This is a genomic window from Dielma fastidiosa (assembly GCF_000313565.1).
Classification (GTDB): domain Bacteria; phylum Bacillota_I; class Bacilli_A; order Erysipelotrichales; family Erysipelotrichaceae; genus Dielma; species Dielma fastidiosa.
The window spans coordinates 1-56,084 of the sequence record NZ_HE578923.1; the positions used below are offsets into that span (position 1 = coordinate 1).

Consider the following 56,084-nt stretch of genomic DNA (forward strand, 5'->3'; position numbering starts at 1 on the left):
AGCAAATCTTAATATGAAAAAAAACAAGGCTTTATCTGCCTTGCTTTTTTTTATATAACATCTGTAATAGTTTGAAAAGTGAGTGATTCAAAAATAATTTTGCCATCGCGGATACGCTGGGTTAATACACCAGCTTGCTTTTTGCCGCGATGCTGAAATGCGATGCAGCTCAATTCTTCAACGGCTTCTTTAACCGTTATTTTAGCGGCAGGATCAGTAAACGCATCAATTTCCGCTTTAGCTTTATGAATCAATCCTTCGCAATAATAGCGGATATCTTCTTTTCCTTCTAAAGGCCGATTGCATAGATTGGTAAGGATGACTGCATCATCCGCATAATCATTGATTAAGGCATCAACATCATGCGCCTTTAGATTATTGAAATGCTTTTCAGTTAATGCCAATGCCACTGTATTTGTTGGAAATGGGTGGGCTTTGATACCTAATGAAGGCATACTTACCGGTGTTTTCGCATAGCCGCTCACATAGACAGCTTGACCGTTTTCAACCATATAAGTAAATGAGGCAAAACTGGAAAATGGCGGCAGTGAGGCTACCAAAGTAATATAATTATCGGTACTCTGCCGATATAGAAAATTCAGCTTTTCAACTGCATGTTCAATATCCATGCCTAATTTAACCGCAAAGGTCAGTGAATTACGCATGACGCTAGTCAGCGTATCATGGCCCATGGTTCGTGTTCTCCCATCCAATCGGGTAATGGCTATCAATTCTTTTGAATAATCAGACAAGGCTTCTTCTAAATTTGAATCTTTTTTCATATTAATCATAGATTCAATATGATGATTCATTAATTCATCCGCAGTTCTGGGCATATATTTCCTCCTTTAAGATACTTGCGTATACTATTACGCATATGTATAATAAATATAAACCATGGATCATTGATTATCAATGACCAGAATCTGAAAACCATGTATTAATACTCACATCCGTGAAAACGTGTATAAAGGAGATTTTATGAATAAGCCTGATCGAAGAAGTATAAAATCTGAGAAAGCGATTCAGAAAGCATTTATAGAAATGCTGATGAGCGAAGGCTTTGATGCTATTACCATTAAGGCGCTGACTGAACAAGCTGATATCAGCCGTAAAACCTTTTATCTGCATTATTTAGATAAATTTGATCTTTTAAATAAAATGGTTGATGAACGGATGGTTGAATTGGCTGAGTTGTGTGAAAGAAAAAAGGATAAGGGTTTTGTGGAGGGAACAGTGCTTTGGTTCTGTTATTTCGAAGAGCACAAAGCCTTCTTTAAAGCCTTATTTGCTACTGAAAGTACCATTGCATTCCGTTACCGTCTGCAGGCTTTTATCATGGTACAGTTAAATGATAAGCTATCAGACGCAGCTGATCATAATGAGGTACTGTGCAAATTTATGGCTACCGCGGTGCTGGGCGTTTTAGAATCCTATGTTTTGGATGAATTTAAAGCCGATATTAAAGAGATTGCTGAGCAGGTTGGCGTGCTGCTGGAACAGATGATAATGCAGGCAAAAGCGGCGGATTCTAAGCAGTTAGATTTTGATGGCCAGTATCTTTAATAACTGATATAATGACATCAGGAGGGATGATTATGATGCGAAATCCAAGCCAGACAATCGGCAATCTGATTGAAAGGGCAAGTATGACGAGTATTTCTTATATTGATGCGGAAGGTTATCCGGTCAGCCGCGCGATGCTGCCGCCAAGAGAAAGAGAAGGAATTAAGTATTTCTGGTTTACGACCAATACATCTTCTCAAAAAATCAGTTGTTACCGCAATAATCCAAAGGCAAGTATTTATTTTGTAGATAAGCGCTTTTTCCGCGGCGTATGTCTGAAGGGGACAATGGAAGTTCTGGAAACTAAAGAAGCAAAAGAAATGTGCTGGCGTGAAGGAGATACAATGTATTATCCGGAAGGGGTTGCAGATCCGGATTACTGCATATTGAAGTTTACTGCCGAAAAAGGCCGTTATTACAGTAATTTTAAATCTGAAGATTTTGATATAGAAGAACCGCAGCCGGAAGCTTAATTCCCACTGCGGTTTTATTTCTTTTTGGTTTTTAATTCGGTTTTATATTGCTTGCGGTAAGCGGCCGGTGATTTGCCATACTGATTCTTAAAACTGGCTGAAAAGGCAATCGGTGATGAAAAATTATATAATTCAGAGATCTCCGCGAGGCTCATGGTCGTATTTCTTAAATCATTGCAGATCTGCTTCATGCGAAACATCAGAATAAATTCCTTGGTGGAACAGCCTTTAATCTGATGAAAGCATTGGTAAAGATAGCTTTGTGATACATTTAAATGGGTGCATAAATCTTTAACTTTGATATTATCATGTACATGCTCAGTGATGTAATCCAGGCATTCCACAAAGATGCGCTCTTCACTTGTATTATTGGCGGCTCGGTCGGCATTGGCTGCATAATAGGCGTTTGCATTCATCAAAATAGCAGCCAGTGCTTTTTTCAGCAATACTTCCAAATTGAAATAATAGCCGGGTTTATCAGCATTTTGATGAGAAAAGGTTGAGAACCAAAACAGATCTTGTTCCGTAAATAATTTTGAATATACCGTCAGCTGATGGCAGCTGAACAGCTTCGCAAAGCTGTTGCGCATGAGATCTGTTTTTAAATCAAAGTGAAAAATATAAAGATGGGCTTTTTCTTCGGTAAGACAAGCAGCGGTGAATAAGGTATATGGCGGTATGATTGCCAAATCTCCCTTTTCAATTAATAACCGCTGATCCTTAATCATCAGTTCAATGCTGCCTCTTTCAACAGCGACAAGTTTAAAATGCGGCAGAATTTCATTATTAATAATTCGGTTCTCCTGTTCAGTCCAATCCACATAGCTAAGCACACGAAAATCCAGAGACAGCAGAATCTCTGAGAGCGGATCAGGTTTTAAGAGGTCATAGGTTGCGATGTTTTTCATGTTATCATTTTAACATAATTTTATTAAAATTAAATATTAAGTATAAAAAGTTATGAAAACATTAAATTTATCGAAGATTTTTGACTAGTTAATAACTTATCAAGTGTTAAAATAAGAATAGGAGGATGAAAAGGATGAAAAAAATAGTAAGTATTTGCTGTGCATTGCTGATGACAATCTCATTAGCCGCATGCTCTAAGCCGCAAAACGAAACGCCGAAAACTGATGATAATCAGCCAGTGGTTAGTGCGGATGTGGAAAAGAGCGCTGACGTTATTATCATAGGAGCCGGCGGTGCTGGTCTTTCAGCGGCAATTCAAGCGGTTGAAAGCGGCGCTAAGAGTGTTATTATTGTAGAGAAAACAAATAATACAGGCGGTTCTTTGAATTATACAAGCGGATCGATGTCCGGCGCTGAGACAATTATCCAAGAACTTGACGGAATTGAGGATACTAAGGAATCATTTGTTCAGGATATTTTGAAAAATGGTGCTCATAAAGGCAATGAAGAATTAATCAGAAAGTTTGTTGATGAAGATGTAGATATGATTCAATGGCTTTGGGATCATGGTTTAAGTGATAACCAGTTCAGTACGGATAAAGAAGGTCATCGTTCAGTATTTGCCCCTGAACATGCGCTTTACAGTGTACCTAGAACTTATAAGGCCAGCCCTGATAATAAAGAAAAATATAAATCAGCGGCGCATGAAATTCTGGATACAGTGGTAGCGGGTCTTGAAAATGTAACCATTGATTTTATGACTGAAGCGAAAACACTGATGCCTAATGATAAAGGTCAAATTTTATCGGTATTGGCGGTTAATAATGAAACAAGTCAGACAATAAAATATACGGCAGAAAAAGGGATTATCGTTGCAACCGGCGGTTATTCAGGCAATGCCAAGCTGATGGGAGAATTTGCTGAAAATGGTGCTAGTTATCTGGCTGGCGGTTCATTTGCGGCTGATGGTTATGGTATTCGAATGATGCAGGAAGTAGGCGCTAAGGTTGATGAAGAAACAATGACTTATATTCCTACTTTCCCAATGGGACTTGAAGTTGCGCCTGGTATTGGTTCAATCGCGCCAACCTATACATGGAAGGCCGGCGGTATCTGTGTGAATAAGAATGGCGAACGTTTCGTAGATGAAACACTTGCTGAAGTTGAAGAGCGTGAGGTTGCGTTGGAAGAACAGCCGGAAGCAATTCAATATGATATTTTCACTGATAAGATTATTGAAGATCTGAAAGCAGCTGGTGCTGATATGATGTGGACTTATTTATATGAACCTGAAAATGGCAAAGGCCACAGCAAGGTTGTAACTGCTGATTCAATTGAAGAATTGGCAGGCAAGCTGAATATGCCGGCGGAACAATTAGCTAAAACAGTTGAAGAGTACAATGCGGCTGTGGAAGCCGGCGGCACGGACAGCTTTGGCCGCAGCTATGACGGTACAGTGACAGCTTATAATGTTGCTGTTAATAAAATTGAAGGCGATAAATATTATGCCGTACCTTTAAAGGCATTAGTTGTTATGACTTTAGGCGGTGTAACTGTAAATGATAAGATGCAGGTGCTTGCTGAAGATGGAACAGTCATTCCTGGCTTATATGCGGCTGGTGAAGTTACCGGCGGTATCTGGGGACGCTTTGTATCTGGCGGTACCGGTGTTATGGGACCTATCGTATTCGGCCGTCTGGCAGCCCGTGAATTAATGAGTGGTGAATTGGCTGAGGGTTATACAGCTAAACCGGCATCAAATCTTCTTGATGAAAAACTATTTGTCAGAGATGAAGCTGTGAAAACTGATCGTTTCGATATGAGTAAAGCCTTGACGGATGGTGAATATGAAGCATCTGTTGATGGCCAGGAAGGTAAAATGAATGTGAAGACAACCATTGCTGATGGTAAGATCAGTAAGGTTGAAATCGTTGAACAGCATGAAACGGAAGCCGTTGCTAAGCCAGCTCTTGAAAGTCTGCCAACAGCAATTGCTGAACAGAATTCAGTAAATGTTGATACGATAGCTGGTGCTACTTTGACATCAAATCGTATTCTTGACGCAGTTACTGATTGTTTGAATCAAGCAGCTAAATAAGCTTTAATCAATATAGGACCTGTCTTTTGCGGACAGGTCTTTTATTAAGCTGAAGCATCATTATGAACGAAAAAACTGCTTTTATTGAGATTTTTATGAAATTGCATTAATTTTTTTATAAAATAGATTGACAAACGTTTCTGGTTGTTTTACAATTACAAAGCTAGCGTGAATATGTTCCTGAAAGATGGAACATTAATTTATGCCGTAATATGACACACCCGGAAATGTGTGTTAGCACGAAAGGAGGACAATCATGCCTACAATTAATCAGTTAGTACGTAAAGGTCGTACAAATAAAGTATGGGTTTCTAAATCTCCTGCTTTAAATAGAGGTTACAACTCTTTGAAGCGTCGTCCTACCGATCTGAGTTCACCACAAAAACGTGGAGTATGTACTCGTGTTGGTACAATGACACCAAAGAAACCAAACTCAGCACTTCGTAAATATGCTCGTGTTCGTTTGTCAAACGGAATGGAAGTTACAGCTTACATCCCAGGAATCGGTCACAACCTACAGGAACATAGCGTTGTATTGATCCGTGGAGGACGTGTTAAGGATTTACCAGGTGTTCGTTACCATATCGTACGCGGAACATTAGACTGTGCTGGTGTTAATGCTCGTAATCAGTCTCGTTCTAAATATGGAACTAAGAAACCTAAAGCTGCTAAGAAATAGCATTAATCGTGAAAGGAGGAAGTAATAATGCCTAGAAAAGGACATATAGCAAAACGTGATGTGTTAGTAGATCCGATTTACAACTCTAAGTTGGTTACTCGTTTAATCAACAAAATCATGATTGATGGTAAAAGAGGGGTAGCTCAGACTATTCTGTATAACGCATTTGATATTATTGAAGTAAAGACAGAACGTAAACCAATGGAAGTTTTCGAACAAGCATTGGAAAATGTTATGCCGTTATTAGAACTTAAAGTACGCCGTGTCGGAGGTGCTAACTATCAGGTTCCAGTTGAAGTTTCTCAGGAAAGAAAGTTAACATTAGGTTTACGCTGGATCGTTAACTATGCTCGCTTAAGAAATGAAAAGACAATGGAGCAAAGACTTGCTGCTGAGATTATCGATGCTGCAAATGGTACTGGCGCTTCTGTTAAGAAGAAAGACGATACTCATAAAATGGCTGAAGCAAATAAAGCATTTGCTCACTACCGTTGGTAAGAGGGGACTTGAACTATGCCACGTGAATATTCATTAGAAAATACTCGTAACATTGGTATCATGGCTCACATCGATGCTGGTAAGACGACTACAACTGAACGTATCCTGTATTACACAGGTGTTAACCATAAAATTGGTGAAACTCATGATGGAGCTTCAACAATGGACTGGATGGCTCAGGAACAAGAAAGAGGTATCACAATTACTTCTGCCGCTACTACAGCACACTGGGCTGGTACTAAATCTCAGTACCCTGATACTCGTGTAAACATCATCGATACTCCGGGGCACGTTGACTTCACTGTTGAAGTTGAACGTTCACTGCGTGTACTTGACGGTGCGGTTACAGTATTAGATGCTAAGGCTGGTGTTGAACCTCAGACTGAAACAGTTTGGCGTCAAGCTTCAGCTTATGGTGTACCACGTATCGTATTCGTTAATAAGATGGATGCTACCGGTGCTGATTTTGATATGAGCTGCGCTACAATTATCAACCGTTTAGGTGCTAAGAGTGCTGCTGTTCAATTGCCAATCGGTGCTGAGAGTGATTTCAATGGTATCATTGATATCATCGAAAGAAAAGCTTATGATTTCGAAGGTGATTTCGGTGTAAATATTGTTGAAATCGATATCCCTGAGAATTTAAAAGAAAAAATGGAAGTTAAGCGTCAAGAATTAATTGAAGCAATTGCTGATTTTGATGATGACTTAATGATGATGGTTCTTGAAGGTGAAGAACCAACAATCGAACAAATAAAGGCTACGATTCGTAAGGCTGTATGTACTGGTGAATTCTTCCCAGTATTCTGCGGATCTGCTTATAAGAACAAGGGTGTTCAATTAATGCTGGACGGCGTTATTGAATATCTGCCTTCACCGCTGGATATTCCGGCAATCATCGGTAAGACTGAAGATGGTGAAGATGTAGCTCGTCATGCTAGTGACAGTGAACCATTCTCTGCATTGGCATTTAAGGTTATGACTGACCCATTCATCGGTAAGCTGACTTATTTCCGTGTTTATTCTGGTACTACTAAATCAGGTACATATGTATTAAATGCTACAAAAGGCAAACGTGAGCGTTTTGCACGTATCGTTCAGATGCATGCTAATGCCCGTAAGGAAATTGATGAAGTTTATGCAGGTGATATTGCTGCTGCCGTAGGTTTAAAAGATACGACAACGGGTGATACTCTGTGTGCTGAAGATTCTCATATCATTCTTGAATCAATGGTATTCCCTGAACCGGTTATTCAGATTTCTGTTGAACCTAAGTCAAAGGGCGATCAGGACAAGATGACATTAGCACTTCAGAAGCTTGCTGAAGAAGATCCTACTTTCAAAACATATACAGATCCTGAAACAGGACAAACGATTATCGCCGGTGTTGGTGAACTTCACCTGGATATCATCGTTGACCGTATGCGCAGAGAATTTAAGGTAGAAGCTAATACTGGTGCTCCGCAGATTGCTTACCGTGAAACAATCCGTCAGGCTGCTGACTGTGAAGGTAAGTACATTAAGCAATCAGGTGGACGTGGTCAGTATGGTCACGTTTGGATCAAATTCGAACCGCTTGAAGAAGGTAAAGGCTTTGAATTCGTTGATGCTACTGTCGGCGGATCAGTACCTAGAGAATACATTAAATGTATCGGTGAAGGAACTGAAGCTGCATTAGCGAACGGTTTAGTTGCTGGTTATCAGGTAATCGATATCAAGGCTACGCTGTTTGATGGTTCTTACCATGATGTCGATTCAAGTGAAATGGCTTATAAGATCGCTGCTTCAATGGCATTAAGAGAAGCTGCTAAGAAATGTAAGCCGGTAATTCTGGAACCAATCATGTTAGTTGAAGTTACAGCTCCAACTGAATACATGGGTTCTGTAATGGGTGATATTTCATCACGCCGCGGACAGATCAATGATCAGGAAGAAAGAGGCAATGCCGTAATGGTTAAGGCTTATGTTCCACTGTCAGAGATGTTCGGTTATGTAACAGACTTGCGTTCATTCACTCAGGGTCGTGGTAATTACTCAATGAAATTTGACCACTACTCAGAAGTACCTAAGTCTATCGCAGAAAAAATCGTTAAAAACAACGCTTAATTCACTTTAAATGTTGCTTTTATAAACAAATTGAATTAAAATAAACTTGATAAAATCACAGGAGGAATTTGCAATGGCAAAAGAAAAATTTGATAGATCCAAAACACATGTTAACATTGGAACTATCGGTCACGTTGACCACGGTAAAACAACTTTAACTGCTGCTATCACTAGCGTACTTGCGCAAAAAGGTCAGGCAGAATTCAAGGCTTACGATGCAATCGATGGAGCACCTGAAGAAAAAGAACGTGGTATCACAATCAATACTGCACACGTAGAATATCAGACTGCTACTCGTCACTACGCACACGTTGACTGCCCGGGACATGCTGACTACGTTAAGAACATGATCACTGGTGCTGCTCAGATGGATGGTGCTATTCTGGTAGTAGCTGCTACAGATGGTCCTATGCCTCAGACTCGTGAACACATTCTGCTTGCTCGTCAGGTTGGTGTTGAAAAGATCGTTGTATTCTTAAATAAATGCGACATGGTTGATGATGAAGAATTAATCGACTTAGTTGAAATGGAAGTTCGTGAATTATTATCAGAATACGGATTTGACGGAGACAACACTCCAGTTATCCGCGGTTCTGCATTAAAAGCTCTTGAAGGCGATGCTGCTTGGGTTGGTAAGATTGATGAATTGATGGATGCTGTTGACAGCTACATCCCTGAACCTGCTCGTGAAGTAGACAAACCATTCTTGATGGCAGTAGAAGACGTATTCACTATCACTGGTCGTGGTACAGTTGCTACTGGACGTGTTGAACGTGGTGTATTAAAACTTGGTGAAGAAGTTGAAATCGTTGGTATCCATGACAGCAAGAAAACAGTTGTTACTGGTATCGAAATGTTCCGTAAACTGTTAGACTTCGCAGAAGCTGGTGACAACATCGGTGCATTGCTGCGTGGTGTTAACCGTGACGAAATTCAGCGTGGACAAGTTCTTGCTAAACCTGGAACAGTTCACCCACACACTCACTTCAAAGCTCAAGTATACGTATTAACAAAAGAAGAAGGCGGACGTCACACTCCTTTCGTTTCTAACTACCGTCCTCAGTTCTATTTCCGTACAACTGACGTTACTGGTGTAATCACTCTTCCAGAAGGAACTGAAATGGTTATGCCTGGTGACAACGTTGAAATGGAAGTTCAACTGATCGCTCCTATCGCTGTAGAACAAGGTACTAAATTTACTATCCGTGAAGGTGGCCGTACAGTAGGTGCTGGTAACGTTACTGAAATCATTGAGTAATTGAAACCCAATAACAATTAAGAGATCTTCGGATCTCTTTTTTCTTTATGAATATAAACGAAAAGGCAGCACACAGCTGCCTTATTTGTACATTAATTATAGAAATTCATCATATTCGTATCACTGAAGGATTTTGATAATTTGGCAGAAATTAAAGTATTATTAATATTATTACGAACTAATTCAAGCGGATAACAATTACTGTCACTGACGCACACCTGCTTAATAATCTCGGCTAGCTCGTCCGCTGCCATAATACCATCTAGTTTCATATAGTCTAAATTCACTTTGTGTATCCGATATTGACCATCTTCATAATCATCAAGGAAGCAGCCATAATCTCTATTCTTTTGACTATAAAGATAAACAAACCACCGATCTTGAAACGGCTCGTAAAATACCTGCCCCTGAGGATAAAGAAACGTTACATGCACATGCGGCATAACAGATACGGACTCATATTTTGATTTCTGTATAGTACCATTTTGTCCTGTTTCAATTATATGAATATCTTTTTTAGATAGCTGCATGCATTTCTTAATTTCACTATCACGATGCAGACGCTCCTTTGAAGCATAGTCAATATAATAGACTTGTTTATTACACGCGATTGTCTGCAGAATGCTCCAATTAATAAGCTCAGCTTTTGTTAACAGTGGGTAGACATAAAAGTATGGTGTCTTGTACTTGTAGATGTAATACATTTTATCATTTGCCATGATCACCGAGCCAATGCCAATTTCAATAGACTTTTCTTTGCTATTACTTTTCTTGATTCGATCATAATCATCTTTCTCCAATGTATAGTAATAATCTTTAATGCAGTCGAACGGAATGATGACTTCGCGGCTTAGATTAACATAAGAGGACTTTCTAAGCCTATATTTCTTATGATCAATTTCAGCCTGCTGATAAACACTGCAGCCCAAATGCGGTTTGGATGAACAAGCATAACCCTTTACTTGATCTGCTTCAACAGCACTGATAACATAAGGCCTGATACGATGCCCGGGTTCCACATTCATAAGTTTCTGTTCGCTTAATGGCATTTTACACCAATAAACATCCCCAGGCCGAATTTCCTGATCAACCGTCTCCTGATCACACCATTCAATGATTTGATAACATTTCGTAATTAACCATTTCTGTAAATATTTCAGCCGATGCTTCAAGTTGATCACCACCTTCCTCCAAACCAGCAATAATATATTTATCAATCACATAAAGGACTTTAACATACTGCTTTTCTGCTATCAAATCGTAAATTCTGCCAGCACTGTATGTTCCTCGGGCAACGGTATGAATGCTGTTAGCCACATGTCCTAACACAACTCCGGTATCATTCATGACACAAATTGCTTCATCATCAAACGCATTATCAGTATCTTTCATTAATCTCAGCCGCTGGCCTACACAAAATGCTTCCGGGCCAAAATAATAATTACAGCCTGCTATTGTTAATGCTCTCATCATTATCACCTCTTGTTATCCATATTATAAAACAATTGCTGTACCATATTTCGCCCAGCCATCATTTGTGTTAAGATAAAAGAGGGGATATAAAATATGAATGAAAGCCGCGTATTTGCCTTAAAAATTCTAGCCATATTACAAAAATATTCTGATGAAGATCATGTATTAAGCAATCAGCAAATTCAAGATCTGCTGTTGGCTAATTATGATATCAAAATGGATCGTAAAACCTTGAATACTTATTTAAATATTATTAATGATGAAGGCATTGCAGACATCAGCATGTATCAGGATAATCGCAAGGGCTATTATTTAATCAGCCGATTATTTGAGAAAAGTGAGGTTCAGCTGCTTTGCCAAAGTATTTATTCATCGCACTTTTTATCGGCCTCTTTAAGTGATAAATTAATCAGCAAGCTATTATCAACGCAAAGCAAATATGTTGAGAAAACCTTTAATGAGACAATGGCACAGAAAAATAAGGCTTGGAAATCAGAGAATAAACAATTTTTTCATACCATTGATATTTTGCTTGAAGCGATAGAGAAAAAATGTACCGTAACTTTTAATTATGCTCATTATGATATCCATAAACAGCTGATATTTAATAAAGAGCAGCGATATAAAATTCATCCTTATTATCTCGTTCAAAGCAATAATAATCTTTATTTATTATGCCGGACTAAAAACTATCAGGATATTAATGCTTATCGAATCGATAAAATATTGAATATCGAACTCACTGACGAGAAAGCTCGGCCACTGGAATATGGCTTTGACTTGCATAAGCATGTCAAACAGCGGATGTATATGTATGCGGATAAACCGGTAATGATAACATTGCGTTTTCATTCAATGATTCTTGATGATATTATCGATATGTTTGGCAAGGAAATCATTATTCAGCCGGATCGAGAACAGAAAGATTTATTGATTACCAGAGTATGTTCATCAAAAAAGGGCATGTTGTATTTTGCCTTACAGTATCTGAATAACTGTGAAATTTTAGAACCACAGGAATTGCGTGATGAATTAATTGAATGTCTTCATCAAGGCATTGATAAATACCAAAAGCAATAATCTCTAATTCTATTAAATGCATTCATCCGATCAACACCGCAAAGTTTGTAAGCTTGCATGTAACTTTAAGATATACTATAATATGAATAGGCAGCGGCTTTGAAAGCCTTGTTAATCAAGAAGGGAGTTGCTTTAAATGAAAAAAATAACCGATTGATCAGTGTTTTATTATCTGCGATCCTTCTTCTAGCTGGCTGCAGCAACATTGAAAAAGGACGTGACGCTATTATCGGCGCGGATGTTAATAAAGTAGGTATTATTCATGTTACTAACGATGAGATGGTTCAATGGACAGTAAGCGGAGATGAAATTGACGCACTGAGAGAGTGGGCTTCAGGTTTAAAATTCTTACCGCATGAATTTGAAAAGGGTAAGACGCCTTATGATACGAATACCGATGTTGAATCTTATGAATTCTATCTTACAAAAGGTGATTACCGCAATATCTCATATGCCATTATCGATGAAAAAACCAGCTATATTTTCTATGCAGATAAATGGTATACAGTCACAAATCCATCAATACCGCCATTACAAGAGCCTGCGGAATTAACCCTTGATAAGGTTATAGAGCTGGCAGGTAAAGGAGAAGAACTGACTTGGAGTGATTTTGAACAATATAAGAGCAAAGAAATAGGTTCAGGTTTATATATTCTGCTCTATAATATTGATGAAAACTACTATTTACTGGTAGGTGGAACCCCTGATAAAAAGCCGATGTATATCCGTTTGGTATCGGCACAGGATGAAACGAAGTACATTGACATCAGAACTGAATCAATCAGTGATTTTATAAATAAATAAGATGCTATTGCTGTCTCATTACGGGACAGCTTTTTATTTGCTAAAAGAAAAACGGCTTATCGCCGTTATAAGTTCGGTATATCTGAAATATTATTTCTTTAAATGCTCATTATATGCCGTGGCAGCTGCAATCCTTCCGAAACAGACTGTATCCGGTATCGATAATGAGCCAAGCCGATTGGCACCATGAATGCCGCCGGTTACTTCACCCGCTGCGTACAGGTTAGGAATTATGTTGCCATTAGTATCAATTACATGAGCATTCTCATCAATCTGCACACCGCCCATGGTATGATGAACCGAGACAATGCATGCAAACATCAAATACGGTCCGTCACCAATCGGTATCAAGTCGGTGCGGTTAAAGTCTGTATCAACACCCTGTGCAGCCATTTCATTATAGTGCTCAATCGTAGCTGCCAAGGTTTCATACGGGATATCGAAGAATTCAGCGCATTCCTTTAAACTGCCCTTAATCAAAACTCCCTGATCAAGACAGCGGGCAATTTCAGAAGCGTAATCTTCTTCCAGATTCATTGACTTAGCCACTTGATCATCAATGATTTCATAAATCATAGCGTCTTTTTGTTCAATGGCTGCCCGAGAGATGATTTCACGGGTTTCCTTCTCATCAACAAAACGCTCACCATCTTTATTTACCAGCAAGGCATTGCCAATTAAACGCGCATAATCAACGAAGTAATAATTGCCGGTGGCTGGATTATTGATCGGATACAGCTGAATCGCATCCATATCAATCAGATTAGCACCCGCCGCCTGTGCCATAAGAATGCCATCACCGACGATTGCCGGTGAATTTGTCGTAGGAATCGAGGCATCTAAGGTTGGCCATTGGGTATTGTACTGCTGACGCATTTCCACGTTGGCAGAGAAACCGCCGGTTGCCAGTATAATGCCGCTGTCACCATAGAAATGCAGACTGTTGCCGTCACTGACAGCTTTTATGCCAATCGCTTGGCCATTCTCCATAATGATCTCAACCGCTTTGGTATTGTAGATTACTTCAACACCTAATTCCTCGGCTTTTTGTGCCAAAGTATTTACATAAGCAGGGCCATCACCAACCGGCCACAAGGTTCTGGCAACCCGATGACCGCCGTACCATGATTGCTCATCCTTGTATTGCACACCAATTTCATCACGCAACCAATAAGCATTTTCTAATACATGATCAGCCAGTGTACGCACCAATGTTTCATTGCTTCGGCCCTGACCGGATATTAAAATATCCTCAATAAATGCTTCCTTGCTGTCAATGATTCCTTCACTTTCCTGAACCCAGTTGTTGTAACAGGCATATTCGCCGCCGGACATGCGGGTATTGCCGCCATTGAAAGCCATCTTTTCAATAATCGTTACTTTCTCAAATCCCAGCTGCTTCGCTTGAATTGCCGCCACAAAGCCGGCCCCGCCGCTGCCGACGATTACCAAATCAGAATGCTGTTCAATGATTTTCTGCTGCTGCTCCTGCATGTTGGCATTCATCAGATCCTCCTGCGTGATACCAGCCTGCGTCAGCGCGTCCTTGACAGCATCTATGAACCCTTGACTAGTCAGTGTAGCACCGGTGATCGTATCGACATCAATGCTGTTTTTAGATATAATCTCATCCGCCAGCTGAATCATTTTGCCGGAGAAACCCGGCACTTCACTATGCTTCACCAATTCAATATGCTCGATTTTATCATCCTTAATAACCACGTCAACAATAATCTTACCTTGTTTGCCAAACCCTTCACCCTGAAAGGTATCCGTATTATTGATACTTTGCGGCGCGCAAGCACTAAGCATCAGCAGCAGTGCCAAGAGAATTTTCTTCATAGATTTTCCTCCCTTGTGCTGTTGGGTGTACGGCCGCGTATTTTTTTATACACTCTTGAGAAATAAAGCGGATCAGTAAAACCGCACATCAGCGCAATCTGTTTAATCGCTGCGTTCTTTTGATTTTTCAAATAGGCATCAGCAAGATCAATCCGCTGATTTGTAATATACTCATTCAGCGACTGATTTGTTGCCTGCTTAATCAATTTACTGATGCTTGAACGTGACAGACCAAAACTATTCTGTAAGCTGTCATAATCAAGGGTCGGATCATCTAAATGATTTTGAATATAGGCTAGAAGATCCGCGGAATCATTAGGCTGATATTGTTTCAGCAAATTGTGCTCCAAGAGACGTTTCTGATAATTATCAATTGCCTGCGCGCAGACTTCAGCTAATTCATCATCATCGACAGGCTTTAAAAGATAGAAATCAACCTTTTGTCTGATCGCCTCTTTCGCAAATTGAAAATCATCATAACCGGATATGATAATGATTGAACACATATGCTGAAGCTCACGGATTTTTTTAATGACTTCAAGACCATTCATGCCAGGCATATTAATATCCATAAACAGCAATTCCGGATGATACTTCTGCACAGCTTCTAAAGCAACTTCACCATTATCCACAAGGGCAATTACCTGAATATCCAGATTTAAAGATTCGACCTGCCGTTTTAATCCATAACGGATATTTTCTTCATCATCAACGATCATCGTTCTTATCATAGTCAAACTCCTTTATCAATAAAGTAATCTTGCATCCTTCACCCTTAATGCTGTCAATCAAAATATCATTTTCCTGATTCATCATTTTTAACCGGGTATAAACATTATGCAGCCCAAAATGCTTTGAGGTATCCGAGGAATGCAGATAATCAAGCAGCTCCTTCACTTCCTGCTCATCCATGCCGCAGCCATTATCTTCAACACTCAGCATTAAACATTCATTTTCAATCATGGCTCTGACGATAATTTTACCCATATGCGTATTTGGCTGAGTACAAGCATGGATACTGTTTTCAACCAATGGCTGAAGCAATATTTTCACAACCTGAATTGTTTCGAGTTCCTTTGGACAATAAATCTCATAATCCAGATTCTTAAAGCGGATCTTCTGCATATCAAGATAAGCCTTCGTATGCTTAAACTCCTGTTTCAGAGAAATAACCTGCTGACCGCTTGCCAAGAAGGTACGGAAATAAGTTGAAAGAGCGGTAATTGTTTTAGCGACATCCTCAGCGCCATGCTGTTTGGCAAGCCATTTCAGATTATCCAAGGTATTGTAGAGGAAATGCGGTTTAATCTGTGCCTGCATGATTTCCATTTCCGCTCTTTGTTTCTGATTGCGCTCTTCAACAATCTGATCAATCAGCTCACTCATTTTAGAAATCATTTTATTAAAGCTCATCGATAAGTCATGAATTTCATCACGGGCATTGCCTTCATCAACATAACTTTCCAGCTTTCCGTTTTCCACAAGCTTCATAGCATTCTGAAGATTCTTGATGGGTGTCAGCACCGACGTTACCAGCATTTTCCCAAGGATAAAAATAACCGCTAAAAGGAAGAGCAGTAAAATCCACAGACCGGTCATCAGCTGATTACTTGACTGCATCAATTCTTCATTAGATACAACTGTGGCAAAGATCCATTCCGGATAATTTTCAATTGGTGAGACAAATAACGTTGCTGCTTTGCCATTAATATCGGTGACAGGAAATTGATTACTGCTTGTTATCGCCATGATATCGATGGCATGCAGAGTTTCTTCATCAATCGTATGTGAATAGAAATATTGCGCGTTGGTAGTTATTAAATCATAATCACGGCTCATGATAAAGCTTTTGCCATTATAAACCTGCATCGTATTAACAATTTCATTTAAGCGTACAGAAGGAATTGCGGCAACAATCAGCGCCTCTTTTTGATTCGTAATGGATTTAATCGGATAATAGAAAAGCAGTACCTCACGATTGTTGTCATTCAGCTTAGGCTTAGAGATGATGAATTCAGAATCATCCCGATAAGCTTTTTGATAGTCCTGATTATCCATCAGATTTTCAATCGCATCACTGTTAATCCAACAGAACCCATTCTTTCCAATATAAGAAAAGGTTTCCATCACTTCACCATTATTGGTATAAGAATTAGTAAAGCGTTCGATCTGCGGTTCAATGCCGCGTACATCCATTGAAGAAAAGGCAGGAATAGTAGATATTGTGCGATATTCAGCAGAGATTCGCTTGATCCACATGCTGACCTCCTGTGCCTTACTGTCAACGATCTGGGAAACCGTAAATGTATTGTTGGCAATATCTTTGGGCCGGTAAACTGCTTCGATGTAGAAAAACAGTGAACTGAATACAATCAGGACACTGATTAAAAAATAAAGCTGTATTTTAGTTTTGATGCCAAGGTTTTTCATAACTCTATTTTATCATCATTTTAAGCATTATGTTCAATAATCCATTGAGTTGAGCCATTTATCCATATTCAATTGTGACGGATTTCACTATAATTGGGTTATCAGGAGGTAGGAGTAAATGAAGAAAATCGCAAGTTTATTATTAGCCGGTTTGCTGATTGTTAGCGGCTGTGCTAAAACAGATCAAGGCTCACAGCTTTATACAGCAGGAACTTATGAGGTTGTAACCCAAGGCTTTGGCGGTGATATGAAGGTTGCAGTGACTGTCAGTGCTGATAAAATCGAAAAGGTTGAGGTACTGGAACATGGGGAAACACAGGGTATCGGTACGAATGCTATTGAACAGCTGCCAGCAATTATCGTAGAAAAACAAAGTGCTGAAGTTGATACGGTAGCCGGCTGTACGGTATCAAGCAAGGCATTGTTATCTGCCGTGCAGGAGGCTTTAAATCAAGCAATGGGTAAAGATGCTTCTGCTAATGTGGCGGCCGATGGTGAATATGCCGTTGAGGTAAATGGTTTCCACGGCCCTATGCAGGTAAGCGTGGTTATTAAGGATGGTAAAATTACGGCAGTGAATGTCGGCAATAATGTTGAAACTGTAGGTATAGGTTCTAAAGCAATTGATGCAATGCCGCAGCGAATCATTGATGCTCAGTCAGTGAACGTTGATGTATTAACGGGTGCCAGTATTACATCAAGAGCAATTCTCTCTGGTGTAAGTGATGCGCTGACACAGGCGGGTGCTGATTTATCTGTATATTCTAAAGCGGTGGAAGTGGTGAAGAGTGAGGATAAGGAAATCAGCGCGGAAATCGTTATTATCGGTGCTGGCGGTGCTGGTCTTACTGCAGCTATCGAAGCATTAGAAAATGGTGCATCTTCCGTAGCATTAATTGAAAAGATGGATATTACCGGCGGCAACACGCGTCTGTCAGGCGGTGAATATGCAGCTCCGAATAACTGGCTGCAGGCTGGTGAAGGTATCGAAGACAGTAAGGAACAGTATTTTAATGATATTTATGAAGGCGGTTATGAACGCGGCAATAAGGAATTGATTCAGGTTATTGTTGATAACGCGCTGGAAAGTGCAGAATGGCTGAAGGATGATGTAGGGGTTGTATATCGTGACAAGATGTCATGGTATGGCGGTCACAAAGTAGCCCGTACATTATGGCCGGTTGGTGACGGACCTGTTTATGTTGATACTTTAGAAGAAAAAGCTCGTTCATTAGGTGCGGAAATTTATTTCACAACAACTGCTAATGAATTGATCCAAGATGAAAATGGCCGTGTAACCGGTGTTGTCGCTACTTATAAAGATGGTGCAACTTATACATTTAAGGCTGATAAGGGTGTTATTATGACAACCGGTGGTTTCTCAGCCAATATAGAAATGCGTGAAGCAGTTAATACTATGTGGCCAAGTCTTGATGCCAATGTACCTAATACGAATTCACCTGCCATTACTGGTGACGGTATCGTTATGGCTCAGGCAATCGGTGCAGATGTTGTAGATATGGATGCGATTCAGCTGTATCCGGTAAACAATCCAGCGACTGGCAATTACTACTATATCGATTATGCCCGTTTAAATTCAACAGCACTGTTAGTTAACAAAGAAGGCAAACGTTTCGTAAATGAAAAGGGTACTCGTGATGTTATTTCATTAGCAACTCTGGAACAGACAGATAAGATGGTTTATGAAATTATTGATGCGGCTGTAGTTGCTGAACAAAGGCTGTATGAAGATTATCAGGCTGAAATCGATAAGTGTCTGAAAGACGGTGTATTGGCAATCGGTACATTAGAAGAAGTCTGCGAGCATTTTGGTGTGCCTGTGGAAGAGGTTAAGGCTACAATCGCTCATTACAATGAAATGGTTGATGCGGGCACGGATGAAGATTTCGGACGTACTGATAACTTCAATAAGATTGGTGACGGACCTTACTTCATGTTCTCTTCTGTTGTCTCTGTTCACCATACAATGGGCGGTGTAAAAATTGATGCGGATGCCCGTGTTCTTGACAAAGACGGCAATCCAATTGAAGGTCTGTATGCGGCTGGTGAAGTTACCGGCGGTATCCATGGCGGTAACCGTTTAGGTTCAGTAGCTGTTTGTGACACTGTTGTATTCGGCCGTGTCGCAGCTCAAAGCGCATTAGCTCAGAAATAATTAAGAGTGGCTCAATGCCATCGTATTAAAATATTATGAGTTCTGTCAATGATAAGGCAGGACTCTTTTTTTTGTTATGAGAAAGCTGTGAAAAGTTTAAAGGAAAATGGAACCTGGCTTAGAATTTAATCAGGATCACGGGAGTTAATAGCCGTCTCATTATGTAGATAAATTAATATTGATAATATCTCTGCCATGATTGCATAAAAAACTGGTAATTATATTTTGTATAGGCTATAATACAACAAAAGGGAGTAGCTTGTATCTGATAAGGATAGGGTAATCATCGTCATCACGTTGGCAGAACCAACCGGTGTTACACATTGAAGCAAGACTTTTACCGAAGGGTGTAGAAGTCTTTTTCTATGCCGTTATAACAGGAGGAACACTATGATTTCGGTTTTGTATCTAGTTCTTGGTTTTGTTTTATTAGTAAAAGGCGCTGATTTCTTTGTTGATGGCAGCAGTGCGATTGCGAAAAGGCTGGGGATTCCAAGCCTGATTATCGGTCTTACCATTGTAGCCTTTGGTACCAGCGCGCCTGAGGCAGCGGTTAGTATTACAGCTAGTTTGACAGGTCAGAATGAGATCGCGGTAGGCAATGTAATCGGCTCTAATATTTTTAATTTATTATTTATCGTAGGCTTATGCGCAATGATCCGCCCATTGTCGGTGCATAAGTCAATCTTAAACCGTGATTTTCCATTGTCGATACTAGGGGCTGGGGTGTTGGTAATCTGCGGTTTAGATGTATTTTTTAATGAAGGCAGTGTGAATGTTGTCTCACGGGTTGAGGGACTTTTGCTTTTATGTTTCTTTATTGTTTTTATATATGCGACAAGCATGGCTGCGCTGAGTGATAAGCAGGCAGCTGAAACCGGCACCGATGTTTTATCATGGCCCAAGAGCTTTCTTTACCTTGGCAGTGGACTGATTGGTGTTGTTGCCGGCGGTCAGCTCGTTGTGAGCGGTGCCAGTGACCTGGCGTTAATGCTTGGATTAGGAAAGGATTTGATTGCCTTGACGATTGTGGCAATCGGTACATCACTGCCGGAACTGGTAACCTCGTTTGTAGCGACACGCAAAGGGGAAAGTGATATTGCGATGGGAAATGTCATCGGTTCTAATGTATTCAATATATTCTTTATCTTGGGAATGTCCGCAACTGTGGCACCGCTGACGATTACCAATAATACATTCATTGATCTTGGCGTACTGATTGCCGGCAGTATTATTGCCTTTATCTTTTCAAGAAAAGGTACAATTAATAAAAATTCAGGAATTGTGATGTTGTTAATGTATGCTGCATATACGGCATATCTGATAATGCGGTAGATAATTGCTTGGTATAAGAGCTGTGACGGTTTATGTTACAGCTCTTATTGATTTAAAATGGTGACGGTGCAGCTTCATTGTATCTCGCTAACTAATTAATATAGATCAATATTTTCATGATTTTGGTTCATAAGCAAATTATTATGATGGAAAAGGTTGCATTCATTAATATAAGTAATATATAATAATACAGTCAAGACAGGGGTGCTGAAAAGCTGAGAGAGTCCCTTTGACCTGATCTAGTTAGTACTAGCGTAGGGAGTCAATTTCTTTTTTGATGTTCTTACGCCTCATGGAGGTGTTTTTTTATGGACAAAACTAGAAGTAATGTTTTAACAATGGTTTATGCTGCTATGTATATAGCGCTTGCCGTGGCACTGAATGCGTTTAATACAGCGATGCCGATCATTCAGATGCCTAATGGCGGTTCTTTAGAACTTTTGGTTATCGCACTGTTTATCGCATCGTATCATCTGGGCTGGCGGTGGGGAGCGGCAATATCAGCGCTCTCATGGGTTATCGGTGTTCTGTTTGGTCTGAACAATTATATGGTTTCAGTGCCGCAGGTGCTGCTTGATTATGTGGTACCTTTTGTGGCAATCGGTCTGGCATCCATCGTGCCGGCTATTCACATCGGAAATACAAAACTCTCAAATCTTTATACCGGTGTCTGCTTCGGCATGTTTTTAAAATATATTTCGCAAGTAATATCCGGTGTGTATTTCTGGTTTCCGGAAGGAAGCGCGGCAGGCTCATGGGCTGCCTGGGCCTATTCAGCGCCTTACAATTTCTGGTACAACCTGGTAACCTTCATTGCTGCAATTATCTTAGTGCCGATTTTGGTTAAACGTCTCAATAAGCTCAGCAGTATAACAATGAGCGGTGTAAAAGAATAACTTAGCATAAGAACTTCTTCGGGAGTTCTTTTTTATTTAACACAGCACTTGATTAAAATTTCACAATCATTATAATGGTAGGTAGAGAGAGCTGGGATTGAATGAAAAGGGGAGACAGCTTTTCTTAATAAACCAGTCAGTATGACGGAGAAATGGAGGATTTATGAAAAGATTATATCGGCGGTTGTCAGCATTGGCGGTATGCTTAATGATGACACTCGCATTATCGGCATGTTCGGGACCATCTTCATCAGCATCTATTTATAAAGATGGCACATATGCAGGCAGTGCCAAGGGGATGAATGGTGATGTTACGGTTGAAGTGAAAATAGCTTCTGATAAGATTGAGTCAGTAATTGTTACTGATCATAAGGAAACACCGGGAATTTCTGATCCAGCTATTGAAACAGTGCCTAATGCCATTGTGGAGAAGAATTCAACGGAAGTTGATATTGTTGCTGGGGCTACTTTTACTAGCGAAGCAATCATCAATGCTGTTGAGCAAGCGCTGGAAAAGGCAAGCGGCAAAACTGTTGATGAGAATAAGGAAGATGAAAAACAGACACTTACATTTACTGATCCGGATGTCATTGTTATCGGCGGCGGCTTTTCTGGTATGAATGCGGCTTTGGAAGCAAGCACAAATGGCGCTAAGGTAATGCTGATTGAAAAGAACTCAGATCTTGGCGGTTCAATACGATATGCCGGCGGTACGCTGAGCGGCGCTGGTACTAAAATGCAGGAAGCGGCAGGTATTGAAGATACTGAAGAGAATTTTATTGCCGATATTGAAAGAATGGGCGGCGGCATTAATGTGCCTGAATTGACAGCCAAGCATGTATCTAAGGCGGCTGCAGCTGTTGATTGGATGGATTCACTGGGGGCTGATTTTGGAGACCGTATACCGACACAGCCTGGTTCTTATGATGCATTTGGTATACCAAGAGAACATCGTGTAAGCGGTAAAGGTCAAGAGATGGTGGCTATCGTAAAGCCGCTGCTTGAAGAAAAAGTGAATGAAGGCGTATTAGAAATATTATTAAATACTGAAGTCAAAGATATTATTATTGAAGAGGGAGCTGTAACCGGCGTTATATTAACGGATGGAACTGAATATCGCAGCAAATCAGTGATTTTGGCAACTGGCGGTTATGGTCATAATGAAACGATGCTTCATGATTATAATTTTGAGAATGTTTTAACTGATGCACCTGAATTTGTAACAGGGGACGGCTATACATTTGCTTTAAAAGCGGGCGCTGTGTTAAACAATATGGATTATCTGCCAGCTTATGCCGGCGGTGTGCCGGTATCTGATACAGGTTTTGTACATTCAGTGACAGCCAATAATACCGGTTATCCTAATACGATCTGGGTGGATGCGGAAGGTCAGCGTCACATGAATGAATTTGAGAATTTAGACAGTCAGAAGAAGGCCTTCTGGGCAAGTGCGCCGCACAACATCGTATGGATGATTTTTGATCAGAAAGTAGTTGACAATCAAGAACCAATCTTAAAGAAGGATGAAAACTGGAAAATGTTTAATGAAGAATTAGCTAAGGGCGAGGTTGTATTTAAAGCTGATTCAGTTGAAGAGCTTGCCAAGCTGATCAATATGGATACAGCAGCGCTTCAGGCAACCATTGATGCTTATAATGAAGGTATTGAGACAGGTACTGATCCAATGGGCAGAACTGATGAGAGAACACCGATTGATTCGACGCTGTATGCAGTCAAGACAATTCCTTATGTTATGCTTACTAAGGGCGGTCCATTAATGAATACGAGTGCTCAAACATTAGATAAAGACGCTCAGCCGATTCCCGGCTTGTTCCAATGCGGTGAATTAACTGGTGGTGCTAATGTCGGCGGCGGCGCTAATATTGGCGGTTTGGCTAATACAAGCTGTATCGTTTGGGGTAAGATTGCCGGCATCAACGCGGCAAACTATGCTTTGAATGGAACGATTGTGGAAAAATAAGTATATAAATATAAAAAAATAAATTGAATTAGCTCATTCGAAAGGAAACAGTATTTCTGAACGGATGAGCTTTTTTTCAGAATATGCTGGCAGATTTGATGATAATAAATTTAAAATTTGGGTAAAATATATAAAATTCCTATATAAAAAGCTGTGAAATTAAATGTAACCGCTATCATTTTAGACTGTGCAGCAAAAAATTGGGGTAATTGAAAAAAAGCCGAATTTTATGGGATTTTTTTAAAAAAAGACTTGCAATACAGGGTTATTCTTTGCTATAATACCTCTGTTACCGCGTGGACATGCGAGGTTGCCGACACACTGAGAGACGTTGTCATGACCCAGTGAGCCGGGGGAATTCGCACCGAGCGGGTCTATCACAGATATAGACGAAAGGAGATTTATTTCATGGCAAAAAACAGCGTAAGAATTCGCTTAAAAGCTTACGAACACAGAATCTTAGATGCTAGCGCAGAAAAGATCGTTCAAGCTGCCCAGGCACACGGTGCCAAAAAGATCGTTGGACCAGTACCTCTTCCAACTGAAAAGCAAGTAGTAACTATCTTGCGTGCGGTACACAAATACAAAGATTCTCGTGAACAATTCGAAATTAGAACTCACAAACGTTTAATTGAGATTGTCGGACCTACAGCAGAAACAATCGATTCACTGAGTCGTCTTGAACTGCCGAGCGGTGTTGACATCGAGATTAAACTGTAATGATGGAGGTGAACATCATGAAAGGAATTTTAGGACGTAAAGTCGGGATGACACAAGTCTTCACTGAAGATGGTGTATTAATCCCTGTAACTGTAGTAGAAGCTACACCAAATATTGTTTTACAAAAGAAAACAGTTGAAAATGATGGCTATGTTGCTGTTCAGCTTGGTTTAGAAGACATCAAAGAAAGACGTGCTACTAAAGCTGCTCTCGGACATGTTGCGAAAGTGAACACAGCACCTAAGCGTTTCATCAGAGAAATTCGCTCAGAAGAAATGATGAGCTATGAATTAGGCAGTGAAGTTAAAGTTGACTTATTTGCCGCTGGCGAAGTAGTTGATGTTATCGGAACTAGCAAGGGTCACGGATTTACTGGTGCGGTAAAACGTCACAATCAGAAAATCGGTCCTAAGACACACGGTTCTGGTCATCACAGAGGCATGGGTTCAGCTGCAACTACTGGTCTTGGTACTAACAAGATCGACCCTGGTTTCACAATGCCTGGTCATTATGGAACAGATCGTACAACTAACCAAAATCTTGAAATCATCAAGGTTGATGCTGAAAAGAATTACATCCTGATCAAGGGTAACGTTCCTGGTCCTAAGAAGGGTCTGGTTATTATCCAATCTGCAAAATGCAGCAAGGGTGATAAAACAGCTAAGGTGTTAGTTGACTACACTAAAACTGAGGAGGAATAAAAAATGCCTAATATCGTTGTATTAAATCAGGAAGGTAAAGAACTTCGCGAAATTAACCTTAATCCTGAAGTGTTTGGCATTGAGCCAAATCAGCAAGTAATCTTTGATGCCATTGTTATGCAGCGCGCATCAATGAGACAAGGTACTCACGACGTTAAAAACCGCAGAGAAGTTCGCGGCGGCGGTCGTAAGCCTTACAGACAAAAAGGAACCGGTAATGCTCGTCAGGGTTCTACAAGAGCTCCGCAGTTCCGCAAGGGTGGTATCGTATTCGGTCCTACACCTCGCAGCTATGCTTACAAATTAAACAAAAAAGTTCGTCGTCTTGCTCTTAAATCAGTATTATCTGAAAAAGTGGCAAGCAATGATATGATCGTTGTTGATGAATTGAAATTTGCTGCTCCTAAGACAAAAGATTTCATCAAGACAATCGATGCAATCGGCGCAGCTAAGAAAACATTGTTTGTTGTTTCAAGTGAAGAAGATTTCGAAAATGCTTATCTGTCAGTTCGCAACATCCCTACAATGATGATGCTGACATCTGATGGTATCAATGTTTATGACATTGTAAATGCTAACAAGATCGTGTTCACTGAAGCAGCAGTGAAATGCGTTGAGGAGGTATTAGGATAATGAATAACTACAGAGATATTATTATCTGTCCAATCATCACTGAGAAATCAATGAAATTGATGGAAGAAGATAACAAGGTTACATTCGAAGTTGCTAAGGGCGTAAACAGAACTCAGGTTCGTCAGGCTGTTGAAAAAATCTTCGGTGTTAATGTTGAAAAAGTTAACATGGTTAACACAAAGCCAAAAGCTAAACGTGTTGGTAAATACACTGGCACAACAAGTCCTGTACATAAGGCAATCGTTAAAATTGCTGCTGGACAAGACATCAACTTATTCGGCGAATAGTCGAAACAGGGAAGAGTCACGCTATTTCCCTTTAAAATGCGTAAGGAGGAAATTAATCCATGGCGATTAAGAAATATAAGCCAACGACCCCGGGTCGTCGTAATATGTCAACACTGACATTTGACGAAATTACAACGAACAGTCCTGAACGCTCACTGCTTGCTCCTTTAGGAAGCAAAGGTGGCCGTAACAATAACGGACGTATCACTACTCGTCACCAAGGTGGAGGCCATAAGCGCCAATACCGTATTATCGATTTCAAGAGAAACAAAGATGGTATCCCTGCTAAGGTTGCTACTATCGAATACGATCCAAACAGATCAGCAAACATCGCATTGTTAAACTATGCAGATGGTGAAAAACGTTATATCCTGGCTCCAAAGGGATTAACGGTCGGCACAACACTGCTTTCTGGTGAAACAGCTGATATCAAGGTTGGTAACTGCTTGGAAATGCGTCACATGCCTGAAGGTACATTCATTCACAACGTTGAATTGAAACCTGGCAAGGGCGGTCAGCTGGCTCGTTCAGCTGGTGTTTCAGCTCAGATTCTTGGTATCGAAGATAAATATGTAACAGTACGTCTTGCCTCTGGCGAAGTACGTAAAATCTTAGCTAACTGCCGTGCTACTATCGGACAAGTTGGTAACGAAGACCACAGCCTGGTAAATCTGGGTAAAGCAGGTCGCTCACGCTGGTTAGGTATCAGACCTACGGTTCGTGGTTCAGTTATGAACCCTAACGATCACCCTCACGGTGGTGGTGAAGGCCGTACACCAGTTGGACGTAAGTCACCAATGACGCCATGGGGTAAAAAAGCTATGGGTGTTAAAACTCGTAAGAGCAAAAAAGCTTCGACTAAACTGATCGTTCGTCGTCGCAATGGCAAGTAAGCGAAAGGAGGAAATTAAAAAATGAGTCGTAGTTTGAAAAAAGGACCTTTCTGTGATGAACACTTAATGAAGAAAGTGGAAAAACTGAATGAGTCTGGTAAAAAAGAAGTAATTAAAACTTGGTCACGTCGTTCTACAATCTTCCCTCAATTCGTTGAACACACATTTGCCGTTTACAATGGTAAAGAACATCTTCCAGTTTATGTTACAGAAGATATGGTTGGTCACAAATTAGGTGAATTCGTGCCAACTCGCAAATACTCAGGCCATGGAGCCGATGATAAGAAAGCTAAGAGATAGGAGGAAGTAAATGATGGAAGTTAAAGCAACTGCAAAAACATTACGCATCCCACCTAGAAAAGCTCGTCTTGTACTTGATCTGGTTCGTGGTAAGGATGTTGAAGAAGCGAAAGCAATTTTGAAATATACATCAAATTTTGCTGCCGATGCATCATTAAAAGTATTAAATTCAGCGATTGCCAATGCTGTTAACAACAATGGCATGGATGAAGAAAACCTGTATGTAAAAGCTTGTTACGCAAACGAAGGTATCGTATTGAAAAGATTCATGCCGCGTGCAAAAGGCAGCGCAAGCGCAATTCATAAGCGCACTAGCCACATCACATTTGTGGTTAGTGAACGTGATTAAGGAGGTAGCTCATGGGACAAAAAGTTAGTCCAATCGGATTACGTGTCGGTGTCATTCGTGATTGGGAATCAAGATGGTATGCAGACAAAGATTATGCCGATTTATTACTGGAAGACGTTAAGATTCGTGAATTCTTATTCAAAGAGTTAAAAGCTGCTTCCGTATCAAGAATTGAAATCGAACGTTCAAAGAACCGCGTTGAAGTAATCATTCGTTCAGCTCGTCCAGGTGTTATCATCGGTACAAATGGCGAAGCTGTTGAAGTGATCAAGAAAAAACTGGTTAAATTAACAAATGGTAAGAACGTATTCATCAAGGTAGTTGAAATTGCTAACCCTGATTTAGACGCTCGTATCGTTGCAAGAAGCATTGCCGATCAGCTGGAACAGCGTGCATCATTCAGAACTGCTCAGAAAAGAGCTATTCAAAAGACGATGCGTTCTGGTGCTAAGGGTATCAAAACTTCAGTATCCGGCCGTTTAGGCGGAGCTGATATCGCTCGTTCAGAAGGTTATTCTGAAGGGGTTGTACCTCTTCACACATTACGTGCTGATATCGATTATGCACATGAAGAAGCATCTACTACTTATGGCCGCTTAGGTGTTAAAGTTTGGATCTGCCGCGGTGAAGTTCTGCCTGGACAAATGGTTCAGGAACCAGAAGCACCAAAACAGCCTGCTAATGATAGACGTCGCCGCAACAACAACCGTCGTCCGAATAACGGGGATCGTCGTCCTAACAACAATAACGCTAAGGCAGCTCCAGTTAAGGAAGCTGAAACAGCAGCTCCGGCAGTTGAAGGAGGAAAATAATCTATGTTAATGCCTAATAGAACTAAATATAGAAGACCTCACCGTTTGAGTTACGAAGGTAAGTCAAAAGCTGGCCGTGCTGTTGCATTCGGTGAATTCGGTCTTGTTGCTGATTCTGGTAACTACGTAAGTAACCGTCAGATTGAAGCAGCACGTATTGCGATGACACGTTATATGAAACGTGGCGGACAAGTTTGGATCAAAATTTTCCCACACATGGCAATCACAAGAAAACCATTGGAAGTACGTATGGGATCTGGTAAAGGTGCACCTGAAGGATGGGTAGCAGTAGTTAAACCTGGTCGTGTTATGTTTGAAATCGGCGGCGTTGACGAAGCAACTGCTCGTGAAGCGTTCCGTCTTGCTTCTCACAAACTTCCAGTTAAATGTAAATTTGTACGTAAGGGCGAGGAGGAGTAACACATGACAGTCAAGGAAATCAGAGAAAAAAGCAATGCTGAATTGCTGAATGATATCGAAACGCTTAAAGCTGAACTCTTTAACCTTCGTTTCCAACAAGCAACTGGACAATTAACAAATCCTGCAAGAATGAGAGAAATTAAGAAATCTATTGCTCGTATTAAAACAGTGATGACTGAGCGCGAGCTTAGTAATCAAGATTAGGAGGATCGAAGAGAATGGAAGAAAGATCTAACCGTAAAGTTTATCGTGGAACTGTTGTTTCCGATAAAATGGATAAGACAATTACAATCATTGTTGAAACTAAAAAAACACACCCTTTATATGGTAAACGTGTTAAATATTCTAAGAAATTCAAGGCTCATGATGAGAACAACGAAGCTAGAATCGGTGATAGAGTTGAAATTATGGAAACTCGTCCATTGTCAGCAACTAAACGTTTCCGCTTAGTTAAAGTCATCGATAAAGCCGAAGTTCTTTAGTCGCTAGGAGGTAACGTTCATGATTCAAAATGAAAGTAGATTACGAGTAGCTGACAACACGGGAGCTAAAGAAGTATTAGTTATTCGTGGACTAGGTGGAAGTAAAAGAAAATTCAGCAACATTGGTGATGTTGTTGTATGTGCAGTAAAACAGGCTGCTACTGGCGGAACTGTTAAAAAAGGTGATGTTGTTAAAGGTGTAATCGTACGTACTCGCCGCGGTATCCGCCGTGAGAATGGTACTTATATCAAATTTGATGACAACGCTGTTGTACTTATCAAGGATGATAAGACACCACGTGGTACACGTATTTTCGGACCAGTGGCAAGAGAGCTGCGTGACAAGGATTACATGAAAATTGTATCTTTGGCACCAGAAGTATTATAGGAGGTGCCCTTGTGAAGATCAAAAAAGGTGATAAGGTTCAAGTTATTACAGGTGCTTACAAAGGCACAATCGCTGAAGTAACTAAAGTTCTTCCTAAAGAGAGCAAAGTCATCGTTGAAGGTGTTAACTTAGTTAAGAAACACATGAAACCGACTCAAGCTAATCCGGACGGCGGAATTGTTGAAATGGAAGCTCCAATTCATGTTTCAAATGTTATGCTGTATGACAGCAAAGCTAAAAAAGCAAGCAGAGTTGGCTTCAAAATTGCTGATGGCAAAAAAGTGCGCGTGTACAAAGCTACTGGCGCTGAAGTGAAATAGGGGGGAGCTAAGAGATGAACCGCCTACAGGAAAAATACAACAATACAGTTGTAGAAAACATGATGAAGAAATTCGGGTACAAATCTGTAATGGAAGTACCTGTTATTGATAAAGTAGTTATCAATATGGGATGCGGCGATGCTATCGCTAATCCTAAAACTTTAGAAGAAGCTGTTGCTGAACTGACTCAGATCACTGGTCAGAAGCCGGTAATCACTAAAGCTAAAAAGTCAATCGCAAACTTCAAACTTCGTGAAGGTATGCCGATCGGCTGTAAAGTTACATTGCGCAAAGACTACATGTATGATTTCTTAGATAAGCTGATGAACATTTCACTGCCTCGTGTAAGAGATTTCCGTGGTGTCAGCAAAACGGCTTTTGATGGTCGTGGTAACTATACATTAGGTGTTAAGGAACAAATCATTTTCCCAGAAATCAACTTTGATAAAGTAAATAAGGTTCGCGGGATGGATGTTGTTATCGTAACAACTGCAAAAACAAATGAAGAAGCTAAGGCGCTGCTTGAAGAATTAGGCATGCCTTTCCAGAAATAGGGAGGACAATAAGATATGGCAAAAAAAGCGATGGTACTCAAAGCAAATCGCCCTCAAAAGTTCTCAACTCGTGAATATACACGTTGCGAACGTTGCGGACGTCCTCACTCAGTTTTACGTAAATACAAACTCTGCCGTATTTGCTTCCGTGAGCTGGCTTACAAAGGTCAGATCCCTGGAGTGAAGAAGGCTAGTTGGTAAGAGATAGGAGGAATTGAGTCATGATGATGACAGATCCGATTGCTGATATGCTGACTAGAGTTCGTAACGCGCTTCAAGCCCGTCACGAATCAGTTGAGATTCCAGCAAGTAAAGAAAAGATTGAAATTGCTAAGATTTTGAAATCAGAAGGTTTCATTACTGATTATAAAGTTGAAGGCGATGTTAAAAAAGTATTAACAGTTACCCTGAAATATGGTGCTAACAACGAAAAAATCATTAGCGGATTAAAGAGAATTTCAAAACCAGGTTTACGTGTTTACGCAAAAGTAGATTCTATTCCTAGAGTATTGAATGGTCTTGGTATCGCTATTATCTCAACATCTCACGGTCTGATGACTGACAGAGAAGCTAGAGCTAAACACGTTGGCGGCGAAGTGCTGGCTTACGTTTGGTAATAAAGGAGAACATTTATGTCACGTATCGGTAATAAAACGATTACCATTCCTGCAGGCGTAGAGATTACGGTTGCTGAAGGGAATGAAGTGACTGTTAAAGGTCCTAAGGGAACTTTATCACGTCAATTTGCACCGTTCTTAACAATTTCTGTTGAAGATGGTGAATGCAAAGTTATCCGTCCGGATGACAATAAAACAACAAAACAACTTCACGGAACAACTCGTGCATTGCTGCACAACATGGTTGTTGGTGTATCTGAAGGATTCGAGAAGCGTCTTGAATTAGTTGGTATCGGTTTCCGTTCTGCTATTTCAGGTAACAAACTGCAATTAAACATCGGCTATTCTCATCAAGTAATCTTTGATTTAGTTGATGATGTTAAAGTTGAATGTGCTTCACCTACGGAAATTGTTGTATCAGGTATTGATAAACAAAAAGTCGGTGAATTTGCTGCTAATATCCGTGCTGCTAGAAAACCAGAACCTTACAAGGGCAAAGGTATTCGCTATAAGGGTGAATATGTTCGTCGTAAGGAAGGTAAGACAGCAGGTAAGAAATAGCGAGAAAGGAGCAATCGTAACATGCTTAAGAAAGTTTCAAGAAACGATGAACGTTTACGTCGTCATGCACGTGTTCGTACCAAAGTCAATGGTACTGCTGAATGCCCTCGCTTAAACGTATTCCGTTCAAACGCACATATCCATGTGCAGATTATTGATGATGTTGCAGGCAAAACTTTAGTTGCTGCCAGCAGTGTTGAATTGAAGTTAGAAAATGGCGGTAATGTTGCTGCTGCAGCGGCTGTTGGTACAGAAGTTGCAAAGCGCGCATTGGCTGCCGGTATTGAAAATGTAGTATTTGACCGTGGCGGATATATTTACCACGGACGTGTCAAGGCAGTGGCTGAAGCAGCCCGTGAAGCCGGACTGAAATTTTAAGGAGGTCATGCGAAAAATGGAACGCAAACCAAGAAGAGACCGCGAACGCGAAAAAGAATTTGAAGAACGCGTCGTTACGATCAATCGTGTTACCAAGGTTGTTAAAGGTGGACGCCGTTTCCGCTTTGCTGCTCTTGTCGTGATCGGTGATAAAAAGGGACGTGTAGGTTTCGGTACAGGTAAAGCTAATGAAGTACCTGATGCTATCAAAAAAGCCATTGAAGATGCTAAGAAGAATGTCTTCAATGTTGCTATCGTAAACGGAACAACTATTCCACATGAAATCGTTGGTAAATTCGGTGCCGGTGAAATCCTGCTCCGCCCGGCTTCAGAAGGTACTGGAGTTATCGCTGGCGGCGCTGTACGTGATGTACTGGAATTGGCTGGATTCAGCGATATCCTGTCTAAGTGCTTGGGGTCACGCACACCAGTTAACATGGTAAGTGCAACGATCAACGCTCTTCAGAATCTGAAGACAATCGAAGAAACTGCTCGTCTTCGTGATAAAAAGCCTCAGGAAATTCGTTAGAGGGAGGACAACACATGAAATTACATGAAATGAGTTATACAGAAGGAGCTAGACGCGAAAGAAAGAGAATCGGACGCGGACATGGTTCTGGACATGGTAAAACATCTGGTAAAGGTCAAAAGGGACAAAACGCTCGCAGCGGCGGTGGTGTTCGTTTAGGTTTTGAAGGTGGACAGACACCAATCATGAGACGTTTACCAAAACGTGGATTTACAAACTTCAATCGTAAAGTATTTGCAATCGTTAATGTTGAGAGCTTAAACGTTTTCGAAAACGATACAGTTGTAACTCCTGAATTATTGATTGAAACAGGTCTTGTAAGAAAAGAACTGGATGGAATTAAAATCTTGGGACAAGGCGAATTAGAGAAAAAATTAACTGTAAAGGCTAATAAATTTTCTGGGTCAGCTGTATCTACCATTGAACAAGCAGGCGGAAAAGTTGAGGTAATCTAAGATGTTTGCCACAGCAGTCAACATGTTCAAAAACAAGGATATTCGTAAGAGAATCCTGTTTACATGTGCCATGTTGTTTATCTTCCGTTTCGGAGCAAACATTCCGGTTCCTAATGTTGATACAGGGGCGCTGCTGGCTGGTACGGACAGTAATTCACTGTTGGCGATGATGAACTTGCTGGGTGGCGGACACTTTCAGCAATTCTCAATCTTTGCAATGGGTGTAGGACCTTATATCACAGGTTCTATCATCATCCAATTGCTGTCAATGGATGTGATTCCGGCTTTGACTGAATTGTCAAAGCAGGGACAGACTGGACGTAAGGTCATTGACCGTTACACAAGATACCTCGGTGTCGTACTGTGTTTCTTCCAGGCAGCTACAATGACGTATGCATTTGATAAAAATTATCATCTGCTGCTGAATAACAGTTTTGCATCTTATATCTTCGTTGCTATCGTTTTAACTGCCGGAACAATGTTCCTGCTTTGGATTGGTGACCAGATTTCAGCTAAGGGTATTGGTAATGGTGTATCAATGATCATCTTTGCCGGTATCGTTGCTAATCTGCCTGGTCAGTTTAAATCAACCTATGATACTTTAGTAACGGCTGAAACGGCAGGTGCCAACGGCATGCTGAGTTTCTTGCTGTATATTGTTGTGTATTTGGTAATTATCGTTCTTGTTGTTTTAATGACTGAAGCAACTAGAAGAATTCCTATCCAATATACTTCAAGTACAGTAATCAAGGGTAAAACCAATGAATTGACTTATCTGCCATTAAAGATCAACTCAGCCAGCGTTATCCCAGTAATCTTTGCTTCTTCAGTAATGATTGCACCGGTAACGATTGCTACCTTCATCACACAAAATGATTTCACGCGTGCGATGCAGAAGGTGCTGAGCTTCCAGACATGGACAGGTTTAGCCATCTATGTAGTCTTGATACTCTTATTTACTTTCTTCTACACGAATCTTCAGGTCGATCCTGAAAAGATTTCCGAGAATCTCGGTAAATCAGGTACATATATTCCAGGTGTAAGACCTGGTGCTGAAACAAAGAATTATGTCAGCAAGGTTTTAAACCGCATAACTGTACTTGGTTCAATTTCATTGGCATTTATCGCTGTGCTGCCATATGTGATCCCATTAGTTAATCCGGCGTTTGCAAATACAAATGTTGGTTTAGGCGGAACGGGTATCATCATCGTAGTCGGTGTTGCTCTTGAAACGGTGAAGTCATTGACCAGTCAGGCTACACAGAAAACATACCGTGGATTTATTGCTCGATAGAAGGTGAAGGAACATGAATTTATTGATTATGGGAGGACCTGGTGCCGGTAAGGGTACGATGTCTGAAAAAATCCTGAAGAAATACAATGTTCAGCATATTTCAACTGGAGATATCTTCAGAAATGAAATGGCGAATCAGACTGAATTAGGGATATTGGCAAAAAGCTATATCGATCAGGGACTGCTTGTACCGGATGATGTAACTAATCAAATGGTAAAGAGCTACCTTGAGAAAACTGATCTTGGCAATGGTTATCTGCTTGACGGATATCCGCGCACCATTGATCAGGCAAAGGCCTTTGACGAAATGACGAAGGGAACATCACTGGCGATCGGCAGAGTAATCTCGCTGAGTATCGCTTTTGAAGAACTTGCCGGCAGAGTTACAGGGCGCCGTATTTGTAAGAAATGCGGAGCAATCTATCACGTAAAATCACACCCGCCGAAAGTGGAGGGAATCTGTGATGTATGTGGAAGCGAATTGATTCAGCGCAAAGATGACACAGTTGAAAGCTTAACTGTACGATTAGATGAATACCGCCGTCAGACAGAACCGGTTATGCTGTATTATGGCAATCAGGGACTGCTGCGCAGCGTAAATGCTAATCAGGCCATCGAAGACGTATGGAAAGATACGCAAAAAGCTTTGGAGGACTAAATGATTACGACCAAATCACCAAGAGAAATCGAATATATGCGTGAGGCGGGAAGAATTGTCGGTTTGGCACATGCTGCGGCTGCCTCTTTCATTAAACCGGGTGTGACGACGAAAGAAGTCAATGCGGTTTGTGAAGAGGTCATCTTAAAGCATGGTGCTGCCCCTTCATTCAAGGGACTGTATGATTTTCCGGCAGCAACCTGTATTTCGGTTAACTCGACTTTAGTTCATGGTATCCCGGACGATACAATACTAAAAGAGGGCGATATTATTTCGGTTGATATTGGTGCCTGTTATCATGGTTATCATGGCGATTCGGCTTGGACATATGCGGTCGGCAGCATTGATGATGAAGCACAGAAATTAATGGATGTGACAAAAGCATCATTGTTTGAAGGTCTAAAATATGCGAAAGCTGGGAATCATCTGACTGATATAAGCCACGCAATTGGAGAATATGTTTATCAACACGGTTATTCAATTCCGCAGGATTATGCAGGCCATGGGATCGGAACTGAGGTTCATGAAGATCCGATTGTTCCCAATTTTGGCCCATCAGGTCACGGTATTTTATTAAAAGAAGGTATGACAATTGCAGTTGAACCGATGGTTCATGCAGGAAGGCCGCAGACCAAGGTGCTTCCTGATGGTACTGTTCTGACTAAGGACGGTTCACTGGCAGCTCACTATGAGCATACAGTTGTGATTCTGAAAGATGGGTATGAAATTCTAACAACAACTTCAGAAAAGGAGGAACAAATTAATAATGGGTAAGCAAGATGTAATTGAGATTGATGGCGTAGTCGAAGACACGCTTCCAAACGCAATGTTTAAAGTGAAATTAGCGAACGGGCACGAAATTCTGGCTCACGTTTCTGGTAAAATCCGTATGCACTACATTCGCATTTTACCGGGGGATCGTGTAACTGTTGAGATTTCACCTTATGATTTAACACGTGGGCGTATAACATTCCGACATAAGTAGTCGTGAACAAGGAGGGAAACGCATGAAAGTAAGACCATCTGTCAAACCAATATGCGATAAGTGCCGCATCATCAAGCGCAAAGGTCGCGTGATGGTAATTTGTGAGAACCCTAAACACAAACAAAGACAAGGGTAAAATGGAGGTGTAAACAAATATGGCTCGTATTGCAGGTGTTGATATTCCACGCGATAAGCGTGTTGTAGTTTCATTAACATATGTATATGGAATCGGCCCGACAACGGCTAGAAAGATTCTTGCAGACTGCGGAATCAGCGAAGATGTTCGTGTTAAGGATTTAACTGAAGAACAAGAAAACGCGATTCGTAGTAAAGTAGACGGTATTAAAGTCGAAGGTGACTTACGCCGTGAAGTTTCATTAAACATCAAGCGTTTAATGGAAATCGGATGCTATCGTGGTATCCGTCATCGTAAAGGTTTACCAGTTCGTGGACAACGCACTAAAACAAATGCGCGTACACGCAAAGGTCCGGTTCGTACAGTAGCGAACAAGAAGAAATAGGACGTAGGGAGGAAATAGTATGGCAAAAGTAAAAAAAGCTGCCGCTGGTGCTCGTAAACGTCGTGTTAGAAAGAATATTGCTCGTGGTGTTGCACACATCCACTCTACATTCAATAACACTATTGTTACAATCACTGACGAAAACGGAAATGCGATTGCATGGTCTAGCGCCGGTGCATTAGGATTCAAAGGTTCTCGTAAATCTACACCATTTGCTGCTCAGTTAGCTGGTGAAGCTGCTGGTAAAGCTGCAATTGATAATGGTATGAAAACTGTTGCTGTTAACGTAAAGGGTCCAGGCCCTGGCCGTGAAGCTGCAGTAAGAGCATTACAAGTAGCAGGATTAGAAATTACATTGATCAATGATGTAACTCCAATTCCACACAATGGATGTCGTCCACCAAAACGACCACGTGGTTAATTTAAACCTAAACTGAGGAGGTAAGCTATGCAAAAATTCGAACGTGCACATTTTGAAGTAAAAGAGTATGTTGAGTCAGAAAGTTACGGAAAATTTGTGATTGAACCGCTTGAAAGAGGGTTCGGCCAAACAATCGGTAACGCATTAAGACGTGTTTTGCTCTCCTCATTACCGGGAGCTGCTGTATTCTCAATTAAAGTTGACGGCATCTACCATGAATTCACATCAATTCCGGGAATCATGGAAGATGTTACAGCAATTATTTTAAATATTAAAACACTGATTATGGAGATCGACACCGATGAAGTGTATACACTGCGTATCTCTAAAAAGGGACCTGGTCCTGTAACGGGCGGCGATATTATCTGTCCGGAGGGTGTAAAGGTTCTGAATAAGGATTTATACATCTGTACATTAGAAGAAGACGGTGTACTCGAAATGGAACTTCAGGCACGTATTGGACGCGGTTATGTAAGTGCTGATACTAATAAGCAAATGTATCAGACACCAAACCAGCCGTTGGGTACTATCTATACTGACTCTATTTACACACCAATCGAAAGAGTTTCCTATCAGGTTGAACCAACTCGTGTTGGTCAAAATGCAAAATATGATAAGATCATTTTTGAAATTTGGACTAACGGATCAATTACTCCTCAGGAATCAGTTGCATTAGGATCAAAAATTCTGATTGACCATCTTGAACTGTTAACAAACGTTCATGATGCTGTTAATGATATGGAATCAATCATGAAAGAAGCTCAGGGCGAAGTTGTCAATAAGGGTCTTGTGATGATGATTGAAGATCTTGATCTTTCTGTTCGTTCATACAACTGTTTAAAACGTGCAGGTATTCAAACTGTTGAAGAACTGACACAAAAAACAGAAGATGAAATGATGAGAGTAAGAAACTTAGGTAAGAAATCACTTAAGGAAGTTAAAGATAAAATTTATGATTTGGGCTTAAGCTTCAAATCATTTGAATAGGTGTAAAGGGAGGACATAAACATGTGGAATCGTAGATTTGGACGTACTGCTGATCACCGTAAAGCAATGCTTCGTAACTTAGCTACATCTGTAATTTTGTACGGAAGCGTTGAAACGACTGAAATGAAGGCAAAAGACTTACGTTCTGTTGTTGATGAACTGATCACTTTGGCAAAGCGCGGAGATCTTCATGCTCGCCGTCAGGCTGCCAGCTTTGTTCGCAATGCTGTTGATGAAAAAACTGGACAGACTGCAGTTCAAAAACTGTTTAATGAAATCGGACCTAAATACCAAGACCGTAAAGGTGGTTACACTAGCGTAATTAAGACTAGAAATCGCCGCGGTGATGGTGCTCCGATGGCAATTATTAAATTAGTTGACTAATTAACATGTGAAAGATGGCTGAGAAATCGGCTGTCTTTTTTTGTGTGTTTTGATTTTGATAGTGCTGGACGAGCGAGATTCTTATAATTATAATGTAAATATAGGAGTGGATGGGATAAAGTACAAAGGGAGGAGAATTAAGCCTTTATGATGAAGAAATTCAGTACGATTATCAGCAGGATATTTATCCTTTTAATTGGTGCTTTCTTATTTAGAATATATATATTTTCAAGTGGATGGGAAACCCTGAATGTACTCATTGAAAACACAAGAGGTCCCTTCTACGCAGATGTTTTGATTGATAAAGAGCTAGTTTTAAATGAGCTGCCACAGCAATATTTAGGTGATGATTTATTAGAGGACACCCACAATGATTTGCTGACCCTTAAAGATTTTGAATATGAAGGAAAGAAACCAATGCAAATGAATACTTACATTGAAGGGAATTGGAAGCTTGGTCCTTATGAATGTAAGAATACAAAGAATGGGTGTTTATTTTCAACAGATTCCCGGATGCCTGAGACGGTACAGCTTGTACTCATGGATAAAGATCATAAATTCTATGTATCAGAACCGATAACAGAGACACTGGATAACTGTGTAAAGATTGATTTCAATACCATGAAGGTGACCTATAATCGCAACCATATACTAAAATTCATATCCCCGCTATTATGGCTTTTACTGAGTGGAGAATTCATCGTTAGTATCATCCTAGCGAAACGAAAGAGTGAACGCGGTACAGAGTATTTAGGCAATGATAAATTAGTTGAGTTTTTCTTCTATGTGCCATATGCTATGAGTATAATCTTCCTCATACAACATGCTTATGAGCTAGATTCATTATCCATTATTATAGGGTTAATGTTAAATATATTCTATGTCATGCAGAGTGATGATGAGGATGTAGCTCTTTGGATAGCGGCAATTAATTTCTTGATTGCGATGCTCTGTTCATTTCTATTACCGATTTTCTAACAAGCTATATTAAAAAAGCGTATTTTACATGGCTGAATCCATAGGAGAATACGCTTTTCTATTTCTTAGGCCGAGCCGCAAACTTTCTTTAAACACACATTCCAGCATTCTCATGCGATATTTAGATGCCTTTGTGGTATACTGTTTAATAGGTGATAAAATGAAAAAACTTCTTGTATTAAGTATGCTTCTGTTACTGGCAGGATGTAAGGGTGAACCAGCGATTGAAGGCTTTACTGAAGATCAAATGGCAGAGCTGGGGAAGCATGAGGAAGTATTGAATAAAGTAAGAGATCAATGTGAATATCAGGAGTCGGTCAGATTGATGATGGATGCCGGTGCATTTAATGCGGATGATGTAGAGCTTTATTGTCAGATACCGCTGCGGGCTGAGCTGGTGCCGTCGCTGACTACTTTGGTTACCGCTGGTTATGATGCGGATCAGATTAAAACCCTTTTTGATTTGAATTTCTATCGGCCGGAAAATACTGCCCGCTATTTGAATTATGCGGCTGATAATCCACAGTACAGCTTGGAAGATGTTGTAGTAAGAATCAATATCGGTTTAGATGTGCCATTCTTTACGAATACCCATGTCATTGAGGATACGAGCGATTTCGGCATGCTGATTAATAAATATAATGAATTGCCGGAGGGCTATGAGCCAGCTGAATTGATGATAACCCCAAGTCCATGTACGATTGGTTTTCATTTTTCCTGTTCATTTAATGATCCGCAATATGTGGAAAAGACAGCGGGTGAGCATTTTCAGCAGTTAGTTGATGCGGCAGCTGAAGCTGGTATCAAGATTAATGCAATTGCATCGTATCGTTCCTATGACTATCAATACAACCTCTATCATTATTATCTGAATGAGCAAGGTCAGGAATATGCCGATCTATATTATGCAAGACCAGGACAGAGTGAACATAATTCAGGACTGGCAATCGATGTGACAATGAATGATATGAATTATAATGAAATAGAGCTGGGCGCTGATTATCCATGGCTGCTTGAGCATATGGCAGATTATGGCTTCATCCTTCGTTATCCTGAGGATAAGACTGAATACACCGGCTTTGGTTATGAATCATGGCATCTGCGTTATGTCGGTGAAGAAATCGCCAAGGTTGTGATGGAGAACAATTGGTGTCTGGAAGAATATTATGCGAGAATGGATGTGACAAAATGAAGAAATTAAAAATATTGCTTGCTTTATTTGTATTATGCGGCTGTCAGTCAGCACCAACTGAACCTGATGAAGTTACTGACCCGGTAGTAAAAGAGGAGACACCACCTGAGAATCAAGATGTTGTTGTGCATTTCAGCGGTGTGGGTGACAATTTGATTCATGATTCAATTTATCGTGATGCGGATCGCCTGGCGGGTGAAATGAATGATGGCCTTTATGATTTTTTGCCGATGTATGAAGATGTCAAAGATGAAATTGAGAAATCTGATTTAGCATTCATTAATCAGGAGACAATTTTAGGCGGTGATGAGCTGGGACTGTCAGGGTATCCGACCTTTAATTCTCCGCAGTGCCTTGCTGAACAGCTGCCGGCCTTTGGTTTTAATATGATCAATCACGCGACCAATCATGCGCTGGACAAGTGGGAAACCGGTGTCAATAATGCTATTTCATTCTGGCGTCAGCAATCTGGTATTGTGATGGCAGGGATCTATGATTCATGGGAAGATCGTGCCGAGGTTAGGGTGATTGAAAAAAATGGCATTCGTTTTTCCTTTCTGGCTTATACTTATGGCACTAACGGCATAGAATCTTATGCCGGTTATGCGATTCCATACTTTGATGAGACAGCGATCCGCGAAGATGTAGCGCGCGCCAAGGAAGTCAGCGATGTAGTAATTGTATCGGCACATTGGGGGAATGAGAACCAATTTGAACCAAATGAATTTGAATATGAATATGCACAGCTTTTTGCTGATCTGGGCGTCGATGTTGTTATTGGTACCCATCCGCATGTTATTCAGCCGGTGACATGGGTAACGGGTGCTTCAGGTAATAATACCTTGGTCGTTTATTCCCTGGGAAATTTTATTGGCGGAATGCTGGATATGTATAATAATTTATCTGGAATGATTTCCTTTGATTTCGTAAAAAAAGCGGATACAGAAAAGATTACCGTAGAGAATGTAAAATGGATACCGCTTGTTTGTCATTACGAGGGAGATGCCAATGATATTATGAATACACGATTAAATTTCAAAGTATATAAGCTTAAGAATTATACCGATGAACTCGCCAGTCAGCATGGACTTAATGGCTATGAGGGACAAGTGGTTACGAAAGAGGCCTTCAGTGCACGGACTCATGAGGTAATTGGTAATATCATACCTATCGAGGAGTAATTATGGAAGCGTTAATTAAAGAGATGGAAGCATATGCGGCAGAAAATCATGTGCCGATCATGCAGCAGGAAGGCATAGAATTTTTTCAGAAGCTTGTTGAGAAGGAAGAAATAAGGAGCATACTAGAATTGGGGACCGCCATCGGTTATTCAGCAATCCAACTGGCAAGGCTGCATCCAGACATTCATGTTGTTACGATTGAAAGAGATGAAGAACGATATCAGCTGGCTGTTGAAAATGTGAAGCGCAGCGGGTTAGAGAAGCAGATAACATGTATCTTTGATGATATCATGAATGTGGAATTAAGTGATTCATTTGATTGTATCTTCATTGATGCGGCCAAGGCACAGTATATTCGCTTCTTTGAACGCTTTGAAGCAAATCTGAAGCCCGGCGGTGTCATCGTCAGTGATAATCTGAAATTTCATGGCTTGGTCGGCGCACCATTAATTAAATCACGCAATCTGCGTTCTCTGGTACGCAAAATTCAGGGATACATTGATTATTTAAAAACGCGTGATGATTATGAAACGGTATTTTATGAATGCGGTGATGGTGTAGCGGTAAGTCGTAAAAGAATTTAAGCGAACTTCTTCCATAATCAGTAAAATGTGTTACAATAAATAAAAGAAAGTGGTGATTCAAGATGAAAAAAGCATTAACTACGATTGCAATCTTAGGTGGTATTGCCGCTGCGGTTGCCTATAAATTAAAAAAAGATGAAGAAAAAAAGATCATGAAACTTGAACAGGAGCTTCTTGACGAAGAAAATAGTACAGAAAATCACGAAGCAGAGGCGGATCAGGAAGCTTGCTGCTGTGAAGCTGAACCAGAAGCAGCCTGCAGCTGTGCGGAAGAGAGCTGCGGATGTGATGAAAGCTGTACTTGTGAAGAAGGCTGCGCGTGTGAAGATGAAGCGGCATGTAGCTGCGGTGATGAAGAGGCATGTGCCTGTGAAACAGAAAAGTGTGAAGCAGCAGATCCTCAGTATCCATATTTAAGTGCTGATGATAAAAAACGCATCGATGAAATCAATCAGGAAGTAATTGCAAATCTGGAAGAAAACGGTGATGTTCATGAAAACGAACGGCCTGTCCAGCATACGGTCGTTTTCACTAATCTTGATGATTTAGAAAACTATAAGACAGCGGTTATCAATAAAGGCTTTGTCGTAACAAAGGGCGAAGGAGCACTTGAACTTTATGTACTGCACATTGCGCCAATTGATCGCATTCAATTGATTCAAAATATTTATTATCTAGCTAATCTGGCATTAGAAATGCACGGTGTATACAAGGGCTGGAAAAGCCGCGTAAGCTACTAGAATCAAAAAAAGGCGAAAGCCTTTTTTTCATTCGATCAGGGGAGGTGAAGGTATTGCTGAAGAAACGGCTGAATATCGGTTTCATGTTTGTGACAGGAGCTGTGTTATTATATTTGGGTGTTATTTTTATTACGAATTGGGCATCGGCTTTGAAGCTGACTTATCAGTTTTTCAGTATTGGTATAGTTATCTTAACCCTCTCTTCAATTGGTTATCTTTGTATCAATCGCTGGAATAGCCGAAAATCGGCGCTGCTGATTCAAGTGATTGGCCTTATTATCGTTGGTCTTATTTGTTATGGTAATGTTGAGCGGCTGATGGCGTTGGTACCGGTTGTGCTTGGCTTCTGGCTGCTTATTTTAACGGTTGTCAAAGGCATTACCTCCTATTTGATGCTGCATGATCATCTGCCATATGCCCGCTCGCAGGTATTTATGACCATTCTCTATCTGCTGAGCGCGATCGCGTTAATTTTTAACCCAAGTGATTATTCACTGGAAGTAATCATCGTCTGCGGAGCGTATTTTATCTTATATGGAGCGTTTTTCGTATTCCGTGCGCTGACTGCATTGATTCCCGAATCGGTGATTGAAGATATCGACAATCGTTTTCAGTTAGCGATTCCAACCATGGTTGGCGCATTGCTGCCGCCGCATTTGATGAAGGTTATTTTATCCCGTTCAGAATCAGATCAGCAGCGTGAGGAATTTGATGTTATTAAAAAGGATCTGAAAAGTGATCTTGAAGTCATCGTCCATGTTGCCAAAAGCGGCCCGGCACAGCTGGGACACTGTGATTTAAGCTATCATGGCACACTGCTTTCCTATGGCTGCTACGATCCTCATGTTCGTTATCTATTTGGTACCTACGGTGATGGTGTGGCTATTTTAGCTCCTAAAGATGAGTATTTATATAACTGTCTGAAAAATGAGAATAAGGTGCTTGTGACCTTTGGCTTAGTATTAAATGACCGTCAAAAGGAACAGCTGAATCAGTCACTGTTAGAATCCTTCGCTAAGTTTGAACCCTTTAATTCAGATGAAGAATTAAAACGGCAGGGAATTGAGCCAAAAGGAATCTGCGATGATTATTTAAGCCGTGTTACCCGTAATGTACATAATTCACACTTCTATAAAATTAAAGAGGGAAAGTTTAAAACCTTTTTTGTCTTTTATACAAACTGTGTTTCCTATGTTTCCAAGCATCTCAGCAAGATAGGCTTCTCAATCCTTGATTTCAGCGGTATTATCTCACCAGGTGCTTATTATGATTTTTTAAACAATGAATTTAAAAGCGGCAAAGGCTGTGTGATTTACCGCAAGGTATATACGCCTAAAGATGCATGGCAGTTTAAAACTCATGAAAGAGAGGACAAAACTGATTTGTAGAAGAAATCATATTTTGTTATTGACAAAATGTAAGCGTTTTAGTAAGATGTAAGTGGACAAAGATAAATCGGTTTTGTTACTTAATCAAGGTTATTAAGGCAAACTCCAAAGTTGATTGTAAAGCAAGCAATCATGATGGGGTTTGCTTTTTTTATGTCCTATGGAAAGGAGTGGTTAAGAAAGATATGATGAAAAACCAATTAAAAGTGAAACGAGTAATCAATAACAACATTGTCATCGCGGAAAACTTCAAAGGCCAAGAAGTTGTCGCAATCGGCAAAGGGTTAGGGTTCAAGAAAGATAAGCATGATATCATTTCCGAAAATGAAATCAGCAAGACTTTCATTTCATTAGATAATCAAAACAAGCAAAGACTGCTGACATTATTTGATGAAGCTCCTTATGAAATTATTGAATTAACTCAATCAATTATCGAAATGGCACAAAATGAACTGCATGCGACATTTAATGTCAATTTGGTAATTGCTCTGGCTGATCATATCAACTTCAGTGTCAATCAATATAAATCTGGTTTTGATTCCTTTGCTTTAGTAAATGAAGAAGTCAAGCGATTTTATAAGGATGAATATGAAGTAGGTAAAAAGGCACTGAAAATGATTAATGAAACTTTAAATATTAATTTAAAGAAAGAAGAATCAACCTCTATTGCTTTCCATTTAATAACCGCTACTGAAAATAAGACCAACCGAGAAGCATTGAAAATCATGAAAGCTGTGAGTGAAATCATGAATATCGTTGAGACAGATTTAAGTATCGTTGTTGATGAGGATTCAATGGCTTATTCACGATTTGTAATTCATCTTAAGTTTTTCATGAGAAGGGTTTTATTTGAAGCAACAAAACCATCGGATGAATCATTAGGGGATATTTATTCACAGATTCAGACGGGGCATGATGAAGCGAATCTTTGTGTCGATAAGATTGCCGAATATGTATCAGAAACTTATAACTGCAGTGTCAGTGATGATGAACGATTATATCTGATTATTCATGTTGAACGGCTGCTTAAACAAGCCAAGCATAACCAATAACTTGGAAAGGAGAAAATATGGCTAAGATAGAACCTTTAAAGCTTGCATCCGATATTATTGAAAGAGTCGGAGGTACAGCTAATATTCAGACGGTTTCACATTGTGTTACCCGCTTACGTTTTGTGTTGAAGAACCGAAGTCTTGCAAAGGATGAGGAAATAAAGAAACTGAATGGTGTTTTGGGAGTTGTTTATGGTTCCGGACAATTTCAGGTAATTCTGGGTGAAAATCTATTTCCGGTCTTTGATGAGATTGAAAAGCATTATGATATTCAGACGGGGGATGTCGTTGATGAAAATCATACGGAGGATTTGAATTTAAATGCTGAACCAGTAAAAAAGAATGTAAAGTATTACTTCCTTAAAGCGATTCAATTTATGTCAGCGTCATTAACGCCGTTTATCACTGTTTTATACGGTGCTGGTATGATGCGTGTTGTATTGTCACTGGCAAGCTATTTCAATCCTGATCTGGCTGCGACAACAACCTATAAGATGTTTGATTTTATTGCTCAGACACCGTTCTACTTTATGCCGATTCTGGTAGCTTACGGGGCTTCTAAGGTATTGAAGTCAAACCCGGCATTCTCTATCACATTGGCAGCGGCCCTGCTTTATCCTGGCTTTGTCAGCTTAACGGCGGCCGGTGAAGCAGTGACGATGCTGGGCATTCCGGTTACTTTGATTGGTTATTCAAGCACTCTGCTGCCGGCGATTTTCTTATCCATCATGGCTGCATATTTAGAGAAGTTCTTCTATCGAGTAATACCAGGTGTCTTGCGAAGCGTTTTCGCGCCGCTGTGTATTTTCTTAGTGGGTTATCCAATTACGATGATCGTATTAGGCCCTGCCGGTAATATCGTGGGCGGCTGGATCGTTAATGTCATTGTTTGGATTGAATCATTAACCGGCGGAATGGCACCTGGTATCATAGCCGCAGCTCACCCATTCTTAGTTCTGATGGGTGTTAATATGCTGATGGTACCGCCGATGACCGAATTGTTTACCGCTCAGGGATTTGATAATGTATTCCGTCCGGGCTGGATTCTGCATAACATTGCGGAAGGCGGTTCCTGCTTCGCGGTGATGATGCGTACAAAAGACGGCGATTTAAAATCAACAGCTTTATCGGCAGGCATCGGCGCTTTAGTTTCAGGCGTTTCTGAACCGGCATTATATGGTATCGGCATTCGATTTAAAACACCTATCATCGGTGTAGCTGTCGGCGGCTTGGTTGGCGGCGCGGTTGCCGGTCTGATGGGCGCACGGGCCTATTCAATGGGTTATTCAAGTATTTTAGGGGTAGTTATCTTTGAAGATACAATTGCTGCGATTCTGGTTGCTGTTGCTGTTGCATTCATTATTTCCTTTGTGGTGACATTCTTATTATTTAAGGATGAATCTAAAGCTTAGCTTGAATGTTTGATTTTTTAAATAAAGCAGCATTGCCGGCTAACGCAATTGCCGCAGCAGCAACTGGAAAGCTGATTCCGCTGGAAAATGTAAAGGATGAGGTATTCGCTCAGAAAATGCTGGGTGAAGGTGCCGCCATCATACCAGATAGTGAAATCGTCGCCGCGCCGATCAGCGGCAGAATATCGATGATCTATCCAACACTCCATGCCTTTGGCATCACATCCAAGACGGGGCTGGAGGTTCTTGTCCATATCGGAATCAATACAGTAGAACTTAAGGGGAAAGGGTTCAAATGCTATGTCAAAGAAGGCGAGCAGGTACATTGTGGTGATAAGATTGTCCGCTTTGATTCTTATCTGATGAATCAGGAGGGCTATGATATGTCCATTATGATCTTGTTTCCCAATTGTCAGCAGGAATTAAAGATTATTAAAGAGGGACATGTAAAAAGAGGTAAAAGTATTATTGCTGAAATAGGAGGAGAACAAAAATGAAATATTCAAAAGATTTAATTATACCTGAAGATTTTCCAAAGGGCTTCCTTTGGGGCGGCGCTACGGCTGCCAATCAATATGAGGGCGCTTATATGGAAGACGGCAAGCTGCCTTCAGTGGCTGATGTACAGCCGCACGGTGTCTTTGGTTATCCGGATCGTAATGCAAAATATTATCCAACTCATGGCGGTATTGATTTCTATCATCACTGGCAGGAGGACATCAGCGAGTTTGGCGAAATGGGCTTTAATGTCTATCGGACAAGCGTCGCATGGACAAGATTATTTCCAACCGGTGAAGAGGAAGAACCCAATGAATTAGGTCTGCAATTCTATGATCAAGTATTTAAGACATGCCGGGAAAAGGGCATGGAGGTGATGGTTACTATCTCTCATTATGAAATGCCGCTGCATTTAGCTGATAAATACGGGGGCTGGAAGAGCCGTAAAATGATTGATTTCTATACCAAGTTTGTTAAAACGATGGTTGAACGCTGGCATGGTGTTGTAAAGTATTGGCTGACCTTTAATGAAATCGGCAATAATATTCATAAGATGGAATGGATGACTGCTGGTATTGATCCTAAAACAAGTACATTAAATGACGTTTATCAAGCGAGTCATCATCAATTTGTCGCCAGCTCATTAGCGGTAAAGATTATTCATGAAATTGATCCTGAAGCAAAGGTAGGCTCAGTCATTGAGTATAAGACAATCTATCCGATGAGCTGTGATCCTAAGGATTCAATCGTCGTATTAAAAGAAAAACAACGCGGTTATTTCTTCTCTGACGTACAGGTGCGCGGCCAATATCCGGGTTATGCATGGGAATATTTCAAAGAGAATGATATTAACATTGAATATACTGATGAGGATATGGCGATTATTAAACAATATCCGGTGGATTTCTTAAGCTTTACTTATTATCGTTCAAGAATTGCTTCTAAAGATTATGTTGAATCAGTACAAAAGGAAACCAATACTTCGGATAAGGAAATTCATGGCGATACAGCGTACCGCGGTGATGATAATATTGTTAATACCGGTAAGACTAATCCATATTTAAAGCTGACCCCTTCCGGCTGGTCAATTGATCCAGATGGTTTATATCTTGCGTTAGTTGATTTATATGATCGTTATCAGGTTCCTATCTTTGTTGCTGAGAATGGCTTAGGCATAAAAGAAACATTAGTCAATGGTACCGTGAATGATACATACCGGATGGAATATCTGCGTGATCATGTGATAGCAATGCAAAATGCGATTAAAGATGGCGTTGATTTATTTGGTTATGCATGGTGGGGCCCTATCGATATTGTCTCAAATGGTTCCGGACAGATGTCGAAGCGTTATGGCTTTATCTATGTAGACCGCAATGATGCCGGTGAAGGAACACTGAAACGTTACCGTAAACAGTCTTTCTATTACTATAAGAAGCTGATTGCATCAAATGGCAGGGATCTGACAATTCCTGAATAAGACAGCGAAACCGTTTTCAATAATGAAGACGGTTTTTCTTCTGGATGGATAAAATTCAGGCGCTGCTTTACTTTGCGGTAATAATTTGCAGGAAGTGTTCAAAACAGCGGTTATTCGCATGATTTTACAACTAAATATTTGTGAAGTAACAAAAAACGTTGTATAATAAAGTGCAGACTGCGAGGTGTTTTAATGAATAAAATTACAGTTAGAGACTGCACATTTTCTTATGATAAAGAACACAATGCAATAGACGGCATTTCTTTTGATATTGAAGCGGGATCTTATACAACCATCATTGGTCATAACGGCAGCGGTAAGTCAACGATTGCCAAGCTGCTGATTGATCTGCTGGTTAAGGACAGCGGTTCAATTCAAGTTGATGGACTTGAACTGAATGATGAAAATGTATATGCGATCCGCAGTAAAATAGGTATTGTATTTCAAAATCCGGACAATCAGTTCATTGGCGCAACGGTTGCTGATGATATTGCGTTCGGCCTGGAGAATCACTGCGTAGAGAGCTCAAAGATGCAGGGCATCATTGAGAATTTTGCGGCTAAAGTAAATATGCTGGATTACTTAAACAGTGAGCCGACACGGCTTTCCGGCGGTCAGAAACAGCGGGTGGCGATTGCCGGTGTATTGGCGATGAATCCAGAGATTATTATTTTTGATGAGGCAACCAGTATGCTTGATCCGCAGGGTAAGGCAGAAATCAACGCGCTGATTCATGAGATTCATGAACAGAATCACCTAACGGTTTTATCGATAACGCATGATATTGAAGAGGTAGCCGGCAGTGATCATGTGCTGGTATTTGATCAAGGTCACAAGATTATGGATGGCAAACCGGCAGATATTTTAAAACGGAAAAAGGAATTGATTGATTTAAAGCTTGATATCCCTTATGCGCTGAAATTTGTTCATGCATTACAGGATGAGGGCGTAGATATTGATGAGGTAATTACGATGGAAAGGCTGGTGGATGAATTATGTCAATTGAAATCCGCAAGCTAAGTCATATTTATAATGAGGGTACAACTTTCGCGTCCGTAGCCTTAGATGCTATTGATTTAACGATACAGGAATATTGTATGACGGCGATTATCGGTGAAACCGGCAGCGGCAAGAGTACGCTGGTTCAGCATTTGAATGCTTTATTGCTGCCAAGCAAGGGTGAGATTCAGATCAATGATCGAATCATAAAGGCTGATGAGAAGCCAAAGCAGTTAAAGGCGCTGCGTAAAAAGGTAGGTTTGGTCTTTCAGTTTCCTGAATATCAGCTGTTTGAGGAAACGATTTTAAAAGATGTCAGCTTTGGTCCTAAGAATTTTGGGGCCAGTGAAGAAGAGGCTGAACAGCGCGCCAAAGAGGTGCTGAAGGTTGTCGGTCTTGATGAAAGCTATTATGAAAAGAGTCCTTTTGAATGCTCCGGCGGTGAGAAGCGGCGGGTGGCGATTGCCGGTATTTTGGCGATGGACCCAGAGATATTAGTGCTTGATGAACCAACGGCGGGCCTTGATCCTAAGGGCGCTCGAGATATGATGCAGCTGTTTGTTGATATTCAGAAAAATTATCATAAGACAATTTTGCTGGTAACGCATGATATGGAACACGTATTGTCCTATTGTCAGCATGTGGTTGTGCTATCACATGGTAAAATCAAGCGTGATTGTGATGTGAAGACATTCTTCAGTAATGTTGATGATTTAAAAGAGATGAAAATTAATCCGCCGGCGGTAATCCGTCTGCGCGAGGCTTTGCTGGCAAAAGGATTTAAGCTTGATCCTTCATTGCTGGATATGGAAGAGCTTGCCAAACAGGTGGCAAAAGAGGTGAAACGATGAAAAATTTTGCCTTGGGACGTTATCTGCCCATTGATTCTGTTATGCATCGTTTTGATCCGCGGGCAAAAATTGCCGCTATGCTGATATTGATGATTGCTATCTTTATTCCGGCGGGTTTTATCGGTTATGGATTAATTGGCGTTGTTGTATTGCTGGGCATCTATCTGGCAAAGATGAAATTAAACTTTATCTGGAATGCCATGAAGCCGATGTTTTTTATGCTTGGTTTCCTGCTGATTATTAATATGCTGGTCGTTAAGACAGGAACGCCGCTAATTACCGTATTTGGGTTTACGGTTTATTCTGACGCTCTGTCACAGACGTTCTATATTGTGGTGCGTTTGGTGCTGATGATTACTATTACCACCACGTTGACCGCAACGACTAAGCCGCTTGATCTGACGATGGGGTTGGAGGATTTAATGTCACCTTTAAAGAGGTTTCATGTACCGGCTCATGAGATTGCGATGATGATTTCAATCGCGCTGCGTTTTATACCGACGTTGATTGAGGAAACTCAGCGAATCATCAAGGCACAGGCAAGCCGCGGTGTGGATCTTGACGAAGGAAAGCTGAAAGAGAAGATTATGGCGATTCTATCCCTGATTGTGCCATTATTTGTTTCTTCCTTCCAGCGCGCGGAGGAATTGGCGAATGCGATGGAGGCCAGAGGGTATGTGCCGGATCATCAGCGTACGCGTTATAAGCAGCTTGTGATGCAGCGAAAGGATACGATGCTGATTGTCTTTGCTTGCTTTGTCTGCGCGGGCATGATTGCCTTGGCGGTGTTATGATTGTAAAGTGTATTGTGGCCTATGATGGATCGATGTATTGCGGATGGCAGGTACAGCCTGGTTCACCCTCAATCCAGGAAACGATTGAAAAGGCTTTAAAGAAGATGCATAAAAGAGAGGTCAGCATTGTCGGCAGCGGCCGCACGGATACTGGTGTACATGCTTTAGGACAAGTATTTCATTTTGAAACTGAATTGAAGCTGACGCCCTTCCATTGGTGCGCGGCGATTAACCGTCTGCTGCCTAAATCGATTCGCATACAGGACGCGCAGGTTATGCCTGATGATTTCCATGCTCGGTTTGATGTTGTCAGCAAGCGGTATGATTATTATGTGACCAGAGATGCGGACAACCCCTTTATTCAGAATTATATGGGTAAAGAAAGACGGGAGTTGGATCTTGAAGCGATGCGGGAGTGCGCGTCAATCTTTGTCGGCACCCATGATTTTACTTCCTTTACGAGTAATAAAATTCATGCTGAGAAAAGCCGAGTGAGAACGATTACTCGGGTTGAGGCAGAAGCATATGAATCAGGCGTGCGGATGATTTTTGAAGGTGATGGCTTTTTGCGCTATCAGGTGCGGATGATGGCACAGACACTGATTGAAGCCGGTTTGCATCATGAGGATAAAGATAGCATTTTAAAAATGCTGGAAGCTAAGGATAAGCATGCGTGTCATTATAAGGCAGAGGCGTGCGGGTTATATTTAGTAAAGGTTAATTACGAGGAGGAATGAAGATGAAGGCGAATTATCATACGCATACAACACGCTGTCAGCATGCGAAGGGCAGCGATGAGGATTATGTTTTAAGTGCAATTAAAGCCGGTTATGATGAATTAGGCTTTTCAGATCATGCTCCATGGAAATATAACAGTGATTTCCATCCGACAATGCGGATGGAGCTGAGTCAGTTTGATGATTATAAGCGAAGCATTTTATCCCTGAAGGAAAAGTATAAAGATCAGATCAGTATTAAGCTGGGACTTGAGGTTGAATATTACGAGCAGTATATGCCGTGGATGAAGCAGTTTATCAAGGAACAGGAGCTGGATTATATTATTTTCGGCAATCATTTCTATGAGACGGATGAAAATCGTTTTTATTACGGCAGTCATATTATTGATAATCAGACGATGGAGCTTTATCTGAATGATGCGATTAAAGGCATGGAAAGCGGGCTGTATGCTTATTTCGCGCACCCTGACCTGTTTATGCGTTCACTGCGTCAATGGGATGCGCTGTGCGATTACGCGGCTCATGTGATCTGTGATAAAGCAAAGGAATTGGATATGATTTTAGAATATAATATTGCCGGTAAAATGGTTTCTGAACAATTGGGCAGAGAGCAGTATCCACATCATCGTTTCTGGGAGATCGCAGCGGATACCGGCTGTAAGGCAATCGTTGGTATGGATGCTCATGATAATCTGAATCTGGAGAAGAATGAATATTATGACAATGCCAGAGCTTATTTGAAAAAATTAGGCCTCGAGGTAGTCGATACGATTCAATTTCTGCGTTAATTGTGTAAAATAAATACATAATTATCTTGACTTTAAGGGGTTTAGCATTTATAATATTAAAAGGCACGTTTATGCCTTTGTAGCCCCGGAAACTACTTAGGAAAGGAAGCAACAATATGCGCCAAACAACATTTACAAAACCTGCAGAAGTAACACGTCAGTGGTACGTAGTCGATGGAGCAGGAAAGAATTTAGGACGTTTAGCTACTGAAGTAGCTGCTGTGTTACATGGTAAACACAAACCGTCATTTACACCAAACGTTGACTGCGGTGACTATGTTATCGTAATCAATGCTGATCAGATCGTTTTAAGTGGAAACAAAATGGAAGACAAAATGTACTATAACCACTCTCAATGGAGAGGCGGCTTACGTACACGCAGCGCTCGCGTTATGAAGGATCAGTATACAATTGAATGGGTTGAAAGAGCTATTCATGGTATGCTTCCACACACTCGTTTAGGTGATGTACAACGCGGACATTTATTTGTCTATAAAGGTGCAGAACACCCACATGCAGCACAAAAACCAGTTGTGCTGGAGATTAAAGGCTAGGAGGATAGGATATGGCTAAGAAAAATAACGTAACTTACATCGGTACAGGACGTCGTAAAACTTCTGTTGCTCGTGTCTTCATGACTCCAGGAAAAGGTAACATTTCTGTTAATGGTAAAACATTAGAAGAATACCTTCCATTAGAAACTTTACGTATGGTTGTTCGTTCACCGTTAGAATTGACTGAAACTTTAGGACAATTTGATGTATTAATCAATGTTCAGGGTGGTGGTTACACTGGACAGGCTGGCGCTATGCGTCACGGAATCACAAGAGCTTTAATGGAAGCTAGTGCTGATTATCGTCCAGCTTTAAAAGCTGCTGGCTTTGTTACTCGTGATCCACGTGCTAAAGAACGTAAGAAATACGGACTTAAAGCAGCTCGTAGAGCACCTCAGTTCTCAAAACGTTAATTATTTATCGTCAAGGGACAATCAAGATCATCCGTTATGGATGGTCTTTTTATTTTGTGTTGACATTTTTTATGAAATAACCTCCATTCTTTTTACTTACTTTGAATTCACAAAAATTACGAAGTTTTTTTAAAAAAGAATTTTTAATTGAATTTATTGTTAAATCAGGAATTTCTTGGTGTAGTATATTAAATATTTCATTACTATTAGAACCAGGATTATTCTTAATGAATATCAATATATCAAGTTCTTTTTGAGATATTGACTTACTCGATCAATTGTTTCCATTAATCTTGTCATTCCTTTCGCAGGTACTTCGATAACACGATTTAAGGCTTTTAAACGTTTTTCATTAATTGCATAACCTTTAATCATATAATCCTTTAAAATACTTGTAGCCCATTTTCTAAATACGATTCCATTTGGGGGATTTAACACGATAACCAACTGCAAGAATCATATCTAGATTATATAGTTTTTTTGTATAGTTTTGAATTCCTAAATTACCCATATGTGCGGTTTCCGCACATATGCTAGTTTTATCCAATTCACCATCTTTATATATATTACTGATGTGTCTAGAAATACGTGTCCTATCAACATGAAACAACTCTGACATTTGTTGTTGTGACAGCCAAACATTTTCTCTATTCTCACTAACTGATACTTCTAATTCTAATTCTCCATTGTTAAAAATCACTACATCATTTTTCATCATAATGCTCCTTCCTTTCATATATGAGAAAAAGTAATTATTAAATTAAATGTATTCTAACATTTATCGTAATAATATAAAAGGTTATTAATTATATACAGCTATAATAATAAATCTCCTAAAATCACAAAATTTCATATAAGGTTTCAAATCGAGAGAATATGAAATTTGGTAAAGTCGCAACAAAGCAGTAATAAAGCTGCAAACAGATTTTTATTTTTAAAAAAGCCGATAAATAAGCCATAAAATATGACCTCATATTCTCATTCAATTAACAAAACGTTAATCGTTTTAATGAGAAGATTAGAGAAGTATTTGGACTTTGTGAGAAGTTTGGATACTTTTTTTGTTATATAGGAAATTTCATTTTCAAGCATCAAAGGCTTGATATCTCATTATGAAAAGGTATCTAAAAAATGATAAAAACAGATAAAATCATCGTGTGAATATGGTATACTATGAGTAACAAAAAACAATCTATTTAATCATTAAATTCAACCTAAGCATCATCTAGTTTCCTTTGCATCAATCGAATCTCAGTGGATGCTTTTTTGTTCAAGGGGAGGGGAATATCAATGAAGTGTCCATCGTATTCAAATCGCTTCTATTATAAAGAGTTATCAGAAGAGGATGCGAATTGTATTAAGAAGGATTTGATCCTGTATAACTCAATGCTTTATATGGCTTATAAGAAACTCTATTTAACTTGTTTTCATGGTGTCAAGGATGCAGCCTCTTTACAAAAACAGTTAAAAGCAAGATATGACAAGAATGATTTCTTTCCTTTATCTGCAATCCATGAAGCCAGAGCCCTGCTTAAAAGTAAGTTTGAAACTAATCAGCGATTGAAGAAAGAATGTACAATACGGATCGAAATAAGGGTATAATAAGGATAACTAATATTGAAAGGGGGATTTGTTTGTGGAAAATAATTTGTTAGAAAATGAGGCATTGGTAAATGAAATCACTAGTATTATCACAAATGCTAGAAATAATGTTATTAAAAATATTAATAATGAATTAATTAATGCATATTGGAATATAGGGCGTATCATAGTTGAGGATGAGTTAAAATCCGAGCGTGGCGAATATGGAAAAAAACAATTAATTACACTATCAAAGACTCTTACAAATAGATTTGGGAAAGGATTTTCTCGAGCAAATCTTCAAAATATGAGGTTGCTTTATTTGAAATATCCAAATTGCCAGACACTGTCTAGCAAATTGAGTTGGTCACATTATTGTGAATTATTATATATATCAGAAGATGACAAACGCAGTTTCTATGAAAAAGAAGCAATTAATGCAAATTGGTCAGTAAGAGAGCACTTCATTATTTGAAAGATTGTTATTATCAAATGGTGAGGCTAATAAAAAGAAGGTTCTTGAATTAGCCTTAAAAGGAAATGAAATTTCAAAACCAAAAGATATAGTAAAAGATCCTTATGTTTTTGAATTTCTTGGACTACCAGAAAATA

The 56,084-nt window shown here is 40.2% G+C and carries 71 protein-coding genes and 1 riboswitch (1 of these 72 running past the window's edge); of the genes, 62 read left to right on the forward strand and 9 right to left on the reverse strand.

Annotated elements, in window-relative coordinates:
* Nucleotides 1-50 precede the first annotated feature (50 nt).
* Nucleotides 51-836 (reverse strand): nuclear transport factor 2 family protein, encoded by a 786-nt coding sequence (locus DAHG_RS00290; RefSeq protein WP_022936315.1) that lies wholly within the window; start codon nt 834-836, stop codon nt 51-53.
* Between the two features lie 145 nt (nt 837-981).
* Between DAHG_RS00290 and DAHG_RS18305 the strand changes: the two genes are divergently transcribed.
* The gene (locus DAHG_RS18305; RefSeq protein WP_022936316.1) at nt 982-1,566 is read left to right on the forward strand and encodes a TetR/AcrR family transcriptional regulator; all 585 of its coding nucleotides are present in this window, start codon (nt 982-984) and stop codon (nt 1,564-1,566) included.
* Nucleotides 1,567-1,598: 32 nt separating this feature from the next.
* On the forward strand, nt 1,599-2,039 hold the full coding sequence (locus tag DAHG_RS00300; protein ID WP_022936317.1) for a pyridoxamine 5'-phosphate oxidase family protein: 441 nt from the start codon (nt 1,599-1,601) through the stop codon (nt 2,037-2,039).
* A gap of 14 nt (nt 2,040-2,053) precedes the next feature.
* Here the strand turns inward: DAHG_RS00300 and DAHG_RS00305 are convergent, their stop codons facing one another.
* Nucleotides 2,054-2,947 (reverse strand): helix-turn-helix domain-containing protein, encoded by an 894-nt coding sequence (locus DAHG_RS00305; RefSeq protein ID WP_022936318.1) that lies wholly within the window; start codon nt 2,945-2,947, stop codon nt 2,054-2,056.
* Between the two features lie 134 nt (nt 2,948-3,081).
* On the opposite strand from DAHG_RS00305, the gene DAHG_RS00310 reads away from it, so the two are divergent.
* The 5 genes from DAHG_RS00310 to tuf all read left to right on the forward strand — a co-directional run bounded on the left by DAHG_RS00310 (nt 3,082) and on the right by tuf (nt 9,587).
* Complete coding sequence (locus tag DAHG_RS00310; protein WP_022936319.1) at nt 3,082-5,046, forward strand: FAD-binding protein; 1,965 nt, start codon at nt 3,082-3,084, stop codon at nt 5,044-5,046.
* 256 nt (nt 5,047-5,302) lie between these two features.
* Nucleotides 5,303-5,725 (forward strand): 30S ribosomal protein S12, encoded by a 423-nt coding sequence (gene rpsL, locus DAHG_RS00315; protein WP_022936320.1) that lies wholly within the window; start codon nt 5,303-5,305, stop codon nt 5,723-5,725.
* Between the two features lie 27 nt (nt 5,726-5,752).
* Nucleotides 5,753-6,223 (forward strand): 30S ribosomal protein S7, encoded by a 471-nt coding sequence (gene rpsG / locus DAHG_RS00320; protein WP_022936321.1) that lies wholly within the window; start codon nt 5,753-5,755, stop codon nt 6,221-6,223.
* A gap of 15 nt (nt 6,224-6,238) precedes the next feature.
* Entirely contained in the window at nt 6,239-8,329 is a 2,091-nt protein-coding gene (gene fusA, locus DAHG_RS00325) for an elongation factor G (RefSeq protein ID WP_022936322.1), read from the forward strand.
* A 73-nt stretch (nt 8,330-8,402) separates the two neighbouring features.
* Nucleotides 8,403-9,587 (forward strand): elongation factor Tu, encoded by a 1,185-nt coding sequence (gene tuf / locus DAHG_RS00330; RefSeq protein WP_022936323.1) that lies wholly within the window; start codon nt 8,403-8,405, stop codon nt 9,585-9,587.
* Nucleotides 9,588-9,679: 92 nt separating this feature from the next.
* Here tuf and DAHG_RS00335 read toward each other — a convergent pair whose 3' ends face one another.
* Together DAHG_RS00335 and DAHG_RS00340 are read right to left on the reverse strand one after the other, a co-directional pair.
* Nucleotides 9,680-10,768 carry a hypothetical protein gene (locus DAHG_RS00335; protein ID WP_147576387.1) on the reverse strand — a complete coding sequence of 363 codons (1,089 nt, stop codon included), beginning with the start codon at nt 10,766-10,768 and terminating at the stop codon, nt 9,680-9,682.
* Entirely contained in the window at nt 10,698-11,060 is a 363-nt protein-coding gene (locus DAHG_RS00340; protein ID WP_181416051.1) for an HIRAN domain-containing protein, read from the reverse strand. The genes DAHG_RS00335 and DAHG_RS00340 overlap by 71 nt, the downstream gene beginning before the upstream one ends.
* Before the next feature lie 93 nt (nt 11,061-11,153).
* Between DAHG_RS00340 and DAHG_RS00345 the strand changes: the two genes are divergently transcribed.
* Together DAHG_RS00345 and DAHG_RS00350 are read left to right on the forward strand one after the other, a co-directional pair.
* Nucleotides 11,154-12,140: a WYL domain-containing protein gene (locus DAHG_RS00345; RefSeq protein ID WP_022936326.1), complete on the forward strand. Its 987-nt coding sequence runs from the start codon at nt 11,154-11,156 to the stop codon at nt 12,138-12,140.
* Between the two features lie 99 nt (nt 12,141-12,239).
* A complete protein-coding gene (locus tag DAHG_RS00350) occupies nt 12,240-12,944 on the forward strand; it encodes a hypothetical protein (protein ID WP_022936327.1) in 705 nt (234 codons plus the stop codon).
* A 90-nt stretch (nt 12,945-13,034) separates the two neighbouring features.
* On the opposite strand, the gene DAHG_RS00355 is transcribed toward DAHG_RS00350, so the two are convergent.
* Genes DAHG_RS00355 through DAHG_RS18310 form a run of 3 tightly spaced genes read right to left on the reverse strand, consistent with a single transcriptional unit; the run spans nt 13,035 to nt 17,216 of the window.
* Entirely contained in the window at nt 13,035-14,786 is a 1,752-nt protein-coding gene (locus tag DAHG_RS00355; RefSeq protein WP_022936328.1) for a flavocytochrome c, read from the reverse strand.
* The gene (locus DAHG_RS00360; RefSeq protein ID WP_022936329.1) at nt 14,783-15,517 is read right to left on the reverse strand and encodes a response regulator transcription factor; all 735 of its coding nucleotides are present in this window, start codon (nt 15,515-15,517) and stop codon (nt 14,783-14,785) included. The genes DAHG_RS00355 and DAHG_RS00360 overlap by 4 nt, the downstream gene beginning before the upstream one ends.
* Nucleotides 15,495-17,216: a sensor histidine kinase gene (locus DAHG_RS18310; protein ID WP_022936330.1), complete on the reverse strand. Its 1,722-nt coding sequence runs from the start codon at nt 17,214-17,216 to the stop codon at nt 15,495-15,497. Before DAHG_RS18310 ends, DAHG_RS00360 begins: the two co-directional genes overlap by 23 nt.
* A 118-nt stretch (nt 17,217-17,334) precedes the next feature.
* On the opposite strand from DAHG_RS18310, the gene DAHG_RS00370 reads away from it, so the two are divergent.
* From DAHG_RS00370 to rpsI, 50 genes are all read left to right on the forward strand, one after another.
* Nucleotides 17,335-19,392, forward strand: a complete 2,058-nt coding sequence (locus DAHG_RS00370; RefSeq protein WP_022936331.1) for a flavocytochrome c — start codon at nt 17,335-17,337, stop codon at nt 19,390-19,392.
* 390 nt (nt 19,393-19,782) lie between these two features.
* Nucleotides 19,783-20,727, forward strand: a complete 945-nt coding sequence (locus DAHG_RS00375) for a calcium/sodium antiporter (protein ID WP_022936332.1) — start codon at nt 19,783-19,785, stop codon at nt 20,725-20,727.
* Nucleotides 20,728-20,917: 190 nt separating this feature from the next.
* Nucleotides 20,918-21,005: riboswitch (TPP riboswitch) on the forward strand.
* Nucleotides 21,006-21,035: 30 nt separating this feature from the next.
* Nucleotides 21,036-21,623, forward strand: coding sequence for an energy-coupled thiamine transporter ThiT (locus DAHG_RS00380; protein WP_022936333.1), 588 nt, complete (start codon nt 21,036-21,038; stop codon nt 21,621-21,623).
* Nucleotides 21,624-21,786: 163 nt separating this feature from the next.
* Nucleotides 21,787-23,604, forward strand: a complete 1,818-nt coding sequence (locus tag DAHG_RS00385; RefSeq protein ID WP_022936334.1) for an FAD-dependent oxidoreductase — start codon at nt 21,787-21,789, stop codon at nt 23,602-23,604.
* 408 nt (nt 23,605-24,012) lie between these two features.
* The gene (gene rpsJ / locus DAHG_RS00390) at nt 24,013-24,324 is read left to right on the forward strand and encodes a 30S ribosomal protein S10 (RefSeq protein WP_002607415.1); all 312 of its coding nucleotides are present in this window, start codon (nt 24,013-24,015) and stop codon (nt 24,322-24,324) included.
* Between the two features lie 17 nt (nt 24,325-24,341).
* Nucleotides 24,342-25,025: a 50S ribosomal protein L3 gene (gene rplC / locus DAHG_RS00395; protein ID WP_022936335.1), complete on the forward strand. Its 684-nt coding sequence runs from the start codon at nt 24,342-24,344 to the stop codon at nt 25,023-25,025.
* A 3-nt stretch (nt 25,026-25,028) separates the two neighbouring features.
* Nucleotides 25,029-25,658, forward strand: coding sequence for a 50S ribosomal protein L4 (gene rplD / locus DAHG_RS00400; protein ID WP_022936336.1), 630 nt, complete (start codon nt 25,029-25,031; stop codon nt 25,656-25,658).
* Nucleotides 25,658-25,945: a 50S ribosomal protein L23 gene (rplW, locus tag DAHG_RS00405; protein ID WP_022936337.1), complete on the forward strand. Its 288-nt coding sequence runs from the start codon at nt 25,658-25,660 to the stop codon at nt 25,943-25,945. Before rplD ends, rplW begins: the two co-directional genes overlap by 1 nt.
* A gap of 59 nt (nt 25,946-26,004) precedes the next feature.
* Nucleotides 26,005-26,838, forward strand: a complete 834-nt coding sequence (gene rplB, locus DAHG_RS00410; RefSeq protein WP_022936338.1) for a 50S ribosomal protein L2 — start codon at nt 26,005-26,007, stop codon at nt 26,836-26,838.
* A 21-nt stretch (nt 26,839-26,859) separates the two neighbouring features.
* The gene (gene rpsS / locus DAHG_RS00415; protein ID WP_022936339.1) at nt 26,860-27,138 is read left to right on the forward strand and encodes a 30S ribosomal protein S19; all 279 of its coding nucleotides are present in this window, start codon (nt 26,860-26,862) and stop codon (nt 27,136-27,138) included.
* Between the two features lie 13 nt (nt 27,139-27,151).
* Nucleotides 27,152-27,487, forward strand: coding sequence for a 50S ribosomal protein L22 (gene rplV, locus DAHG_RS00420; RefSeq protein WP_026880737.1), 336 nt, complete (start codon nt 27,152-27,154; stop codon nt 27,485-27,487).
* 11 nt (nt 27,488-27,498) lie between these two features.
* Nucleotides 27,499-28,299 carry a 30S ribosomal protein S3 gene (gene rpsC / locus DAHG_RS00425; RefSeq protein WP_022936341.1) on the forward strand — a complete coding sequence of 267 codons (801 nt, stop codon included), beginning with the start codon at nt 27,499-27,501 and terminating at the stop codon, nt 28,297-28,299.
* Nucleotides 28,300-28,302: 3 nt separating this feature from the next.
* The gene (gene rplP / locus DAHG_RS00430) at nt 28,303-28,719 is read left to right on the forward strand and encodes a 50S ribosomal protein L16 (RefSeq protein ID WP_022936342.1); all 417 of its coding nucleotides are present in this window, start codon (nt 28,303-28,305) and stop codon (nt 28,717-28,719) included.
* Nucleotides 28,720-28,722: 3 nt separating this feature from the next.
* Nucleotides 28,723-28,923: a 50S ribosomal protein L29 gene (gene rpmC / locus DAHG_RS00435; protein ID WP_022936343.1), complete on the forward strand. Its 201-nt coding sequence runs from the start codon at nt 28,723-28,725 to the stop codon at nt 28,921-28,923.
* Between the two features lie 14 nt (nt 28,924-28,937).
* The gene (gene rpsQ / locus DAHG_RS00440) at nt 28,938-29,201 is read left to right on the forward strand and encodes a 30S ribosomal protein S17 (protein WP_022936344.1); all 264 of its coding nucleotides are present in this window, start codon (nt 28,938-28,940) and stop codon (nt 29,199-29,201) included.
* A 19-nt stretch (nt 29,202-29,220) separates the two neighbouring features.
* Nucleotides 29,221-29,589 (forward strand): 50S ribosomal protein L14, encoded by a 369-nt coding sequence (gene rplN / locus DAHG_RS00445; protein WP_022936345.1) that lies wholly within the window; start codon nt 29,221-29,223, stop codon nt 29,587-29,589.
* An 11-nt stretch (nt 29,590-29,600) separates the two neighbouring features.
* Nucleotides 29,601-29,909 carry a 50S ribosomal protein L24 gene (gene rplX, locus DAHG_RS00450; RefSeq protein WP_022936346.1) on the forward strand — a complete coding sequence of 103 codons (309 nt, stop codon included), beginning with the start codon at nt 29,601-29,603 and terminating at the stop codon, nt 29,907-29,909.
* 14 nt (nt 29,910-29,923) lie between these two features.
* Nucleotides 29,924-30,463 carry a 50S ribosomal protein L5 gene (rplE, locus tag DAHG_RS00455; RefSeq protein WP_022936347.1) on the forward strand — a complete coding sequence of 180 codons (540 nt, stop codon included), beginning with the start codon at nt 29,924-29,926 and terminating at the stop codon, nt 30,461-30,463.
* 15 nt (nt 30,464-30,478) lie between these two features.
* Complete coding sequence (locus DAHG_RS18315) at nt 30,479-30,664, forward strand: type Z 30S ribosomal protein S14 (protein ID WP_034456294.1); 186 nt, start codon at nt 30,479-30,481, stop codon at nt 30,662-30,664.
* Between the two features lie 20 nt (nt 30,665-30,684).
* The gene (gene rpsH, locus DAHG_RS00460) at nt 30,685-31,080 is read left to right on the forward strand and encodes a 30S ribosomal protein S8 (protein WP_022936348.1); all 396 of its coding nucleotides are present in this window, start codon (nt 30,685-30,687) and stop codon (nt 31,078-31,080) included.
* A 15-nt stretch (nt 31,081-31,095) separates the two neighbouring features.
* The gene (gene rplF / locus DAHG_RS00465) at nt 31,096-31,641 is read left to right on the forward strand and encodes a 50S ribosomal protein L6 (protein ID WP_022936349.1); all 546 of its coding nucleotides are present in this window, start codon (nt 31,096-31,098) and stop codon (nt 31,639-31,641) included.
* 21 nt (nt 31,642-31,662) lie between these two features.
* Nucleotides 31,663-32,019 (forward strand): 50S ribosomal protein L18, encoded by a 357-nt coding sequence (rplR, locus tag DAHG_RS00470; RefSeq protein WP_022936350.1) that lies wholly within the window; start codon nt 31,663-31,665, stop codon nt 32,017-32,019.
* Nucleotides 32,020-32,035: 16 nt separating this feature from the next.
* Nucleotides 32,036-32,548: a 30S ribosomal protein S5 gene (gene rpsE, locus DAHG_RS00475; protein ID WP_022936351.1), complete on the forward strand. Its 513-nt coding sequence runs from the start codon at nt 32,036-32,038 to the stop codon at nt 32,546-32,548.
* 14 nt (nt 32,549-32,562) lie between these two features.
* Nucleotides 32,563-33,003 (forward strand): 50S ribosomal protein L15, encoded by a 441-nt coding sequence (rplO, locus tag DAHG_RS00480; RefSeq protein ID WP_022936352.1) that lies wholly within the window; start codon nt 32,563-32,565, stop codon nt 33,001-33,003.
* A 1-nt stretch (nt 33,004) separates the two neighbouring features.
* On the forward strand, nt 33,005-34,297 hold the full coding sequence (gene secY / locus DAHG_RS00485) for a preprotein translocase subunit SecY (protein ID WP_022936353.1): 1,293 nt from the start codon (nt 33,005-33,007) through the stop codon (nt 34,295-34,297).
* Between the two features lie 13 nt (nt 34,298-34,310).
* Nucleotides 34,311-34,955 carry an adenylate kinase gene (locus tag DAHG_RS00490; RefSeq protein ID WP_022936354.1) on the forward strand — a complete coding sequence of 215 codons (645 nt, stop codon included), beginning with the start codon at nt 34,311-34,313 and terminating at the stop codon, nt 34,953-34,955.
* Entirely contained in the window at nt 34,956-35,729 is a 774-nt protein-coding gene (gene map / locus DAHG_RS00495) for a type I methionyl aminopeptidase (RefSeq protein ID WP_022936355.1), read from the forward strand. It abuts the gene before it with no gap.
* Nucleotides 35,722-35,940, forward strand: a complete 219-nt coding sequence (gene infA, locus DAHG_RS00500) for a translation initiation factor IF-1 (RefSeq protein WP_004798231.1) — start codon at nt 35,722-35,724, stop codon at nt 35,938-35,940. Before map ends, infA begins: the two co-directional genes overlap by 8 nt.
* Before the next feature lie 22 nt (nt 35,941-35,962).
* Nucleotides 35,963-36,076: a 50S ribosomal protein L36 gene (rpmJ, locus tag DAHG_RS00505; RefSeq protein ID WP_022936356.1), complete on the forward strand. Its 114-nt coding sequence runs from the start codon at nt 35,963-35,965 to the stop codon at nt 36,074-36,076.
* A 19-nt stretch (nt 36,077-36,095) separates the two neighbouring features.
* Nucleotides 36,096-36,461 carry a 30S ribosomal protein S13 gene (gene rpsM, locus DAHG_RS00510; RefSeq protein WP_022936357.1) on the forward strand — a complete coding sequence of 122 codons (366 nt, stop codon included), beginning with the start codon at nt 36,096-36,098 and terminating at the stop codon, nt 36,459-36,461.
* 19 nt (nt 36,462-36,480) lie between these two features.
* Entirely contained in the window at nt 36,481-36,882 is a 402-nt protein-coding gene (rpsK, locus tag DAHG_RS00515; protein WP_022936358.1) for a 30S ribosomal protein S11, read from the forward strand.
* A 27-nt stretch (nt 36,883-36,909) separates the two neighbouring features.
* A complete protein-coding gene (locus tag DAHG_RS00520; RefSeq protein WP_022936359.1) occupies nt 36,910-37,869 on the forward strand; it encodes a DNA-directed RNA polymerase subunit alpha in 960 nt (319 codons plus the stop codon).
* A gap of 21 nt (nt 37,870-37,890) precedes the next feature.
* On the forward strand, nt 37,891-38,253 hold the full coding sequence (gene rplQ / locus DAHG_RS00525) for a 50S ribosomal protein L17 (RefSeq protein WP_022936360.1): 363 nt from the start codon (nt 37,891-37,893) through the stop codon (nt 38,251-38,253).
* Nucleotides 38,254-38,400: 147 nt separating this feature from the next.
* Nucleotides 38,401-39,231: a hypothetical protein gene (locus tag DAHG_RS00530; protein ID WP_022936361.1), complete on the forward strand. Its 831-nt coding sequence runs from the start codon at nt 38,401-38,403 to the stop codon at nt 39,229-39,231.
* A gap of 160 nt (nt 39,232-39,391) precedes the next feature.
* The gene (locus DAHG_RS00535) at nt 39,392-40,423 is read left to right on the forward strand and encodes a M15 family metallopeptidase (protein ID WP_022936362.1); all 1,032 of its coding nucleotides are present in this window, start codon (nt 39,392-39,394) and stop codon (nt 40,421-40,423) included.
* Nucleotides 40,420-41,604 carry a CapA family protein gene (locus DAHG_RS00540; RefSeq protein WP_022936363.1) on the forward strand — a complete coding sequence of 395 codons (1,185 nt, stop codon included), beginning with the start codon at nt 40,420-40,422 and terminating at the stop codon, nt 41,602-41,604. Before DAHG_RS00535 ends, DAHG_RS00540 begins: the two co-directional genes overlap by 4 nt.
* A 2-nt stretch (nt 41,605-41,606) precedes the next feature.
* On the forward strand, nt 41,607-42,188 hold the full coding sequence (locus DAHG_RS00545; protein ID WP_022936364.1) for an O-methyltransferase: 582 nt from the start codon (nt 41,607-41,609) through the stop codon (nt 42,186-42,188).
* 62 nt (nt 42,189-42,250) lie between these two features.
* Nucleotides 42,251-42,928 carry a ribonuclease E inhibitor RraB gene (locus DAHG_RS00550; protein ID WP_022936365.1) on the forward strand — a complete coding sequence of 226 codons (678 nt, stop codon included), beginning with the start codon at nt 42,251-42,253 and terminating at the stop codon, nt 42,926-42,928.
* Nucleotides 42,929-42,981: 53 nt separating this feature from the next.
* Nucleotides 42,982-44,316: an HdeD family acid-resistance protein gene (locus DAHG_RS18320; protein WP_022936366.1), complete on the forward strand. Its 1,335-nt coding sequence runs from the start codon at nt 42,982-42,984 to the stop codon at nt 44,314-44,316.
* 185 nt (nt 44,317-44,501) lie between these two features.
* Entirely contained in the window at nt 44,502-45,368 is an 867-nt protein-coding gene (locus DAHG_RS00560; RefSeq protein ID WP_022936367.1) for a PRD domain-containing protein, read from the forward strand.
* 17 nt (nt 45,369-45,385) lie between these two features.
* Nucleotides 45,386-46,780 (forward strand): PTS transporter subunit EIIC, encoded by a 1,395-nt coding sequence (locus DAHG_RS00565; RefSeq protein ID WP_022936368.1) that lies wholly within the window; start codon nt 45,386-45,388, stop codon nt 46,778-46,780.
* Between the two features lie 5 nt (nt 46,781-46,785).
* A complete protein-coding gene (locus tag DAHG_RS00570; RefSeq protein ID WP_022936369.1) occupies nt 46,786-47,277 on the forward strand; it encodes a PTS sugar transporter subunit IIA in 492 nt (163 codons plus the stop codon).
* Entirely contained in the window at nt 47,274-48,755 is a 1,482-nt protein-coding gene (locus DAHG_RS00575) for a glycoside hydrolase family 1 protein (RefSeq protein WP_022936370.1), read from the forward strand. Before DAHG_RS00570 ends, DAHG_RS00575 begins: the two co-directional genes overlap by 4 nt.
* 192 nt (nt 48,756-48,947) lie before the next feature.
* A complete protein-coding gene (locus tag DAHG_RS00580; RefSeq protein WP_022936371.1) occupies nt 48,948-49,775 on the forward strand; it encodes an energy-coupling factor transporter ATPase in 828 nt (275 codons plus the stop codon).
* Complete coding sequence (locus DAHG_RS00585) at nt 49,751-50,605, forward strand: energy-coupling factor transporter ATPase (RefSeq protein WP_022936372.1); 855 nt, start codon at nt 49,751-49,753, stop codon at nt 50,603-50,605. The genes DAHG_RS00580 and DAHG_RS00585 overlap by 25 nt, the downstream gene beginning before the upstream one ends.
* A complete protein-coding gene (locus DAHG_RS00590; protein WP_022936373.1) occupies nt 50,602-51,399 on the forward strand; it encodes an energy-coupling factor transporter transmembrane component T family protein in 798 nt (265 codons plus the stop codon). The genes DAHG_RS00585 and DAHG_RS00590 overlap by 4 nt, the downstream gene beginning before the upstream one ends.
* Complete coding sequence (truA, locus tag DAHG_RS00595) at nt 51,396-52,136, forward strand: tRNA pseudouridine(38-40) synthase TruA (RefSeq protein ID WP_022936374.1); 741 nt, start codon at nt 51,396-51,398, stop codon at nt 52,134-52,136. Before DAHG_RS00590 ends, truA begins: the two co-directional genes overlap by 4 nt.
* A gap of 2 nt (nt 52,137-52,138) precedes the next feature.
* A complete protein-coding gene (locus DAHG_RS00600; RefSeq protein ID WP_022936375.1) occupies nt 52,139-52,924 on the forward strand; it encodes a histidinol-phosphatase in 786 nt (261 codons plus the stop codon).
* A gap of 116 nt (nt 52,925-53,040) precedes the next feature.
* Nucleotides 53,041-53,478 (forward strand): 50S ribosomal protein L13, encoded by a 438-nt coding sequence (rplM, locus tag DAHG_RS00605; RefSeq protein ID WP_022936376.1) that lies wholly within the window; start codon nt 53,041-53,043, stop codon nt 53,476-53,478.
* An 11-nt stretch (nt 53,479-53,489) separates the two neighbouring features.
* Nucleotides 53,490-53,891: a 30S ribosomal protein S9 gene (gene rpsI / locus DAHG_RS00610; RefSeq protein WP_022936377.1), complete on the forward strand. Its 402-nt coding sequence runs from the start codon at nt 53,490-53,492 to the stop codon at nt 53,889-53,891.
* Nucleotides 53,892-54,125: 234 nt separating this feature from the next.
* On the opposite strand, the gene rhuM is transcribed toward rpsI, so the two are convergent.
* Nucleotides 54,126-54,329 carry a RhuM family protein gene (rhuM, locus tag DAHG_RS22110; protein WP_205408085.1) on the reverse strand — a complete coding sequence of 68 codons (204 nt, stop codon included), beginning with the start codon at nt 54,327-54,329 and terminating at the stop codon, nt 54,126-54,128.
* Nucleotides 54,298-54,609: a type II 3-dehydroquinate dehydratase gene (locus DAHG_RS21700; RefSeq protein ID WP_051151173.1), complete on the reverse strand. Its 312-nt coding sequence runs from the start codon at nt 54,607-54,609 to the stop codon at nt 54,298-54,300. The genes rhuM and DAHG_RS21700 overlap by 32 nt, the downstream gene beginning before the upstream one ends.
* A gap of 572 nt (nt 54,610-55,181) precedes the next feature.
* Here DAHG_RS21700 and DAHG_RS00625 point away from each other — a divergent pair.
* The 3 genes in view from DAHG_RS00625 to DAHG_RS18330 are tightly spaced (at most 34 nt apart) and all read left to right on the forward strand, a layout consistent with a single transcriptional unit that may run on beyond the window.
* Nucleotides 55,182-55,493 (forward strand): hypothetical protein, encoded by a 312-nt coding sequence (locus DAHG_RS00625; RefSeq protein ID WP_022936381.1) that lies wholly within the window; start codon nt 55,182-55,184, stop codon nt 55,491-55,493.
* Between the two features lie 34 nt (nt 55,494-55,527).
* On the forward strand, nt 55,528-55,947 hold the full coding sequence (locus DAHG_RS21795; RefSeq protein WP_022936382.1) for a DUF1016 N-terminal domain-containing protein: 420 nt from the start codon (nt 55,528-55,530) through the stop codon (nt 55,945-55,947).
* 4 nt (nt 55,948-55,951) lie between these two features.
* Nucleotides 55,952-56,084, forward strand: the beginning of a protein-coding gene (locus tag DAHG_RS18330; RefSeq protein ID WP_022936383.1) for a PDDEXK nuclease domain-containing protein. 449 nt of this gene lie beyond the right edge of the window; only the first 133 of its 582 coding nucleotides appear in the window; its start codon is at nt 55,952-55,954; the stop codon falls past the right edge of the window.

Coding starts and splice junctions, on each gene's coding strand:
- DAHG_RS00290 (WP_022936315.1), bottom strand. CDS start 836: ATGCCCAGAACTGCGGATGAATTAATGAATCATCATATTGAATCTATG.
- DAHG_RS18305 (WP_022936316.1), top strand. CDS start 982: ATGAATAAGCCTGATCGAAGAAGTATAAAATCTGAGAAAGCGATTCAG.
- DAHG_RS00300 (WP_022936317.1), top strand. CDS start 1,599: ATGATGCGAAATCCAAGCCAGACAATCGGCAATCTGATTGAAAGGGCA.
- DAHG_RS00305 (WP_022936318.1), bottom strand. CDS start 2,947: ATGAAAAACATCGCAACCTATGACCTCTTAAAACCTGATCCGCTCTCA.
- DAHG_RS00310 (WP_022936319.1), top strand. CDS start 3,082: ATGAAAAAAATAGTAAGTATTTGCTGTGCATTGCTGATGACAATCTCA.
- rpsL (WP_022936320.1), top strand. CDS start 5,303: ATGCCTACAATTAATCAGTTAGTACGTAAAGGTCGTACAAATAAAGTA.
- rpsG (WP_022936321.1), top strand. CDS start 5,753: ATGCCTAGAAAAGGACATATAGCAAAACGTGATGTGTTAGTAGATCCG.
- fusA (WP_022936322.1), top strand. CDS start 6,239: ATGCCACGTGAATATTCATTAGAAAATACTCGTAACATTGGTATCATG.
- tuf (WP_022936323.1), top strand. CDS start 8,403: ATGGCAAAAGAAAAATTTGATAGATCCAAAACACATGTTAACATTGGA.
- DAHG_RS00340 (WP_181416051.1), bottom strand. CDS start 11,060: ATGATGAGAGCATTAACAATAGCAGGCTGTAATTATTATTTTGGCCCG.
- DAHG_RS00345 (WP_022936326.1), top strand. CDS start 11,154: ATGAATGAAAGCCGCGTATTTGCCTTAAAAATTCTAGCCATATTACAA.
- DAHG_RS00355 (WP_022936328.1), bottom strand. CDS start 14,786: ATGAAGAAAATTCTCTTGGCACTGCTGCTGATGCTTAGTGCTTGCGCG.
- DAHG_RS00360 (WP_022936329.1), bottom strand. CDS start 15,517: ATGATAAGAACGATGATCGTTGATGATGAAGAAAATATCCGTTATGGA.
- DAHG_RS18310 (WP_022936330.1), bottom strand. CDS start 17,216: ATGAAAAACCTTGGCATCAAAACTAAAATACAGCTTTATTTTTTAATC.
- DAHG_RS00370 (WP_022936331.1), top strand. CDS start 17,335: ATGAAGAAAATCGCAAGTTTATTATTAGCCGGTTTGCTGATTGTTAGC.
- DAHG_RS00375 (WP_022936332.1), top strand. CDS start 19,783: ATGATTTCGGTTTTGTATCTAGTTCTTGGTTTTGTTTTATTAGTAAAA.
- DAHG_RS00380 (WP_022936333.1), top strand. CDS start 21,036: ATGGACAAAACTAGAAGTAATGTTTTAACAATGGTTTATGCTGCTATG.
- DAHG_RS00385 (WP_022936334.1), top strand. CDS start 21,787: ATGAAAAGATTATATCGGCGGTTGTCAGCATTGGCGGTATGCTTAATG.
- rpsJ (WP_002607415.1), top strand. CDS start 24,013: ATGGCAAAAAACAGCGTAAGAATTCGCTTAAAAGCTTACGAACACAGA.
- rplC (WP_022936335.1), top strand. CDS start 24,342: ATGAAAGGAATTTTAGGACGTAAAGTCGGGATGACACAAGTCTTCACT.
- rplD (WP_022936336.1), top strand. CDS start 25,029: ATGCCTAATATCGTTGTATTAAATCAGGAAGGTAAAGAACTTCGCGAA.
- rplW (WP_022936337.1), top strand. CDS start 25,658: ATGAATAACTACAGAGATATTATTATCTGTCCAATCATCACTGAGAAA.
- rplB (WP_022936338.1), top strand. CDS start 26,005: ATGGCGATTAAGAAATATAAGCCAACGACCCCGGGTCGTCGTAATATG.
- rpsS (WP_022936339.1), top strand. CDS start 26,860: ATGAGTCGTAGTTTGAAAAAAGGACCTTTCTGTGATGAACACTTAATG.
- rplV (WP_026880737.1), top strand. CDS start 27,152: ATGGAAGTTAAAGCAACTGCAAAAACATTACGCATCCCACCTAGAAAA.
- rpsC (WP_022936341.1), top strand. CDS start 27,499: ATGGGACAAAAAGTTAGTCCAATCGGATTACGTGTCGGTGTCATTCGT.
- rplP (WP_022936342.1), top strand. CDS start 28,303: ATGTTAATGCCTAATAGAACTAAATATAGAAGACCTCACCGTTTGAGT.
- rpmC (WP_022936343.1), top strand. CDS start 28,723: ATGACAGTCAAGGAAATCAGAGAAAAAAGCAATGCTGAATTGCTGAAT.
- rpsQ (WP_022936344.1), top strand. CDS start 28,938: ATGGAAGAAAGATCTAACCGTAAAGTTTATCGTGGAACTGTTGTTTCC.
- rplN (WP_022936345.1), top strand. CDS start 29,221: ATGATTCAAAATGAAAGTAGATTACGAGTAGCTGACAACACGGGAGCT.
- rplE (WP_022936347.1), top strand. CDS start 29,924: ATGAACCGCCTACAGGAAAAATACAACAATACAGTTGTAGAAAACATG.
- DAHG_RS18315 (WP_034456294.1), top strand. CDS start 30,479: ATGGCAAAAAAAGCGATGGTACTCAAAGCAAATCGCCCTCAAAAGTTC.
- rpsH (WP_022936348.1), top strand. CDS start 30,685: ATGATGATGACAGATCCGATTGCTGATATGCTGACTAGAGTTCGTAAC.
- rplF (WP_022936349.1), top strand. CDS start 31,096: ATGTCACGTATCGGTAATAAAACGATTACCATTCCTGCAGGCGTAGAG.
- rplR (WP_022936350.1), top strand. CDS start 31,663: ATGCTTAAGAAAGTTTCAAGAAACGATGAACGTTTACGTCGTCATGCA.
- rpsE (WP_022936351.1), top strand. CDS start 32,036: ATGGAACGCAAACCAAGAAGAGACCGCGAACGCGAAAAAGAATTTGAA.
- rplO (WP_022936352.1), top strand. CDS start 32,563: ATGAAATTACATGAAATGAGTTATACAGAAGGAGCTAGACGCGAAAGA.
- secY (WP_022936353.1), top strand. CDS start 33,005: ATGTTTGCCACAGCAGTCAACATGTTCAAAAACAAGGATATTCGTAAG.
- DAHG_RS00490 (WP_022936354.1), top strand. CDS start 34,311: ATGAATTTATTGATTATGGGAGGACCTGGTGCCGGTAAGGGTACGATG.
- map (WP_022936355.1), top strand. CDS start 34,956: ATGATTACGACCAAATCACCAAGAGAAATCGAATATATGCGTGAGGCG.
- infA (WP_004798231.1), top strand. CDS start 35,722: ATGGGTAAGCAAGATGTAATTGAGATTGATGGCGTAGTCGAAGACACG.
- rpmJ (WP_022936356.1), top strand. CDS start 35,963: ATGAAAGTAAGACCATCTGTCAAACCAATATGCGATAAGTGCCGCATC.
- rpsM (WP_022936357.1), top strand. CDS start 36,096: ATGGCTCGTATTGCAGGTGTTGATATTCCACGCGATAAGCGTGTTGTA.
- rpsK (WP_022936358.1), top strand. CDS start 36,481: ATGGCAAAAGTAAAAAAAGCTGCCGCTGGTGCTCGTAAACGTCGTGTT.
- DAHG_RS00520 (WP_022936359.1), top strand. CDS start 36,910: ATGCAAAAATTCGAACGTGCACATTTTGAAGTAAAAGAGTATGTTGAG.
- rplQ (WP_022936360.1), top strand. CDS start 37,891: ATGTGGAATCGTAGATTTGGACGTACTGCTGATCACCGTAAAGCAATG.
- DAHG_RS00530 (WP_022936361.1), top strand. CDS start 38,401: ATGATGAAGAAATTCAGTACGATTATCAGCAGGATATTTATCCTTTTA.
- DAHG_RS00535 (WP_022936362.1), top strand. CDS start 39,392: ATGAAAAAACTTCTTGTATTAAGTATGCTTCTGTTACTGGCAGGATGT.
- DAHG_RS00540 (WP_022936363.1), top strand. CDS start 40,420: ATGAAGAAATTAAAAATATTGCTTGCTTTATTTGTATTATGCGGCTGT.
- DAHG_RS00545 (WP_022936364.1), top strand. CDS start 41,607: ATGGAAGCGTTAATTAAAGAGATGGAAGCATATGCGGCAGAAAATCAT.
- DAHG_RS00550 (WP_022936365.1), top strand. CDS start 42,251: ATGAAAAAAGCATTAACTACGATTGCAATCTTAGGTGGTATTGCCGCT.
- DAHG_RS00560 (WP_022936367.1), top strand. CDS start 44,502: ATGATGAAAAACCAATTAAAAGTGAAACGAGTAATCAATAACAACATT.
- DAHG_RS00565 (WP_022936368.1), top strand. CDS start 45,386: ATGGCTAAGATAGAACCTTTAAAGCTTGCATCCGATATTATTGAAAGA.
- DAHG_RS00570 (WP_022936369.1), top strand. CDS start 46,786: ATGTTTGATTTTTTAAATAAAGCAGCATTGCCGGCTAACGCAATTGCC.
- DAHG_RS00575 (WP_022936370.1), top strand. CDS start 47,274: ATGAAATATTCAAAAGATTTAATTATACCTGAAGATTTTCCAAAGGGC.
- DAHG_RS00580 (WP_022936371.1), top strand. CDS start 48,948: ATGAATAAAATTACAGTTAGAGACTGCACATTTTCTTATGATAAAGAA.
- DAHG_RS00585 (WP_022936372.1), top strand. CDS start 49,751: ATGTCAATTGAAATCCGCAAGCTAAGTCATATTTATAATGAGGGTACA.
- DAHG_RS00590 (WP_022936373.1), top strand. CDS start 50,602: ATGAAAAATTTTGCCTTGGGACGTTATCTGCCCATTGATTCTGTTATG.
- truA (WP_022936374.1), top strand. CDS start 51,396: ATGATTGTAAAGTGTATTGTGGCCTATGATGGATCGATGTATTGCGGA.
- DAHG_RS00600 (WP_022936375.1), top strand. CDS start 52,139: ATGAAGGCGAATTATCATACGCATACAACACGCTGTCAGCATGCGAAG.
- rplM (WP_022936376.1), top strand. CDS start 53,041: ATGCGCCAAACAACATTTACAAAACCTGCAGAAGTAACACGTCAGTGG.
- rpsI (WP_022936377.1), top strand. CDS start 53,490: ATGGCTAAGAAAAATAACGTAACTTACATCGGTACAGGACGTCGTAAA.
- DAHG_RS21700 (WP_051151173.1), bottom strand. CDS start 54,609: ATGATGAAAAATGATGTAGTGATTTTTAACAATGGAGAATTAGAATTA.
- DAHG_RS00625 (WP_022936381.1), top strand. CDS start 55,182: ATGAAGTGTCCATCGTATTCAAATCGCTTCTATTATAAAGAGTTATCA.